Below are 57,671 nucleotides of genomic sequence, written 5' to 3'. Positions count from 1 at the left end.
AGGCCCATGGCTGTCGCGGCGTGATTGGCGTCGGCGGCGGCAAAACCCTCGATACCGCCAAAGCCATCGCGCACTACCAGCAATTGCCGGTCGTGTTAATTCCCACCATTGCTTCCACCGATGCGCCGACCAGCGCGCTGTCGGTGATCTACACCGAACAGGGCGAATTTGCCGAGTACCTGATCTACCCGCGCAACCCGGATATGGTGGTGATGGACAGCGCGATTATCGCCAAGGCGCCTGTGCGCCTGTTGGTCGCGGGAATGGGCGATGCGCTTTCCACCTATTTTGAGGCGCAGGCCTGTTTCGACGCTCAGGCAACCAGCATGGCGGGCGGCAAATCGACGCTGGCGGCGCTCAGCCTGGCGCGACTGTGCTATGAGACGCTGCTGGCAGAAGGCGTCAAAGCCAAACTGGCGGTTGAGGCCGGTGTGGTGACGGAAGCGGTCGAGCGCATTATCGAGGCCAATACCTACCTGAGCGGCATTGGTTTTGAAAGCAGCGGGCTGGCGGCGGCGCACGCTATTCACAACGGTTTCACCGTGCTGGAAGAGTGCCATCACCTGTACCACGGCGAGAAAGTGGCTTTCGGCACGCTAGCGCAACTGGTGCTGCAAAACAGCAGCATGGCGCAGATCGAAACGGTGCTGGATTTCTGCCACCGCATCGGCTTGCCTGTCACGCTGGCCGAGATGGGCGTTAGCGGCGATGCGGCAGAGAAAATCATGGCGGTTGCCCAAGCCAGCTGCGCCGCCGGCGAAACCATCCACAACATGCCGTTCAAGGTGACGCCGGCCAGCGTGCAGGCTGCAATCTTGACGGCCGATCGGCTGGGCAGCGCCTGGCTGCAACAACACCAACGCTGATACCGCAGGGGCGCGGCAGGCTGCGTCCCGTTGGCTAAACGAGGAAATGACCGTGAAAAAACTGATCAATAAGGTTGAGTCGGTACTGGAAGAGCAATTGCTGGGGCTGGCGGAAGCGCACCCTGAATTGCTGGTGCATCAGGATCCGGTGTTCGTGACCCGCGCCGACGCGCCGGTAGCGGGCAAAGTAGCTATCCTGTCCGGCGGCGGCAGCGGCCACGAGCCTATGCACTGTGGCTTTGTCGGCGAAGGCATGCTCGACGGCGCCTGCCCTGGGGAGATTTTTACCTCGCCGACGCCGGATAAAATGTACGAGTGCGGCCAGGCAATCGACGGTGGGGCCGGGGTCTTGTTGCTGATCAAAAACTACACCGGCGACGTACTGAACTTCGAAACCGCCACCGAACTGCTGCATGACAGCGGCACCCAGGTGGCGACGGTGTTGGTGGACGATGACGTGGCGGTCAAAGACAGCCTGTTCACCGCCGGCCGGCGTGGGGTTGCGAATACCGTACTGATGGAAAAACTGCTCGGTGCAGCGACGGCGCGTGGCGACGATCTGGACACCGTGGTGACGCTGGGCCATAGGATCAACAATCAAGGGCATTCGATTGGCATCGCGCTGGGTGCCTGTACCGTACCCGCAGCCGGCAAACCTTCGTTTGTATTGGCGGAAAACGAGATGGAGTTCGGCGTCGGTATTCACGGCGAGCCTGGCATTGCGCGGCGTCCGTTTACCGGCCTCAATTCGGCGGTGGATGACATGTTCCATACCCTGATCGAACATGGGCATTACCAGCGCACCATTCGTGCCTGGGATCGCCGGCAGGGTGAATGGCGCGATGAAGTGCAGACCAAGCAGCCGCTGACGCGCGGTGACCGGGTGATTGTGCTGGTGAATAACCTGGGTGCGACGCCGCTTTCCGAGCTGTACGGCGTTTATCACCGGCTGGCGGAACGCTGCGCCGAGGCGGGCATGATCGTTGAACGCAGTCTGGTGGGCTCCTATTGCACCTCTCTGGACATGCAGGGGGTATCGATCACCTTGCTGAAGGTGGATGACGAGCTGTTGGCACTGTGGGATGCGCCGGTGAAAACCCCTGCGCTGCGTTGGGGCTGCTGAGGAGGATTTATGGCATTAACGAAACAACAGGTCGTGGACTGGCTGATGCGTTGCGGTGAGGTGTTTACCCAGCAACGTGACTTTTTGACCCGGCTGGATACCGAAATCGGCGATGCCGACCACGGTCTGAACATGAACCGCGGCTTCAACAAGGTGGTGGAAAAGCTGCCGTCGGTGGCTGATAAAGACATCGGTTTTATCCTTAAAAACACCGGTATGACGCTGCTGTCGAGCGTTGGCGGCGCCAGCGGCCCGCTGTTCGGCACTTTCTTTATTCGCGCGGCACAGGCGGCCAATGCCAAGCAAAGTCTGGATCTGGCGGAGCTGCATCAGTTGATGCAAGAGGGCGTAGAGGGCGTGGTGATGCGCGGTAAGGCGGAGCCGGGCGACAAAACCATGTGCGACGTCTGGTGGCCGGTGGTGGAAAGCCTCGGCCAGTCGGCGCAGCAGCAGTTGAGCATGGCAGAGGCCTTGCAGCGCGCCAGTGAGCGGGCGGAACAGGCGGTGGAGGGCACCATTACTCTGCAAGCGCGCAAAGGGCGGGCCAGCTACCTGGGTGAGCGCAGCATCGGCCATCAGGATCCGGGCGCCACCTCGGTGATGCTGATGATAAAAACGCTGGCCGAGGTCGCCGGCCACTAGCAGGAGGCGAGATGATCAATATCGTTGTAGTTTCCCACAGCGCGCAGCTGGCGCGCGGGGTTGAAGAGCTGGCGCGGCAGATGATGCGCGGCGACGGCTGCAAACTGGTGCTGGCGGCGGGCGTCGATGACGCCGAGCATCCGATAGGCACCGATGCGATCAAAGTCATGGAGGCCATTGAGTCGGTGGCGGACGGTGCGGGCATCCTGGTGCTGATGGATTTGGGCAGTGCGTTGCTGAGTGCCGAAACGGCGCTCGACCTGCTGGATCCGCAGTTGGCCGCCAAAGTGCGGCTGTGTTCGGCACCGCTGGTGGAAGGGACGCTGGCTGCAGTGGTCGCCGCCAATTCCGGCGCCGGGCTGGAACAGGTTCTGGCGGAAGCGCAGGGCGCTCTGCTGGCCAAACAGGTGCAGTTGGGGGAAGCCGCGCCTGCGGTAAAAAGCGTTGAATTGCCGCTGACCCACGGCAAGAGCGTCAGTTGGACGGTGCAGAACCCGCATGGGTTGCACGCCCGCCCGGCGGCGCGGCTGGCGGAAACGCTGGCGCCCTTCGACACCGAGCTGGTGTTGGAAAAACAGGGGCAATGCGCCAATCCGCGCAGCCTGAATCAACTGGCGTTGCTGCAGGTGCGGCACGGCGACACCGTTCGGTTGATTGCCGACGGCCCACAGGCTGAGCAGGCGCTGGCGGCGTTCAGGGCACTGGCGGAACAGCACTTTGGTGAAACGGTATCAGAGCAGCAACTGCCTTCGCTGCATGGCATCCCGGTGGCGGAAAGCGTGACCAGCGGGCCGGTGTTGCAGGCACTTAGCTTCTGGCCGACGGTGACCGAGCGCCCGATTGGCGCGGACGACGTGCTGACCGAACAGCAGCGGCTGCGTGAGGCGCTGCAACATACCCTGGGCGATCTTGGTCGGCTGGCGGAGCGTACCGGCACGCTGATTGGCAAACCGCAGGCGGCGATTTTCGGCGCGCACAGCATGCTGCTGGACGATCCGGATCTGCAACAGGCGGCCTATACGCGCATTGCTCAGCAACAATGCAGCGCCGAGCAGGCGTGGCGGCAGGAAATGGAAGCGATCATCGAGGATTATCGCGCGTTGGACGATGAGTACATGCGGGCGCGCGAACTGGACGTGCGGGACATGCTGCGCCGTACACTGAGCCATTTGCAACAGCAGCCGTTGCTGCCGATTACGCTGACTGCGCCCTCGATACTGGTGATGGATGAACTGATGCCTTCCGACGTGGTGATGCTCGATCGTCGCCTGGTGCTCGGCATCTGTTTGAGCGGCGGCAATGCGCTGTCGCACAGCGCGATCCTGGCGAAAGCGATGGGCATCCCGATGGTGGTCGGCATGAACGACTGTATGAGCAAAACCCGCAGCGGTCAGAAAGCGATGCTGGACGCGGCGCGCGGGGTATTGCAGCTCAGCCATTGAGTGCAGGTATCAGGCGCGTAGCTTAAACTGCCGGATATCAATTTGATATTGTTTGATTTTTCTCCACAGCGTGGTGCGGCCGATGCCCAACAGCTGCGCCATTTCGTTGAGTTGCCCGCGGCTGACGTTGGCCGCGCGAATGATCGCCTGGCGTTCCATTTCCGCCAGCGTCAGCAGCGGCATACCCGGCTGCGGTTCGCTTTCCAGCAGCGGCTGGTGGCTGAGCAAGTGTTCGGGCAAGTCCGCCAACTGGAGATGGTGGCCGTGGCAAATCATCGCCGTGCGTTCCACCACGCCTTTCAGCTCCAGATCGTTGCCGGGCCACAGATACAGGCCAAGCTGGGCCATGACTTCATCATCGACCCGGAACCGACACTGGAAATGCTGTTCCAGCGCACGCAGGTGGTGCTTTACCAACAGCGGAATGTCGCTCAGCCGCTGGCGCAGCGCCGGGATCTGGATCTCGAACGCTTGCAGGCTGTAAAACAGCTGGCGGCGGAAGCGGTTCTGCTGCACCAACAGCGGCAGATTGGCGGCGCTGCCGGCGATCACCCGCACATCGACCGGGATCACCCGGTTGGAATTAAGCCGCATCACCACGCCGGTTTTCAGCACCTGCAGCAGTGCCGACTGCATTTCCGCCGGTAAATACTCAATCTGCTCCAGGTACAAGGTGCCGCCGTTGGCCAGTTCAAACTTGCTGAGCTGGCCCGCTTCCTCCTCGCTGGCATCGCTGCCCAGCAGTTCGCGCAGCCCCTGCGCTTCCGGCAGCAACTGGCAGTTGAGCGCGATATACGGCCCGGCGGCGCGTTCGCTGGCGTTGTGGATCGCCTGGCTGAGCAACTCCTTGCCGACCCCTTCTTCGCCGCACAGCAGGATCGGATGCTGGCCCTTCGCCGCCTGTTGGCCATAGCGGATCAGTCGGCGCATCTCCAGAGAGGCGGAAGGCATCTGTTCAAAGCTGTGGCTGACGCGGCCCAGCTGGCTGCTGACGTACTGGTGCAGCCGTTCAATCGGGTGCAGCAGGGCGATAAAACTGCAGCGCTCGCCGTCGAAGATCGGTTTTAGGGTCAGCAGCGCGGCGATAAACTGCCGCTGGCTTTCGAAGGTGACCTCAACGTGCTGCAGCGGCTGGCGCTGGGCGATGGCCCGGTTGAGCAGGGCGGGCAGCGTCAGCAACTGCGTCAGGGGTTTGCCCTGGCTTTGCTGTTCGTCCAGCTTCAGCAGGGTGGCGGCCCGCTGGTTGATGTATTGCAGGTAGCCGCGATGGTCCCAGGCCATCACGCCGTCATCCACCCCGTCAAGCAAACCGTAAAGCTGGTTCAGGTGACGGTTGGACTCCGCCAGCAGGCCATCGGCGTTCAGCGAGTTGCCTATCTCGCGTGCTATCGCCAGCGTCAGTGACAGATCGCCGGCGGCGGAGTCAGCCAGCAGGCAGCCTAGCGCAATCGAGCCGCGCTGGCGGCCGCTGTTGTCATAAACCGGCGTGGCGCAGAATGACCAGTCATGCAGTGCCTGGCGCACATGCTCGCTGCCGCTTACCTGTATCGGGTGGCCTTCTGCCGCCGCCAGCGAAGGCGCGTTGGTGCCAATGTCACCCTCGGCCCAATAGGCGCCGGGGGTAAACCCCAATTGCTGCAGGCGTTCACGCGTCAGGGCGTCACCGCACAGCCACAGCATGCAGCCGCTTTCGTCGAGGATCATCAGCAGGCAGCGGCGGGACTCCATATATTCGCAGGCGTCTTCCAGCGCCGCCTGGCCAAGCGTCAGCAGATCGTTTTTACGCTGGCAGATAGAGTTGAAGGTGGCGCCGAGCGCACAGTGCGGCGCTTTCCACACGGCGGGTTGCATCAGGCTGCGGCAGCGCAGCCAGGAAGCATAGATTGCCGGTGCAGGGCACTGTGCGGGCGGCAATGCGCCATCGGCCATCAACTGTTGCCAGCTTGAGGTGTTCTCCATGGGATCCCATCCGGACTGAGATAAGGCAGTGGCGCCGATGATACCACCGCAGGGCGGGGGGCTGGCTGTGAGGCGGCGGGCAGAACCGGCGTTGCGGCAAAAAAAACGGGGCTCGGCAGATGCCGGGCCCCGTGTTCAGCAGTGCGCGAATCAGTTGCGGAATGGGTTACCGCTGTTGCTGCGCGCCGGCTGGGTGGTGGTGATCGCCGGCGCAGATGCGCGGGTAGCGACCGGTGCCGGTGCAGCCGTTTGCGGCGCAGGGGCATTGCCGTTATAACCTTCCGCGTAAGCGTCTTGCGCGGTGGTCGGCGGTGCTACCACATCCTGCGAGGTAGAAATCGGTTTGCCCAACGCGCCGTTCAGTAACAGCAGGTCATTTTCATTCAGCGTGCCGAGTGCGGACTTGATGTTCAATTGGTTGATCAGATAGGTATAACGCGCGCTGGAGAGCTGCTGCTTGGCGTTATACAGCGTGGTGGTGGCATCCAGCACGTCAACGATGGTACGGGTACCCACCTGATAGCCGGCTTCCATTGCATCCAATGAACTCTGGGCAGAGACCACGGCCTGTTTGTAGGCGTTGATGCTGCTGATCGAGGCGTTCACGTTGTTGAATGACGAACGCACGGTCTGCACTACGCTGCGGTGCGCGCTTTCCAGTTGCTCACTGGCGCCGACGAAGTTGTACTGCGCCTGTTGCACCTGTGAGTTGGTCTGGCCGCCGCTGTACAGCGGGAGATTGAAGCTCAGCCCCACTTTGTTCTCGCCGGCATCGTTGTCCGTAGAAATACTGCGGGAACCGCTGTATCTGTTGTTGGACACGGCGGTTGAAGCGCTGAAATCAACGGTCGGCATATAGCCGGTTTGCGCTGATTTGATCTGCTCGCGCGCCAGATCCTGGCTCAGACGGGCGGAAAGCAGGCTCAGGTTGCGCGCTTCGGCTTCTTTCAGCAGGTTATTTACCGCTTCCGGACGCTGGGTGCTGAAACGATCGGTATTCAGCGAGGCCAGTTCCGGGTAGAAGGTGCCGGTCACCTGGCGCAGTTTTTCCAGCGCGTTATCCAGGGTGTTGCGAGCGGTCACTTCGGACGCCAGCACGGTGTCGTAGTTGGAACGGGCGTTCTGCACGTCGGTGATCGCCACCAGGCCCACGTTAAAGCGTTGGGTGGTTTGATCCAGCGTGCGGTAAACCGCCTGTTTTTGCGCCTGCGTATAAGACAGCGAGTCGATCGCGCTCAGCACGTTGAAATAGGCGGTGGCGGTGTCGAGGATCAGCTGTTGCGACGAGGTCTGGAAGGTCACGTCGGAGATACCGGCGGTTTTTTCCTGTAGCGTCAGCGCGCGCCATTTCGACATGTCGAAAATGGTTTGAGTCAGCGCCAGCGAGCCGCTGGTGGTATTGCCGTTTTGGTCGCGATTGTCACGATAGCCATAGCTACGGTCATAACCGGCGCTCAAACCCAACTGCGGCAGCAGCGGGCTGCGCGCTTCGTTGATTTTTTCGAATGCGGCGTCACGGTCAGCGGCAGTCTTGCGCAGATCCGGGTTACTTTCCCTAGCCTGTTTGTAAACCTGCAGCAGGTTCTCTGCCTGGCTCATTGCACTGAAGCCGCCCAGGCTCAGTCCGATAAGAAGGGGGAGCAGTTTCTTCATTTGCATTCCTTGTTGTGCAGCAATATTGCTATGTTAGCGCTGACGATAGACGAAATAGTTGCCGATTCTAGCAGAGTCTGTTGTTCGCATAAGGTGGCTGAATGTGCCATCTCGCGTATCTTTTGCCTTTCAGACTGCCGTGTTTACTTTGGTTCAACTGGCCGAGCACGTTACACCTGATATCATGGTTCACAATCTAGCATAAAGCTGCGGAAGATTACCCCGCCGTTTCTGTCATCAAAACTGTTTATTTTATCGGCATACTCACGCAGGAGAATTCGCTTATGAACCACTCACAGCCGTCGCCCGTTACTCTCGATAAAAATGATGTAGAAATTATTGCACGTGAGACGCTTTACCGTGGTTTTTTTTCACTCAATCTCTATCGGTTCCGCCATCGCTTGTTCAACGGCGACATGAGCCCAGAGGTGAAGCGCGAGATTTTCGAACGCGGCCACGCGGCGGTGCTGCTGCCCTATGACCCGGTGCGCGACGAAGTGGTGCTGATTGAACAACTGCGGATCGCCGCGGTCGATACCAGTAGCTCCCCCTGGCTACTGGAAATGGTGGCGGGTATGATCGAAACCGGCGAGAGCGTCGAAGACGTATGCCGCCGTGAAGCGCAGGAAGAGGCCGGCGTCGAGGTCGGGCGCTGCAAACCGGTGCTGAGCTACCTGGCAAGCCCCGGCGGCACCAGCGAACGGTTGTCAATCATGGTGGGCGAGGTGGACGCGACCACTGCCGAAGGCATCCATGGGTTGGAAGAAGAGCATGAAGATATCCGTGTCCACGTCGTCAGCCGCGAACAGGCTTACCGTTGGGTTGAAGAAGGCGCGATTGATAACGCCGCATCTGTGATTGCATTGCAGTGGCTGGCGTTGCACCATGAATCGTTGAGAAAAGAGTGGGCCAACCAATGAAACAGCGCTATACCCCTGATTTCCCGGAAATGATGAGATTGTGTGAAACCAACTTCGCGCAATTGCGTCGCTTGCTGCCGCGCAACGATGAAGTGGGCGAAACGGTGACTTATCAGGTGAACGGCGCCAGCTATCGTCTGACTATTGTTGAATCCACGCGCTACACCTCGTTGGTGCAGATAGAGCAGACCGCGCCGGCGGTCAGCTATTGGAGCCTGCCCGCCATGACGGTGCGGCTGTATCATGACGCGATGGTTGCGGAAGTGTGTTCCAGTCAGCAGATCTACCGCTTTAAAGCGCGTTATGATTATCCCAATAAAAAGTTGCATCAACGCGACGAAAAGCATCAAATTAACCAGTTTCTTGCTGATTGGTTGCGCTACTGTTTGGCGCATGGAGCAATGGCGGTTCCGGTTTGTTAGGTAGACTGAAATAACAAAGGACACCATTTGGAAAGCCTGTTTAAACTGACCGTGGCAAGTGGGGCCAGGGTCAGGATTCTGCAAATAACAGATACCCACCTTTTTGCCGGCGAAAACGAGACCTTGCTCGGCATCAATACCTATCGCAGTTACCACGCGGTGCTGGACGCCATTATGGCGCAGCAGCGCGATTTTGATCTGGTTGTCGCCACCGGCGACCTGGCTCAGGATCATTCGCTGGCTGCTTACCGGCACTTTGCCGAAGGTATTGCGCGGTTGCCTGCGCCTTGCGTCTGGCTGCCGGGCAACCATGATTTTCAGCCGGCGATGGTCGATGCGCTGGCCGCTGCAGGCATTGCCCCGTCAAAGCAGGTGCTGTTGGGCGAGAACTGGCAGGTGTTGCTGCTGGACAGCCAGGTGTTTGGCGTGCCGCACGGTGAGCTGAGCGACTACCAGCTCGAATGGATGGAGCGCTGCCTGCAGGCCCATCCCGAGCGTTATACGTTACTGCTGCTGCATCATCATCCGCTGCCTTCCGGTTGCACCTGGCTCGATCAGCACAGTTTGCGCAATCCGCACATGCTGGGCGCGGTGCTGCTGCGTTACCCGAACGTAAACACCGTGGTGTGCGGGCATATTCACCAGGATCTGGATCTGGAATGGCAGGGCCGCCGTTTGCTGGCATCGCCTTCCACCTGCGTGCAATTCAAGCCACACTGCACCAATTTTACCATCGACGACGTTTCGCCCGGCTGGCGCTATCTCGATCTGCTGCCGGACGGTCGCGTCGAGACCCAGGTTTTCCGCTTGGAAAACGATGATTTTCGCCCCGACATGGATTCGGAAGGGTACTGATGTCGACGCTACTTTATTTGCACGGTTTTAACAGTTCGCCGCTCTCGGCCAAGGCAACCTCTTTCAAGGCGTGGCTGGCTGAGAACCACCCGGACATCGAGATGCTGGTGCCGCAATTGCCGGTTTTCCCGGCCGATGCCGCCGAGATGCTTGAGAACATGGTGATGGAGCGCGCCGGGCAGACGCTGGGCGTAGTGGGTTCCTCGCTGGGCGGATACTACGCCACCTGGCTTTCGCAGTGTTTTTCACTGCCGGCGGTAGTGGTTAACCCCGCTGTGAAGCCGTTTGAGCTGTTGATTGACTACCTTGGCAAAAACGAGAACCCCTACACCGGTCAACAATATGTGTTAGAGTCACGTCACGTTTACGATCTGAAAACGATGCAGATCGATCCCTTGGAGTCACCGGATTTAATCTGGTTGCTGCAACAAACGGGCGATGAAATTCTCGATTATGGGCAGGCGGTGGCCTATTACACTGCGTGCCGGCAAACGGTGGAGTCGGGTGGAAACCACGCCTTCGTCGGTTTCGAGCACTACTTCCCCCAGATTGTGGATTTTTTAGGGCTAAACGCTGTGTGAATAAGCGAGTTATATCCTGCGGCTTGAAAGACGACGGGTATAGGCACCTTCCTTCTAACCACGAAAAAAATTCAACGATGACTCAATCCACCTATAACGCTGATGCCATTGAAGTCCTCAGCGGTCTAGAACCAGTGCGCCGTCGTCCCGGCATGTATACCGACACGACGCGCCCAAATCACCTCGGCCAAGAGGTGATCGATAACAGCGTCGATGAAGCCCTGGCAGGCCATGCCAAGCGCATCGACGTGATTCTGCACGCCGATCAGTCACTGGAAGTGATCGACGACGGCCGCGGTATGCCGGTGGATATCCACCCTGAAGAAGGCGTCCCGGCGGTTGAGTTGATCATGTGTCGTCTGCACGCGGGCGGTAAATTCTCCAATAAGAACTACCAGTTCTCCGGCGGCCTGCACGGCGTGGGGATTTCGGTGGTTAACGCCCTGTCGACGCGGGTGGAAGTCAACGTTAAGCGTGACGGCAACGTCTACAGCATCGCCTTCGAAAACGGCGACAAGGTGCAAGAACTGGCGGTGACCGGCAGCTGCGGCAAACGCAATACCGGCACCAGCATCCACTTCTGGCCTGACGAAAAGTTCTTCGACAGCCCGCGCTTCTCGGTTTCGCGCCTGAGCCACCTGCTGAAAGCCAAAGCGGTACTGTGCCCCGGCGTTGAAATCTACTTCATCGACAAGCTGAACAACACCGAGCAGCGCTGGTGCTATCAGGACGGTCTGACCGATTACCTGATGGAAGCGGTCAACGGCCTGATCACCCTGCCGGAAGCGCCGTTTATCGGCAACTTCGCCGGCGATACCGAAGCGGTGGATTGGGCGCTGTTGTGGCTGCCGGAAGGCGGCGAGCTGTTGACGGAAAGCTACGTCAACCTGATCCCGACCATGCAGGGCGGCACCCACGTTAACGGCCTGCGTCAGGGGCTGCTGGACGCCATGCGCGAGTTCTGCGAGTTCCGCAATATCCTGCCGCGCGGCGTGAAGCTGTCCGCCGAAGACATCTGGGACCGCTGCGCCTACGTGCTGTCGGTGAAGATGCAGGATCCGCAGTTCGCCGGGCAGACCAAAGAACGCCTGTCGTCGCGCCAGTGCGCGGCCTTCGTTTCCGGCGTGGTGAAAGACGCCTTCAGCCTGTGGCTGAACCAGAACGTACAGGCGGCGGAACAGCTGGCCGAGCTGGCTATTTCCAGCGCCCAGCGCCGTCTGCGCGCCGCCAAGAAAGTGGTGCGCAAGAAGCTGACCAGCGGTCCGGCTCTGCCGGGTAAACTGGCGGACTGCACGTCGCAGGATCTGAACATGACCGAACTGTTCCTGGTGGAAGGGGACTCGGCGGGCGGTTCAGCCAAGCAGGCTCGCGATCGCGAGTATCAGGCCATCATGCCGCTGAAGGGCAAAATCCTGAATACCTGGGAAGTCTCCTCGGACGAAGTGCTGGCCTCGCAGGAGGTGCATGACATTTCCGTGGCGATCGGCATCGATCCGGACAGCGAAGATCTCAGCCAATTGCGTTACGGCAAAATCTGTATCCTGGCGGATGCGGACTCCGACGGCCTGCACATCGCCACGCTGCTGTGTGCGCTGTTCGTGCGCCATTTCAGTTCGCTGGTGAAGGGCGGCCACGTGTATGTGGCAATGCCGCCGCTGTATCGCATCGACCTCGGTAAAGAGGTGTTCTACGCGCTGGATGAAGAAGAGAAAGCCGGCGTGCTGGAACAGTTGAAGCGCAAAAAGGGCAAACCGAACGTTCAGCGCTTTAAAGGGCTGGGCGAGATGAACCCGCTGCAACTGCGTGAAACCACTCTGGATCCGAACACCCGTCGTCTGGTACAGCTGACGGTGAGCGATGACGATGTGGCCCAGACGCTGGCGATGATGGACATGCTGCTGGCCAAGAAACGTTCTGAAGATCGCCGTAACTGGCTGCAGGACAAAGGCGATATGGCCGATCTTTCCGTCTGATTCTGATCGCTTGTCAGGCCCGGCTTCTGCGCCGGGCCTTCTTCCCGCAGGGGCGCGGCAGGCCCGCACCCGGCCACTCTGGGCGGAATGCATGAAAATCACCCTCGAAGAATTGCTGGCGTTTACCTCGGTGGTCGACAGCGGCTCCATTACCTCCGCCGCTGAACAGCTCGGCCAAACCACGTCCGGCATCAGCCGCGCACTCAGTCGCCTGGAAAAGAAACTCGACACCACCCTGATGCGCCGCACCACGCGCCGGCTTGAGCTGACCGAAGAAGGCCAAAGCTTTCTTGGCCATGCGCGCGACATTATCCGTTCGGTGGAGAACGCCGAAGAGCAGATGGCGCTGCGCAGGCTGATCCCGGCCGGCAAATTGCGGGTCAACGCCGCCGCCCCCTTTATGGAACACGTGATCGTGCCGCTGGTGGCGGGATTTCGCCAAAGTTATCCGCAGATCGAGCTGGAGTTGAATACCGACAACCTGATTATCGATCTGCTGGAGAAGCGTACCGACATCGCCATTCGCATCGGCATATTGCGCGACTCAACCATTCATGCGCGTCTGCTGGGGGCCAGCCGTTTGCGTATTCTCGCCAGCCCGGATTACCTTGAACGTTACGGCACCCCGAACAGCGTGGAAGCGCTGCGCGACCACTGCCTGCTCGGCTTTACCCAACCGGAATCACTCAATCTGTGGCCGCTGCGCAACCCTCAGGCGCCGCATTTCGCCATTACGCCGACTCTCTCGGCATCCAGCGGCGAAACGCTAAGGCAACTGGCGTTACGCGGCGAAGGGATAGTGCAGTTGGCGGATTTCATGACGCGTGACGATCAGCGCAGCGGGCGGTTGGTGCAGTTGCTGGAACAGGACACGCTGGATGTGCGCCAGCCGATTAATGCGGTGTATTACCGCAATACCCAGCTGGCGGCACGTATTACCTGTTTTCTGGACTACGTCAGCGCGCATATCGACGCGCAGACGCTGTAGGGGCCAGAGCGGCCCCAGGCATTACAGCGCGTTACCCAGCACGTGAATGGTTACGCCAACCACGCTGTCTTTAATGGTATCGCGATGCTTGTGCATGTGAGCGATATCCAGATGTTTTTCCAGGTGCGCCTGGCTTTCCCATTTTTCCAGCATAAACACCGAGTCCGGCGACAGTTTCTGCCATGGCGCCTGAGTATGGCTGTCGATCATCGGCGTATATTCGCCGCAACCCTCTTCCGCCAGCACCAACGGGATCAGTTTCTCGATCGCTTTGAGCACCGTTTCACGGTGGCCCGGTTTGGTCTTGATTTCTGCAATTACGGTGATCATCACAACCTCATTGATTTATGCGGATTTATACGCTTAAGCGGCCTTAGTTAAGCAAAAATTTCTGCCAGGTGCGCGCGATAACGTGCGATATCGCTGTCGATATCAGGTTGTTTAATCACGTCGTTACAGATAAAGGTCGGCAGCGCTTCCATGCCCAGGAACTGATTGGCCTTGTGGAAGTGCAGGTAAACGCCGTCAACGCCCACGCCGTGGAAGAACTGCTGCGGATCGGTAAAGGCTTCCAGCGGCGCGTTCCAGGTCAGGCTCAACAGGTATTTCTTGCCCTGGATCAGGCCGCCGGAGCCGTATTTCTTGCCGGCGTCGGCGCGGGTGCGGCCGTCGCTGGCGTACAGGCTGCCGTGCCCGGCGGTGAACACTTCATCGATGTATTTTTTCAGGATCCAGGGTTCACCCATCCACCAGCCCGGCATCTGATAAATCACCACGTCGGCCCACAGGTATTTCTGCACTTCGGCTTCGATGTCATAGCCGTCGTCGACCACGGTGACCTGCACATCGTGTTTCACGTCGCGCAAGAAGCTTTCCGCCACGTCGCTCAGCGTTTGGTTAAGTTCGCCGTTTGAATGGCCGAATTGCTTTTTAGCATTGATAATCAGGATATTGCTCATTTTCGCGGCTCCTGTCAGAGTTAAAATGGGTACGGCTTTCCGCGTTTGAGCGCAGAAAGCATTTCGTTGACAGGGAGTGTAATCGTTAGCAATAGCCGTAAAAATGGGATCCAGCGCACAACAGTGTTGACTGTGAGTCAATAAAGGCGCTGCCAGGTAATAAATTTTTGCATAAAATCGGCAGTTGAACCGGCTTCACCGGGCGATTGCTGCGCCAACTGTGACAGCTACCCTGCTGATGGGTTACTATCGCCGACAGAATCGACAAGCTATACCCTTTGTCGTCCAGGGATTGCCAAGCCACGGTCTGAGGATAATTGAGTAATGAGTGATCTGACTCATGACGGTGTAGAGCGTTTACCGCTGCACACATTCACTGAAAACGCCTATCTGAACTATTCCATGTACGTCATCATGGATCGGGCGTTGCCGTACATTGGCGACGGTCTAAAGCCGGTACAACGGCGCATTATCTACGCCATGTCCGAGCTGGGGCTGAACAACAGCGCCAAATTCAAAAAATCCGCCCGTACCGTGGGTGACGTGCTGGGTAAATACCATCCGCACGGCGACAGCGCTTGCTATGAAGCTATGGTGCTGATGGCGCAGCCGTTCTCTTATCGCTATCCGCTGGTAGACGGCCAGGGGAACTGGGGGGCGCCGGACGATCCGAAATCCTTCGCGGCGATGCGTTATACCGAATCCCGCCTGTCCAAATACGCGGAAGTGCTGCTGGCCGAACTGGGCCAGGGCACCGTTGACTGGGTGCCGAACTTTGACGGCACCATGCAGGAGCCGAAGATGTTGCCGGCGCGCCTGCCCAACATCCTGCTGAACGGCACCACCGGCATTGCCGTCGGCATGGCGACCGATATCCCGCCGCACAACGTGCGGGAAGTGGCTGCCGCCGTGGTGGCGTTGATCGACAAACCCGGCGCAGGGCTTGAGGAGTTGCTCGAGTTCGTGCAGGGCCCGGACTTCCCGACCGAAGCCGAAATCATTACGCCGCGCGATGAAATCCGTAAAATTTACCAGAACGGCCGCGGTTCGGTGCGTATGCGCGCCATATGGAAAAAAGAGGACGGCAGCGCGGTGATCACCGCCTTGCCGCACCAGGTTTCCGGCGCCAAGGTGCTGGAGCAGATCGCCAGCCAGATGCGCGCCAAAAAGCTGCCGATGGTGGAAGATCTGCGTGACGAATCCGATCACGAGAACCCGACGCGGCTGGTGATTGTGCCGCGCTCCAACCGTATCGATCTGGACCAGGTGATGAACCACCTGTTCGCCACCACCGATCTGGAACGCAGCTACCGCATCAATATGAACATGATCGGTCTGGACAACCGCCCGCAGGTCAAAGGGCTGGTGGAAATCCTTACCGAATGGCTGGCATTCCGCCGCGACACGGTGCGCCGTCGTCTGAATTACCGACTGGAAAAAGTGCTGAAACGCCTGCACATTCTGGAAGGTTTGCTGGTGGCGTTCCTCAATATCGATGAAGTGATCCACATCATCCGCAGCGAGGACGAACCCAAGCCGGTGCTGATGCAGCGTTTCGGCATTTCAGACACCCAGGCGGAAGCGATCCTCGAGCTGAAACTGCGCCATTTGGCGAAGCTGGAAGAGTTCAAGATCCGCGGCGAGCAGGATGAGCTGGCCAAAGAACGCGATCACCTCCAGGCATTGCTGGCTTCTGAACGCAAGCTGAACACCCTGATCAAGAAAGAGATCCAGGCCGATGCGCAGGCCTATGGCGACGATCGCCGTTCGCCGATTACCGAGCGTGCGGAAGCCAAGGCGATGAGCGAGCATGACTTTGTGCCGTCCGAGCCGGTGACTATCGTACTGTCGGAAATGGGCTGGGTGCGTAGCGCCAAGGGCCACGATATCGATCCAAGCGGCCTGAGCTACAAAGCCGGCGACAGCTACCGCAGCGCGGCGCGCGGCAAAACCAACCAGCCGGTGGTATTTATCGACTCCACCGGGCGCAGTTACGCGCTCGATCCGTTGACGCTGCCTTCGGCGCGCGGGCAGGGCGAGCCGTTAACCGGCAAGCTGACGCCACCGCCGGGCGCGACCATTGAGCAAGTGCTGATGGCGGCGGACGATCAGAAACTGCTGATGGCTTCTGACGCCGGTTACGGTTTTGTCTGCACCTTCAACGATCTGGTGGCACGCAACCGTGCCGGTAAGGCGATGATCACTTTGCCTGACAACGCCAAAGCGCTGGCGCCGATGGAGATCCACGGTGACGACGACATGCTGCTGTCGATCACTGCTGCCGGACGCATGTTGCTGTTCCCGGTTGCCGATCTGCCACAGTTGTCGAAGGGCAAGGGCAATAAGATTGTTTCCATCCCGGCGGCGCAGGCCGCTTCCGGTGAAGACAAGCTGACATGGTTGTTCGTGCTGCCACCGCAAACCTCCGTGACCTTGCATGTGGGTAAACGCAAGCTGACGCTGCGCCCGGAAGATTTGCAGAAGTTCCGTGCGGAACGCGGCCGTAAAGGCACCTCACTGCCACGTGGCTTGCAGCGTATCGATCGCGTAGAGATCGATGCACCGGCGCGTGCGTCTGCGGGCGACAGCGAAGAGTAAGCTGACGGCATAACAAACGGGCGCAGCATGCTGCGCCCGCTTTATTTCCCGCCACCGGCAATTATTTTCAAATAGTTAACATTTCGCTGCATAAAATTATTGTGCGTATCGTCGGCTGGCGGGAAAATAGAAAAAAATGCAGGTGAGGTTTTCGGGCTCTGCAATCAAAGAATGAGTAAAGGGATCTGCGCAGTGCTTCAGGCTGCGTCGGCAGTGTGCTAATGAGGTTGTTATGTTATTAATTTTGCGTGCCGTGCTCGCCACTCTGTATTGTCTTCTGGTGTGCATTTTCGGTTCTATTTACTGTTTATTATTCCGTCCTCGCGATCCCCGCCATGTGGCGACGTTCGGTCATCTGTTTGGCCGTCTGTCCGGGTTATTCGGTTTGAACGTAGAAGTCCGCGTACCGGCCGATGCAGCCAAAAACGGCAACTGCATTTATATCGCTAACCACCAGAATAACTACGATATGGTGACGGCTGCCAAAGCCGTGCAGCCGCGAACCGTGACCGTCGGCAAAAAAAGCCTGTTGTGGGTTCCCTTTTTTGGCCCGCTGTATTGGCTGACCGGTAACCTGCTGATTGATCGGGATAACCGCGCCAAAGCGCATGGCACCATTGCTCAGGTAGCCGAACAGTTCAAGAAGAAAGATATCTCGATCTGGATGTTTCCTGAAGGCACCCGCAGCCGCGGGCGCGGGCTGATGCCGTTTAAAACCGGCGCATTCCACGCGGCAATCGCCGCAGGGGTGCCGATTGTGCCGATCTGCGTTTCTACCACCACCGGTAAAATTAATCTTAACCGTTGGAATAATGGCCATGCGATCGTAGAAATACTGGAACCGATCGACGTCAGCAATTACGGCAGAGAAAATGTACGTGAGCTGGCGGCCCATTGCCATGAGCTGATGCTGGCGAAAATCGCCGAGCTGGACGAAGAAGTTGCCCAGCGCAATGCGGTCGGAAAATAATATTCCCACCGGCTTCAAAGAATGAACTTTTAAACGGCGCCTGATGCCGTTAACGCCCGGGCTCCTGCTAATCTGATTAACAGGGGCCCGGTCTTTGCACACGGTTAGTCATTGCTTTTCATGGAGAAAATATGTCACTCAGTCGACGTCAGTTTATTCAGGCATCGGGCTTGGCGCTGTGCGCAGGAGCCGTGCCGCTGAGGGCTGAGGCGAGCGGAACGCAGACGCCATTACCGATTCCTCCGCTGCTGGAATCCCGCCGCGGTCAGCCGCTGTTTTTAACCTTGCAGCGCGCCCATTGGGCGTTTATGGATAACCGCAAGGCGTCGGTGTGGGGCATTAACGGCATGTATCTTGGGCCGACGGTGCGGGTTTACAACGGGGACGACGTCAAGCTGATCTACAGCAACCGTCTGCCGGAGCCGGTGGCGATGACCATCAGCGGCCTGCAGGTGCCCGGCACCCTGATGGGTGGCGCGCCGCGCATGATGTCGCCTAACGTCGATTGGTCGCCGGTGTTGCCTATTCGCCAGAGCGCGGCCACCTGCTGGTATCACGCCAGCACGCCGAACCGCATGGCGCCGCACATTTACAATGGCCTGACCGGGCTGTGGCTGGTTGAGGATGAGGTCAGCAAAGCGCTGCCGCTGCCGAACCACTACGGCGTTGACGACTTCCCGCTGATCATTCAGGACAAACGGTTGGATAATTTCGGTACGCCGGAATACGATCCGCCGTCGCAGGGCGGTTTTGTCGGTGACACGCTGCTGGTCAACGGCGTGCAAAATCCTTACGTCGAGGTTTCTCGCGGTTGGGTGCGCCTCCGCCTGCTTAATGCTTCTAACTCGCGCCGCTACATGCTGCAATTGAGCGACGGCCGGCCGTTCAACGTTGTCGCCAGCGATCAGGGATTCCTGCCTGCGCCGGTGGCGGTGCAGCAGCTTTCGCTGGCGCCGGGCGAACGCCGTGAAGTGCTGGTCGATATGTCAAAAGGCGATGAGGTAACCATCACCGCCGGTGAAGCGGCGGGCATGATGGATCGCCTGCGCGGCCTGTTTGAACCTTCGAGCATTCTGGTCTCCACCCAGGTGCTGACGCTGAGGCCTACCGGCCTGTTGCCATTGGTGACCGATAACCTGCCGATGCGCTTGCTGGCGGATCAACTGCTGGACGGCAGCGCCAGCCGCACCCGCGAATTCCGTCTGGGCGACAGCCAGCCAGGGATCAACGGCGCTATCTGGGACATGAACCGCATCGATGTGCAAACGCAGCAGGGCACCTGGGAGCGCTGGAACATTCACGCGGATACGCCGCAGGCGTTTCACATTCAGGGCGTGCAGTTCCTGGTGAAACGCGTCAATGGCGCGCAGCCGATGGCGGAAGATCGCGGCTGGAAGGACACCGTATGGGTCGACGGCGACGTCGAGCTGCTGGTTTACTTCAATCAGTCCACCTCGGAGCACTTCCCGTTCCTGTTCTACAGCCAGACGCTGGAGATGGCGGATCGCGGTACCGCCGGCCAGTTTATGGTACAGCCTGCACCTTAAGCCGGCCCTGTGCGGCGCCGCCAGGGGCCGCACGCAGCATGTCCAGAAACGCCTGCACTACCTGGCGTTCTCGGTAGATAGCGTACAAATCCGCCGACGGCGCCTGCCGCAGCGGGCAGAACCGCACGCCGGGCCGGTAGAGTGCGCTCATTAGATCAAGGAAATGGGCGCAGAGGTGCGCCCATTGCGCTTCAGCTTTCGGGAAAGCGTTGTTGCAGCCGTTGTCAGTTCGGCGCGTCTGCGGCGTCCTGGCTTGCCACTACGCAGGCGGCCACGCGGTTGGCCAGGCTGACTGCCTGCGGCAGTGGCCAGCCGGCGGAGAGACCGGCCAACAGACCGGCGCAGTGGGCGTCGTCGGCACCGAGAGTATCCGCAACCTGGGCCTGAGATGCGGCAACGTTCAGCGGCGGATTACGGCCATCGCAAATCCATGCGCCTTCCCCCTCCAGCCGGCATATCAGCGTAATATTGTGCGCGGCGGCAAAGCGTTGTGCGGCGGTGAGCACGTCGTCTTCGCCACACAGCGTTGTTGCCTGGTTGCGATTGAGCGTCAGTACCGTGTCGCTGTCGCTGAGCATGGCGAAGAAATCCGCATCCAGCAGGCCAACCCGCGAGCCGGGATCGATCAGGCGCCATTGGTCGAACGGCAGCCGTGTCAGCCAGTCGCGCAGCGCTTCACCGCTCTCGCCCGTCAGTTCGTCGCCATGGATGTAGATCAGCGTTTCAGGCGTCAACGGCAGCGTGGCGAGCTGGGCCTTGTTCCACTGGGTTTCGCAGCCCGGCACCCTGACAAAGGTGCGCTTGCCGCAGGGTTCCAACTGCGTAAGACGCTGGCCGTTATCCCTCTGGCCGTGGCGCAGCAGCACCGGCAGACCGAGTTCATTCATGGCGGCCTCAATCATCGCGCCCCATTCGCCATTGCCTACCGGCATGCCATTGACCACCGGTGCCTGCAGGCGGCTTAGCGCGCGCGCCACGTTAAATGCACTGCCGCCAATTCGCCGCTGTTGCTCCAGATCGATTTCTCCGATTGCGCTGCCCAGCACCAGAACCGGTTTTACTGCTAAAAGCTCATTCATTTTGTCCTCCGCTGCCGGCCATCGGGCCGGACAGATAGGCTATGATGACGGCGCAAACGCCCGGAGTCGAGGGGCAAGCGGTTGGCGATGTGACTAATGTGTGAAATAACCATGCTCTTTTTGCCACTAGTGCGTATAATCGCCGCCCGGCGATTAATTAACCTGTGAAAGAGCACCAGAATGAGCACGACCAGCCTGATCCAACCCGACCGTGAATTGTTTTCCTATAAGCCTTATTGGGCTGAATGTTTTGGCACCGCGCCGTTTTTACCGATGTCGCGCGAAGAGATGGATCAACTGGGCTGGGACAGCTGCGATGTGATCATTATCAGTGGTGACGCCTATGTCGATCACCCGAGTTTTGGCATGGCGATCATCGGCCGCATGCTGGAAGCGCAGGGCTTCCGCGTGGGCATTATTGCGCAGCCGGACTGGAGCAATAAAGACGACTTTATGCGCCTGGGCAAACCGAACCTGTTCTTCGGTATCACCGCCGGCAACATGGACTCGATGATCAACCGCTACACCGCCGATCGCAAACTGCGCCACGACGATGCCTACACCGCCGGCAACGTGGGCGGCAAACGCCCGGATCGTGCGACGCTGGTGTACAGCCAGCGCTGCAAAGAAGCTTATAAAGACGTGCCGATCGTGCTGGGCGGTATCGAAGCCAGTCTGCGTCGCATCGCGCATTACGATTACTGGTCGGATACCGTGCGCCGTTCGGTGCTGGTGGATTCCAAAGCCGATATGCTGATCTACGGCAACGGCGAGCGTCCGCTGGTGGAAGTGGCGCACCGCCTGGCCGCCGGCGAAAAAATCAGCGAGATCCACGATATCCGCAACACGGCGGTGATGCGTAAAGGCGCGCTGCCGGGCTGGACCGGCGTGGATTCCACCCGTCTGGACAAGCCGGGCCGCATTGAGCCGATCCCCAACCCTTACGGCGAGGATCTGCCGTGCGCCGACGGCGGTACGCCGGAGCCGGAAGCCAAGCCGGTCACCGTGCGCGCCGCCAAGCCAAAGCCGTGGGAAAAAACCTACGTGCTGCTGCCGTCCTTCGAAAAAGTGAAGGCCGACAAAGTGCTGTATGCGCACACCTCGCGAATTCTGCACCATGAAACCAACCCAGGCTGCGCCCGTGCGCTGATGCAATCGCATGGCGACCGTTATGTGTGGATCAACCCGCCGGCAATCCCGCTGACCACGCCGGAAATGGACAGCGTGTTTGCCCTGCCATACCAGCGTATTCCGCATCCGTCCTACGGCAAGGAAACCATTCCGGCCTACGACATGATCCGCTTCTCGGTCAATATCATGCGCGGTTGCTACGGCGGCTGTTCGTTCTGTTCGATCACCGAGCATGAAGGGCGCATCATCCAGAGCCGTTCGGAAGATTCGATCATTCGTGAAATCGAAGAGATCCGCGACAAGGTGCCGGGCTTTACCGGCGTGATCTCCGATCTGGGTGGCCCGACCGCCAACATGTACATGCTGCGCTGCACCAACCCGCGCGCCGAGCAGACCTGCCGCCGCGCCTCGTGCGTCTATCCGGAAATCTGCACCTACATGGACACCAACCACGAGCCGACCATCAACCTGTATCGCCGCGCGCGTTCGCTGGAGGGCGTCAAGAAGATCCTGATCGCTTCCGGTGTCCGTTATGACCTGGCGGTGGAAGATCCGCGCTACATCAAAGAACTGGCAACCCACCACGTCGGCGGCTATCTGAAGATCGCCCCGGAACACACCGAGGAAGGGCCGCTGTCGAAAATGATGAAACCGGGCATGGGCAGCTACGATCGGTTCAAACAGCTGTTCGACCATTATTCGAAGTTGGCGGGCAAAGAGCAGTATCTGATCCCGTATTTTATCTCTTCGCATCCGGGTACTCGCGATGAGGACATGGTGAATCTGGCGCTGTGGTTGAAGAAAAACCGTTTCCGCCTCGATCAGGTGCAGAACTTCTATCCTTCACCGATGGCCAACTCCACCACCATGTATTACACCGGCAAGAACCCGTTGAGCAAGGTGGGGTATAAGTCGGAAGATGTGGTAGTGCCGCGCGGCGATCGTCAGCGCCGTCTGCACAAGGCGCTGTTGCGCTATCACGACCCGGCTAACTGGGCGATGATCCGCACCGCGCTGGAAGAAATGGGCATGAAGCACCTGATCGGCAGCCGCCGCGAGTGTCTGGTGCCGGCGCCAAGCATCGACGAGCAGCGTGAAGCGAAACGTCTGCAGCGTCATACTCGCCCGGCGCTGACCAAGCATACCGACATTACCCGGCAGCGCACGCCGTCGAACAAGCCGCCGCGCAAGCCTATCCGCAACGGTAAGCCGTAACGGCCCGAGTCAGGCGCTTAAACGAAAGGAGAACCCCCGGGTTCTCCTTTTTTGCTTTTGAAAATCACAATTGTTCGTAGGCCGCTTCCACCTTCATCAAATGGCGCGGCGCCTGCGGAGCGGGATGATATTTGCGCACATGCCAGTTAAAGGCTTCCGGCGACAGCGTGTTAATCATCGCGATGGCTTGCTCACGGTTGCTGGAAAAGGTCCGCAACAGCGCTCCGGTGCCGTTTACGTAGGCGATAATGGTGGCGTAACGCAGAGTCACCGGATCGTAGATCCCTCTAAGCTGCTGTTTTTGCAACACGGCCAGATAGGCGGCACCGAGATCGATGTTGGTCTCGGGATCCAGCAGATCGTCGTCGTCCGGGCAGCCGCGTTTACCTTTGTAGCGATAGGCATCGCAGCCGGCGGTGTCGGCTTTCAACTGCATTAAACCGATGGCGTTGGACTTACTCACCGCCTCTGGGTTAAAGCCGGATTCGACCTTAATCATCGCGGCGATCAGTTTTTGGTCGACACCGTATTTATCGGCAGCATCTTCGATCGCGTCGTCGTAGGCGTGAGGATTGTAACTGACGCGGTGCTTTTTGCCGGCGCAGCCTGCCAATATCAGCATCGCGCAGACGATGCCCAAGCGTGACCACTGCCGTAGAGAAAATTTCATGGTGCTCCGTGCTTTAGTTGAGTGGGGGGTAACCTCAGGTGCGTCATGATAGCGTCAGCCGGGTAAAAGATCTTTAGCAAAAAAATGGCTGTTTTCTTGTGCTCCGCAAGGATGAATTCATCGCCGGCGGCAATTCTGGATCTTCCTCACATAACCCGATTAAATGATGAAACCGGTTACTGAAACCGGTTGCTGTTTTTTCATATTTTCCACCATACTCATTTCTCAACTGAATAATTTGTACGCGATTAGCCTCAGGAGATCGGATGAAAAAGATATTTCTTTGCTGCGCCGCCGGCATGTCGACCAGCATGGTGGTGAATAAAATGAAAAAGTCTGCCGAACAGCAGGGAATTGAGGTGGATATTATTGCCGTGGGCATAGAAGAATTCGAATCTACGCTGGCTAATTACCAATGCTGCCTGCTGGGGCCACAAATAAAATATAAGCTGGCCGATTTTAAAAAGATCGCCGATCGGGAAAATAAGCCGATTGCGGTTATTAACAGCATGGATTACGGCATGATGCGCGGCGATAAGATTCTGGCCGAAGCCTTGGCGATGATCGCATAACACCGAGAGAATCGGAGCCGTACAGCGCCCGTTTTGCCTGGCTATCCGGCCAGGATTGAGCCGCTTTTTACCCCATTACTCACCAAACGTCCCGAGGGTTGAACCATGAGTATCAGCCAGGCCGCATTCAATTTCATCGAAAACCGCATCAGCCCGATTGCCGGTAAATTATCGACCCAGCGTCATATTATGGCGATCCGCGACGGTTTTATTTCCGCCATGCCGTTCATGATCGTCGGCTCATTTTTACTGGTTTTCGCTTATCCGCCTTTTGCCGCCGACAGCAGTTGGGGAATAGCCCAATGGTGGCTGGGTGCGGCGGAAAAACATCAGGTCGCCATTCTTACCCCGTTTAATATGACGATGGGCATTATGTCGATCTATATTACCGCCGCCATCGCCTACAATCTGGCGCAGAGTTATAAGCTCGATCCCTTTATGGCGGCGATGCTGGCGCTGATGTCTTTTTTACTGGTCGCCGCGCCACAGACCGAGAAGGTGCTGCCGACCGCCGCGTTGGGCGGCGTGGGGATCTTCACCGCCATTTTGGTGGCGGTCTACACCACCGAGCTGATCCGTTTCCTTAAAGTGCGCAATATCGGCATTTCGTTGCCGGAGCAGGTGCCGGCCAAAATCAAGCAGTCGTTCGATCTGCTGATCCCGATCCTGGCGGTGGTGATCACGCTGTATCCGCTCAGCCTGCTGGTGCAACACCAGTTTGGCCTGCTGTTGCCGCAGGCGATCATGGCGCTGTTCCAGCCGCTGATTTCCGCCGCCGACTCGTTGCCGGCGATCCTGCTGGCGGTATTGATCGGCCATCTGCTGTGGTTTGCCGGCATTCACGGCGCGGTGATTGTCTCCGGCATGCTGCAGGCATTCTGGCTGACCAATCTGGGCATCAATCAGGATATGCTCGCGGCCGGCCAGCCGCTGCCGCACATCTTTATGGAAGCTTTCTGGACCTTCTTTATCGTGATTGGCGGCTCCGGCGCCACTTTTGGGTTGGTGCTGCTTTATCTGCGCAGCCGTTCGGCGCACCTGCGGTCGATCGGCAAGCTGAGCCTGGTGCCGAGCTGTTTCAATATCAACGAACCGGTGATCTTCGGCACGCCGATCGTGATGAATCCCACCTTCTTTATCCCGTTTATCACCGCGCCGATCGTCAATTCGATCATCGCGTATGCGGCGGTGAAACTGGATCTGATCGGCCGGGTGATCTCGGTGGTGCCCTGGACTGCACCGGCGCCGATTGGCGCAGCCTGGGCCACCGGCTGGGACTTCCGCGCAGCGCTGCTGGTACTGCTGCTGGCGGCGGTATCGGCGCTGATCTACTACCCGTTCTTCAAAGTTTATGAGCAGCAACTGCTGGATCAGGAAGTGAGTGACGCGGATCCGATTGAACAAACGCAAGGAGTGACCGAATGATCGACATGGAAACGGCGGTAATGGAGCTGATTATCAATGCCGGCGAGGCGCGCAGCTGCGCCATGCAGGCGCTGTATGCGGCGCGCAAGTACCAGTGGGATCAGGTGGATATTCTGCTGGCGGAATCGCAGCTGGCGGCGAAGCGCGCCCACGCGACCCAGACAGAGCTGATTGGTTTTGACGAGGGGGAAGGCAAACTGCCGGTCAACCTGATCATGGTACACGCGCAGGACCACATCATGAACGCCATGCTGGCGCGCGATCTGGTGGAAGAGCTGGTCAGAATTTATCGATTGCTGGAACAAAACGGAGTGCAAAACGCATGAGCGTATTTCCAATGGATTTCCTCTGGGGCGCGGCGACCGCGTCTTATCAGGTTGAGGGCGGCCATGATGCCGACGGCAAGGGCCTGTCCAACTGGGATCTGTTTTCCCATCTGCCCGGTACTACCTATCAGGGCACCAACGGCGACGTGGCGGTCGATCACTATCATCGCTTCCGGGAAGACGTGGCGCTGATGGCCGAACTGGGCATGCAAACCTATAGATTTTCGATCTCCTGGCCGCGGCTGTTGCCTCAGGGGCGGGGAGAGGTGAACGAAGCCGGGATCCGCTTCTACAGCGAACTTATCGACGAACTGCTGAAACACAATATCAAACCTATGATCACCCTTTATCACTGGGATCTGCCGCAGGCTTTGCAGGAACAGTTCGGCGGCTGGGAATCGCGTGAGATCGTCGACGCCTTCGATGAATACGCCCGCCTGTGCTATCAGCGCTTTGGCGACCGCGTCGAGCTGTGGTCAACCTTCAACGAAACCATCGTGTTTATCGGCATGGGTTACATTACCGGCGCACATCCGCCCAGGCTGACCGATCCGAAAAAGGGCATTCAGGCCTGCCACCACGTGTTTCTGGCCAATGCGCGGGCGGTAAAAAGCTTCCGCGAAATGGGGATCGACGGGCAGATCGGTTTCGTCAACGTGCTGCAACCTAACGATCCGATCAGCGATTCGCCGCAGGATCGGCGCGCCTGCGAGATTGCCGAAGGGATCTTCACCCACTGGCTGTACGATCCGGTGCTGAAGGGCGAATACCCGGCGGAGCTGCTGGCGATGGCGCAGCAGGCGTTTGGCGTGCCGTATTTCGCGCCGGGTGACGAAGAACTGCTCAAGCAGAACATCGTCGATTTTATCGGCCTGAATTACTACAAGCGCGAGATGGTGGCGCATAACGACGACGTGGACGGCTATGCCATCAACACCAGCGGCCAGAAGGGCAGCGGGCGTGAACTGGGCTTTAAGGGGCTGTTCAAACTGGTGCGCAACCCGAACGGCGTTTACACCGATTGGGACTGGGAGGTTTACCCGCAGGGGCTGACCGACGCCATTGGCCGCATCGTTAAACGCTACGGCAATATTCCCCTCTACATCACCGAGAACGGGCTGGGGGCCAAGGATCCGATTGTCGACGGCGAAGTGCGCGATCAACCGCGCATTGATTATCTGCGCGATCATATTCAGGCGATCGGCGCGGCGATCGAACAGGGGGCCGACGTGCGCGGCTATTACCCTTGGTCGTTTATCGATCTGCTTTCCTGGCTCAACGGCTATCAGAAGCAATACGGTTTCGTCTATGTCGATCATAATGACAATCTGGCGCGCAAGAAGAAGCAGAGCTTTGGCTGGTATCAGCGGGTGATCGCCACCAACGGCGAGCAGCTATAGCGGGGAAATAAAATGGCCCTCTCCTTGGGAGAGGGCCGGGCAACATTACAAAGAATCCGGATCCGGCCCCAGGCGATTGCCGATATCCAGTTTGGCTATCTCGCTCAGTTCGTCTTTATCCAGTTTAAAATCAAACACCTCGAAGTTTTCACGGATGCGCGATGGCGTGACCGATTTCGGGATCACGATCAGGCCGCTGTCCAGGTGCCAGCGCACCACGATCTGCGCCGGGGTCTTCTCGTATTTATCCGCCAGATGTTTGATCACCTGCTGGTCAAATACCCCTTCGCCACCCTGTGCCAGCGGGCTCCAGGACTCGGTGGCGATATGATGGGTGGCATTCCAGGCGCGCAGCTGACGCTGTTGCAGCAGCGGGTGCAGCTCGATCTGATTGATTACCGGCGCGATGCTGGTTTCATCCAGCAGACGTTGCAGATGCGGAATGTGGAAGTTGCACACGCCGATGCTCTTGATCAGCCCCTGTTCGCGCAGCTTGATCAGCCCGCGCCAGGCGTCGACGTATTGATCCTGCTGCGGTTTTGGCCAGTGGATCAGATACAGATCGACATAGTCCAGCTTGAGCTTTTCCAGGCTGGTTTCCAGCGCGGCCTGCGGATCGCCCTGATCGTCGTTCCACAGTTTGGTGGTAATGAACAATTGCTCGCGCGGTACCGAGGCCGATTGCAGCGCGGCGCCGACCCCTTCCTCGTTCTTGTAGATCGCAGCGGTATCAATCGAGCGATAACCAATTTCCAGCGCTTTGGTCACTGCATTGGTGGTCTCTGAAATACTCGCCTGCCAAACGCCGAGACCCAACTGCGGCATCAGATTACCATCGTGGAGTTTGATGATGGGTTGTTGCGTTGTCATGCGCGTCTCCTTGTGAACTGATTGCCCGGCACAGCATGCGCCGGAAAGCGGCTATAAATAAATTCTAGTTGGCAAACCGGGGTGGTGCTGAGTTTGCTAACCAAATTTCAGCGGTTGCGGCACGGTCTGGTACAGGTCATGTTTTTCTCCCATTAGATTAACGAGACGAGGTCATGCGATGCGATCGGCAGCGCAGATAAAGCGCTGAACTGCGCCCGGTGATCGGTCGGGCGCAGGGTGCAGAAACGGTAAACAGAAACTAAAGCCTAGCAGGAAATCGCCGGTTTGCGATTAACGCGCCGCTTCATAAATGCGTTGGCTGACTTCCAGGGTGATGTCCTGGTGTTCACCCAATGCGGTCATGCCGTGCTGATGCAGCTTGTCGAGCAGCGCCGGGATCGAGCTGCCGTCGAGCTGGTAATCCGCCATGCGGGTCGGCACGCCCATTTGCTCGAAGAAGGCGCGGGTGGCGGCGATGGCGCCGTCGATACGGCTGTCTTCGCTGCCATCGCGGAGATCCCAAACGCGTTCAGCGTATTGCAGCAGTTTTTCGCGTTTCTGCGCTTTTTTCTCGGTCAACAGGGCCGGCAGAACGATCGCCAGCGTCTGTGCGTGGTCCAGATCGTGCATCGCGGTCAGCTCGTGGCCCAGCATGTGGGTCGCCCAGTCCTGCGGCACGCCGGCGCCGATCAGGCCGTTCAACGCCATGGTGGCGCTCCACATCACGTTAGCGCGTACTCCGTAGTTTTCCGGCTCGGCCAGCGCGCGCGGGCCGTCTTCCAGCAGCGTCAACAGCAGGCCTTCGGCAAAACGGTCCTGCACTTTGGCGTTGACCGGGTAAGTCAGGTATTGCTCAAGGGTGTGCACAAAGGCATCTACCACGCCGTTGGCGATCTGGCGCGGCGGCAGCGAGTAGGTCACTACCGGATCCAACACCGCGAACAGCGGCTGCACGTGCGGCGAGAAGAAGTGTTGCTTGTCGCCGCTGCTTTTGCGGGTGATCACCGCACCGCTGTTGGATTCAGAACCGGTAGCCGGCAGCGTCAGCACGCAGCCCATTGGCACCGCACCGGTGATCTGGCTGCCGACGGTTTTCAGGATGTGCCACGGATCGCTGTCCGCCTGGTAATGCGCCGCTGCGGCAATGAACTTGGTGCCGTCAACCACGGAACCGCCACCGACCGCCAGCAGGAAATCGATGTTTTCCGCGCGTACCACTTCGACCGCTTTCATCAGCGTTTCGTAGGTTGGGTTAGGCTCGATGCCGGAGAACTCCTGCACGTTACGGCCGGCCAGCGCTGCATAAACCTGATCCAGCACACCGTTTTTCTTCACGCTGCCGCCACCGTAGGTGATCAGGATGCGTGCGTCCGCAGGGATCTGCTGTGCCAGGCCGGCAATTTGGTCCTGGCCGAACAGGATTTTGGTTGGGGTATGAAGGATAAAGTTTTGCATGGGGTCATTTCTCTTCTGCATGGGGAAAGCGCCGGCGGCGCAAAAATATCTGAGGCGTATTGTCAGTAACTTAGCCTCGCAGCACAATGCACATTCCTGTGCAAGTCTTGCCTATTCCTACAAAGCGTTGTAGAAAAATAGAGTTTTAAACTATTATTTATGCCGAATTGTTCTGAGTGTAAGAGGGTGTTTTAGTGACGGAAAACGATGAACTGCGCTGCCGCATGGCGCGCCAGGCCGCGCGCTTTGCCGAGGGTAACGGCTATACGCCGTCGCCGGTGCCGCGGGTCAAGATCCTGTACGTCGATCGCTACTGCCCGCGTCAACCGGTGATGTATGAACCTGGGGTGGTGATCGTTTTTCAGGGACACAAGGTCGGTTATTGCGGCAACAAGGTGTTCCAGTACGATCCGCGCAACTATCTGCTGATGTCGGTGCCGCTGCCGTTCGAGTGCGAAACCTTCGCCAGCCCGGAGCAGCCGTTGGTAGGGCTGGCGGTCAATATCGATACCCAGATGCTGCAGGATCTGTTGATCGACATCGGCGATGACGACTATCTGATGCAGCCGCGCCGGGAAAGCAGCGGGGTGAATCTGGCTGCGCTGTCGGAAGAGATGCTGTGCGCCACCGAGCGCCTGCTGGACGTGATGGCCAAACCGCTGGACGCCCGGGTGCTGGGGCCGCAGATCGTGCGTGAAATCCTCTATCACGTGCTGCGCGGTTCCTGTGGGGCATCGTTGCAGGAGCTGGTCAACCGCCATACGCATTTTAGCCAGATCGCCAAGGCGCTGCGGCGTATCGAGAACCAGTATGCGGAAAGCCTCAACGTGGAGCAGCTGGCGGGTGAGGTCAATATGAGCATCTCGGCGTTTCACCATAACTTCAAGGCGGTAACCAACACCTCGCCGCTGCAATATGTGAAATCCTATCGGCTGCACAAGGCGCGTTTATTGATGGTGCACGACGGCCTGAAGGCCAGCACCGCGGCGATCCGCGTCGGCTACGAGAGCGCCTCGCAGTTCAGCCGCGAATTCAAACGTTTCTTTGGCGTGACGCCGAGCGATGAAATTGCCCGGCTGCGCGACAGCCCACTCGGTTAACGTCGGCTGCCTGCCGCCGGGCAGCGCTTTACGGCGTCAGCACGATTTTGCCGAAGGCCCCACGGTCGAGATGATCGAGCGCCTGCGGCAGTTGATCGAAGCGGTAAACCCGGTCGATCACCGGCTGCAGCCCTAAGGTATCCACGGCGCGTACCAGATCTTCCAGCGCGCGGCGATGGCCGACGCCAATCCCTTGAATCACCGGCGACTTCATCAGCAGCGGGCCGGCAGGGGCAGAGACTTCGAAGCCTTCGAGGGCACCGATCACCGAGATGCGCCCGTGAACCGCCACGGCGCGGACCGAGTTGCCGAGATTGGGGCCGCCAACGGTGTCAACTATATGGTCGATACCCTGGTCTTGCGTCAGTTCATACACGGCGTCCACCCAGTCGCCGTTCAGACGGTTAATGCCGTGATCGGCACCCAGCGCTTTGGCGCGCGCCAGTTTTTCATCGCTGGCTGAGGTGACGTACACCTCCGCGCCGTGCGCCTTGGCTATCTGTAGCGCGAACAGCGCCACGCCGCCGGTGCCTTGCACCAACACCGATTCGCCGGCGTGCAGGCGGCCTTGTTCCACCAGAGCGAACCATGCGGTCAGCCCGGCGCACGGCAGGGTGCTGGCCTGTACGTCGTCCAGCGAGGCGGGTGCTGCGGCCAGCCAGTCTTCGTGCAGCACCACGTATTGCGCCAGCATGCCCTGATAGAAACCGCCAAGGGCGCGGTAGGGCGGTGTACGCGCGTCGCCGTGCGGCTTCTGTCGACCGTCGATCCAGCCTGGGCTGAAGGTGGAGATCACCCGATCGCCGGGTTGGAAGCGGCTGACGCCGGCGCCGATGGCATCCACTTCGCCGGCCATGTCGGAGGCGGGGGTAAAGGGTTGCGGCAGCGTCATCCCCATACCGGTTTCAATCACCATCTTGTCGCGGTAGTTGAGCGCCACCGCTTTCACTTTCACCCTGATCTCGTGCGGCCCCGGCTGCGGGATGGCGCTTTCGGTCAGTTGCAGGTGTTCACGCCCCAGGGCGGCCATTGTCCAGCGTTGCATTGTGTCAGTCATGATTCACTCCAAAGTCGGCAATAAGTAGACCTGTCGATATTATCGTTGATTGATATTCGCCAGTGGCGATAAGATTTCCTTTGATTGTTTCCTTAAGAGATACAAACCATGACCGATCGGTTGAACGGCATTTCGGTATTTGTCACCGCAGTGGGGGCGGGGAGCTTTGCGCTGGCCGCCAACCGGCTGCATCTTTCGCGCTCGGCGGTGGGGAAGACCATCGCCAGACTGGAACAGCGGCTAAGCGTGCGCCTGTTCCACCGCACGACCCGCAGCCTGAGCCTGACCGACGACGGGGCGCTGTTCTACGAACGCTGTCTGCGGGCGCTGGAGGAGATCCGCACGGCGGAAACGCTGCTGGAGTCGGGCAAACGAGAAGTCAGCGGCAGGCTAAGGGTAACGATGCCGGTGCTGTTTGGCCGCATCTGCATCGCGCCGCTGCTGACCGAACTGGCGCGCGAACACCCTGGGCTGGAGCTGGAGCTGTCGTTTAACGATCGCGTCGTGGATTTGATTGAGGACGGTTTTGATCTGGCAATCCGCAACGGCGAGTTGGGCAACAGCAGCGGGCTGGTGGCACGGCGACTCGGTAACCATCGCATGGCGCTTTGCGCCGCGCCGGCTTACTTGCAGCGCCGCGGCGAACCGCAGAACATTGAACAACTGGCGCAGCACGACGCGGTGGCTTATGTGCGTGCCGGCGTGGTGCGTAACTGGTTGATCCCCGAAGCGGACGGCGTGACGCGGGAGATGATGCCGGGCACCCGTCTGCAGATGGATGATCTGCAGGCGATAGCGGATGCGGCGGTTGCCGGGTTCGGCATTGCCTGGCTGCCGTGTTGGCTGGTGCGCGGGCAACTGATTAAAGGTGAACTGGTGCGGGTTATGCGGGATAGGCCAGGGCTGTTTTTCGACGCTCATGCGGTGTGGCCGCAGACGCCGCATCTGCCGTTGAAGGTGCGGCTGGCGGTGGATCGGTTGGCGAGCAAGTTGCCCGCCAATATGGAATTGATCGAAGCGAAGCCTGTCGGCTAGGCGGAAGCGCGTTTTTTGCGCCAGATAACCAGCATGGCGCCCAGTAAGCCCACCAACAGCAGCAGCAGCGGCAAGAGCATCAGCCCGGTCATCACCTGGCTTTCGTAGCGTTTCACCAGCGGGATCTGGCTGAAAGCGTAGCCGAGGCTGACCAGAGTGCCGACCCAAACTGCCGCGCTTAACCAGTTAAACAGATGAAAACGCGTGCTGTTCAGCCCTGAGATGCCGGCTATGGTCGGCAGCAGGGTGCGAACGAAGCCGAGGAAGCGGCCGATCATCAGGGCCATCAGGCCGTGACGGTTAAACAGGTTGTGCGCGCGTTGGTGATACTGGGCGGGCAGTTGCAGCAGCCAGCCTTTCACCAGACTGGTATGCCCCAACCAGCGGCCCTGCAAGTAGCTGAGCCAGCAGCCGAGGCTGGCGGCGAGGGTCAGAATAATCAGCGTGGGGACAAAAGCCATCACGCCTTTGGCGATCAATGCACCGGATAACAGCAGCAGGCTGTCGCCGGGCAGGAAGGAGGCCGGCAGTAATCCATTTTCAAGGAACAAAGTGGTGAAAAGCACGGCATAAACCACCCAAATTACGCTTGGGTCGGCAAGGGCAATGAAGTCCTGCTGCCAAAGCGCATGAACAATCTCTCGTAATACATCCATTTTAAGTCCTGTTGCATGCCGGTTGCGCTCGGGGCCCCCTTCTCCAGGAGGCGGTGTTGACCGTATCTGACCATTACTCGCGTAGTGTACTGCTAATAGCTTAAGCACACATTAAACGAAGCAGATTGACATCCTCCCCGCCCTGAAGGACGGGGATCCCTACAGCGTTCAGACCCTAGCCTGACTCGCCTCGGCGGGTTCCTGCTTCAACGGGCGGCCTGACTGCACCCTCCCTCCACAGGCAAGTACGGCATGTCCTGCCGCTAAAATGTTACGTGCGCCATTTACATCGGCATTCTCGGTGTAGCCGCATATTTGGCATTCAAACTTACTTTGAGATAGGCGGTTCTCTTTTGCTGTATGACCGCAGCAGGCGCACCGCTGGCTGGTATAGGCGGGAGGAACTGCCAGCACCTGGCCGCCTCGCCAGAGCTGCTTGTACTCAAGCTGGCGACGCATTTCATACCAGCCCTGATCCAGTATCGAACGATTTAGACCTGATTTGGCTCTCACCTTTCGCCCGTGTTGATCTGACGTGCCTTTTGCCGATTTCGACATGTTACCGACCGTCAAGTCCTCAATGACGATCATCGCGTGGTTTTTGCTGATTTCACTGGTGACTTTGTGAAGGTAGTCGCGCCGGATATTGGCAATGTGCGAGTGCAGATGCTGGATTTTCCGCTTCTGTTTCTGCCAGTTTGAGCTGAACTTGACTTTGCGGCTTAACTGCCGCTGGAGTGTTGCCAGCTTGCACTGGTTTGCTTTGAAGCTGTTGACGGGCGGGTATACCGTGCCATCTGAAAGCGTGGCGAGTTTCGTGACTCCGGCATCCAGACCGACCATTGAAGCCGCGTTGTGAGCGGGTTCTGGAACGTCGTATTCTGTCTGAATGCTGACGTACCATTTGCCGCATGACTGGCTGACCGTCACGTTTTTTACTACACCAATGATTTCACGGCTGTTGCGGTAACGTATCCACCCCAGCTTAGGCAGCGATATCCGACTGTTGACGTGATCGAGCTTCACCCCTTGCGGGTAGCGGAATGCATCGTTTTGCCCGCGTTTTTTGAAGCGCGGGAATGCGGCGCGCTTCTGGAAGAAATTCTTGTAGCCGCGCTCCAAATCCTTCAGTGACTGCTGCAATGGCTGAGATGGGGCCTCTTTGAGCCATTGTGTTTCAGGATTTGCTTTCCACTCAATGAGCCATGAAGCCATTTTTGTATAGGGAAGATACTTATTCCCCGCCTCGTGGTTCTCATTCTGAAGTGCCAAAGCACGGTTAAAAACGAATCGACAAGCCCCAGCGAAGCGCCGCATTTCGCGCTCCTGCTGACCCTTTGGTCTTAACGGGAATTTAAAGGCTTGAAGTCGTTTCATGACTATTATTGTACTTTGGTCTATGACAAAAGAAACCGATATTCGCCGCGGAAGACACTGCGTTTTTCTGATGCATATTCACTTGGTATTCGTTGCCAAATATCGACGAAAAGTATTTGATCAGGACGCCATCGAGAAGCTACGCAGTTACTTTGCCAGTGTATGTGCTGATTTTGACGTTGAGCTGGTCGAAATGGACGGCGAACACGATCACCTGCATCGGTTGATCAACTACCCGCCAAAATTGGCAGTTTCCAACCTGGTCAACAGTCTTAAAGGGGTATCCAGCAGATTACTGCGCCGAGATAGGCCCGATATAGCTCAACGCTATTACTACAAAGGCGTTCTGTTGACACCGAGTTATTTTGCAAGCAGTTGCGGTGGTGCGTCGATATCGATCATCCGGCAATACATTGAGCAGCAGCAAACACCAAGTTAGTCGGAAAACTGCGCCTTATATCCCCGCCCTGAAGGACGGGTTTTTACGGCGCACCTGATAAAATTGGCAGCGCAACGGGCTGCGGATCAGCGTGCGTTGGCGATACGCTCAAACCCTTTTGCGAGGTCGGCGATCAGATCCTGCACGTTTTCCAGGCCGATATGGAGGCGTATCAGCGTGCCGGAGAAATCAACGCCGCCCGCCGGACGGATCGCCTCCAGCTCTTCCGGTTGGTTAGCCAGGATCAGCGACTCATAGCCACCCCAGGAATAGGCCATGCTGAAATGGCTGAAGTTATCCAGATAGTCGGCCAGTTGTTTGTCGCTAAGCCGCTGTTTCAGCACGAAAGAGAACAGGCCGTTGCAGCCGCTGAAATCGCGGCGGTAGAATTCATGGCCTTTGCAGCCGGGCAGCGCGGGGTGATTGACCACCTCTACCTCCGGTCGTTCCGCCAGCCAGTTGGCGACTTCGATACTGCTTTGCTCGTGCTGCTTCAGGCGTATGCCCAGCGTACGCAGGCCGCGGCTTGCCATATAGGCGGTATCGGCGTCCACCATCTGGCCCATCAGGTAAGAATATTCGCGCAGTTGGTCCCAACAGCGTTCGTTGGCCACGGCGGTCCCGAGCATGTAATCGGAGTGGCCGATGATGTATTTGGTGCCGGCCTGAATCGAAATATCGATATCAAAATCCAGCGCCTTGAACAGCACGCCGGCCGCCCAGGTGTTGTCGATCATGATCACCATTTCCGGCGCTACGGCGCGGATGGCCTGCACCATCGCCGGGATATCCTGAATTTCCATGGTGATGGAACCGGGGGATTCAAGAAACACCACGCGGGTATTGGGCTGAATCAGCCCGGCGATATCGGCGCCGATCAGCGGGTCGAAATAGGTGGTCGTCACGTTCATGCGGCTAAGAATGTGGCTGCAAAAATCCTGCGTCGGCTCATAGACCGAACCGGTCATCAGCACGTGGTCGCCGGCGCCGACAAAAGACAAAATGGCGTTGGATACCGCCGCCGCGCCGCACGGATAAAGCACGCAGCCTGCGCCGCCTTCCAGCTCGACCATCGCATCCTGAAACGCGAAGTGGGTCAGGGTGCCGCGGCGGCCATAAAACAGTTCGCCGTGGGCGCGTTGGGCTGTGGCGTGTTTCTTGGCCGCAACGGAGTCAAATACCAGTGAGGAAGCGCGCTGGGTGACGGGATTGACGGAGCCCAGGGTATAGCGTTTGCTGCGCCCGGCGGCGATCAGCGTGGTTTCGATATTTTTTGACGTCATAGGAATGGGCTCACTTTTACTGGCTTCTCACTGGCGTTTTTGCGATAGCCCTTAGGTTAACATGACATATAATAGCCATCCAGACGTTTTAACTTCCAGATATAGAAACGGCCATAATCCTCTGTCGGAGAGCGTTCTGGCACGCCATCATTCTGCATGACGGCGTTTAACTCGCACGCATATCGGCAAACGGACAACCCACAGGCAAAAATACTGTCGGCGCGCGTTTGTTGCATCTCTGTGGGCGAAAAGTAACGAAAAACCCTTTAAAAGGGGAGTAAAGGGCCTAACCGGCAGCGAATGGGCGAATGCTGCGGCTCCGACGCCGCGAGATCTGAAATATTGCCGATTATTTGGTAAATAATAATGAGAACTACTATCAATCCCTGATTGGTTTGATATGATCGCACGCTGAATTATTCCTCAATTTTGATCGGTAACGGGTGGAGGCACAGCGTGAAAACGGCTGGCAAGCATTTAAATCAAGGATCGTTCGGCCAAGGCCGGGCGCAATGGGGCAAGGCGTTAGGCCGTGGTCTGATCGCTTCGATGGTATTGGTGATTGGGCTGGCCGGCAGCGCACAGGCTGCACCGGCGGCCAACCCCGCCGTGACCGAGAGCGTTGCTCCGGCCGCCGCACCTGCTGCTGCAGCACCTGAAAGCCTGACCCCGCTCAATCCGGCGCCGACCCTTCAGCCACCGGAAACCCGCGGCATGGATCTGTCCGTTTGGGGCATGTACCAGCACGCGGACATCGTCGTGAAGATAGTGATGATCGGTCTGGTGCTGGCGTCTATCGTCACCTGGACCATTTTGTTCTCCAAAGGCAGCGAACTGTTCCGCGCCAAGCGCCGTCTGCGCCGCGAGCAGCTGGCGCTGGCCAATGTGCGTACGCTGGATGAAGCCAGCGAGCTGGCGCAGCATTTCTCCGAAGAAAGCATCAGCGTGGTGTTGCTGAACGACGCGCAAAACGAGCTGGAACTGTCGGCGGAGTCCAACGACAACAACGGCATCAAAGAACGTACCGGTTTCCGCCTTGAGCGCCGCGTAGCGGGCTACAGCCGAAACATGGGGCGTGGCAACGGCTTCCTGGCGACCATTGGCGCTATCTCGCCGTTCGTCGGTCTGTTCGGTACCGTTTGGGGCATCATGAACAGCTTTATCGGCATCGCCCACTCGCAAACCACCAACCTGGCCGTCGTCGCGCCCGGCATTGCGGAAGCGCTGCTGGCGACCGCATTGGGGTTGGTCGCCGCGATCCCTGCGGTGGTGATTTATAACGTCTTTGCCCGTGTCATCAGCGGCCATCGTGCCCAGGTTGGCGACGTGGCGGCGCAGGTGCTGTTGCTGTTGGGCCGCGATCTGGATCTGGCCGCGACGGCAGAGGCCAAACGCTCACAGCATTCACACCAACTGCGGGTGGGGTGAGTTATGGCGATGCGCTTAAATGAAGATCTGGACGACAGCGGCGAACTGCATGAAATCAACGTGACGCCGTTTATCGACGTCATGCTGGTGCTGTTGATCATCTTTATGGTGGCCGCGCCGCTGGCAACGGTAGATATCCGCGTCGATCTCCCCGCTTCTTCAGCCAAACCGCAGCCGCGCCCGGAAAAACCGGTGTTCCTGTCGGTGAAAGCGGATAAGCAACTGTACGTGGGTGAGCAAGCGGTCAGCGCCGATCAACTGACGGCGGTGCTGGATCAGCGCACTCAGGCGAACAAAGAGACCACCATCTTCTTCCAGGCCGACAAGACCGTGGACTACGAAACGCTGATGAGCGTGATGGATACCTTGCGTAAAGCCGGCTACCTGAAAGTGGGGCTGGTGGGGATGGAAGGCGCCGCGAAGTAGCGGGCCGGATATCGCTAACGATGAGAAGGGCGCCTCGGCGCCCTTTTTACTGCCTGAAATTTGAACATTAACTTGACGTGTAATGGGTAAAAAAATACTAATAGATAGTAACTAACACTATTTTCCGGAGTCGGTTATGCCAACCAGCATTGCTTTAAGCCCTCATTTTGAAAAGTTCGTTCATGAGCAAATTGACAGCGGGCGTTACGGCAACGTCAGTGAAGTGATACGGGCGGGTCTGCGCCTCCTCGAAGAGCATGAGCGGGCGATGAAAATTGAAGAGCTGCGAGTGGCTATTGCACAGGGAATAGAAAGTGGTGAGGGAGTTCCGGCGGAGGAGGCATTTGCGCGCTTGCGGACTAAATACCAACGGATGGTGAATAACGAAAGTGACTAATGGGGTTAACACTATCGCCGGCGGCGATAAGGGATATTGAAAACATTGGTGACTATATCGCCCAAGATAACCCGGCCCGTGCGCTGAGTTTTATTTCTGAGCTATACAACCAATGCCAGCGTATTGGCGAGTCACCGGAAGTCTATCAAAAGCGCCCTGAACTCGGTCGAGATGTCAGGATCAGCACCTATGGTAAATATCTTATTGTTTTCACCGCGATACAGCGCAATGTCAGGATCGAGCGAATACTCCACGGTGCGAGGAATATTTTGCGTTTGCTGGCTTATCGTTAGAACGTTAAGAGCTGGCTTATCTGCTCAGCCCTAACGTTCAGCGCCATTCAGCCGCGAGCATGCGCTGCGGCGCGGGCGATCTGCTCATCGGTAGGGCGCACGCCGGTATAGAGTACGAACTGCTCCAGCGCCTGCAATGCAATCACTTCCGCACCGGTGATCACCCGTTTGCCTTGCTTGCGCGCGTTGCGAATCAGCGGGGTTTCCGCTGGCAGTGCCACCACGTCGAAGACGATTTTCGCCGCTTCGAGGGTTGCCGGGGTAAAGGCCAGCTGTTCCGCCTCCGCGCCGCCGGCCATACCTATGGGGGTCACGTTGATCAGCATATCCGCGGTTAACTCCCCGACTTCCGCCAGCCACTGATAACCGTAAGCGCTAGCCAGCGCCTGGCCTGCCGCCGGGTTGCGGGCGATGATGTGTCCCCGTTTGAAACCGGCGTCGCGCAGGGCGGCGATCACTGCCTTTGCCATGCCACCGCTGCCGCGCAGGGCGAAAGTGGTGTCCGCCGGGATCTGATGCTGTGCCAGCAGTTTGGCGATGGCGATATAGTCGGTGTTATAGGCCCGCAGGAAGCCGCCGTCATTGACGATGGTATTGACCGATTCAATCGCCGTGGCGGAAGCGTCCAACTCATCGAGGAAGGGAATGCAGCTCTCTTTGAACGGCATGGAGACCGCGCAACCGCGAATACCCAGAGCGCGCACGCCGCCCACCGCCGCCTGAATATCCTGGGTGGTGAATGCCTTATAGATAAAGTTCAGATCCAGCTCCTGGTACAGATAGTTATGGAAGCGGGTGCCGAAGTTGCCAGGGCGGCCGGCCAGCGACATGCACAGCTGGGTATCTTTGTTAATCTCACGACTCATGATGGGCTCCTTAATCGGGAAAACCTGAATTTAGGGCTGGCCGAGCAGTGCCTTCGAACCTGGGTGGCGCCAGTGGATACTGCCCGGCAGATATAATGAATTCTGCGCCAACGGCTGCTCGTCGATAAGCCGGCTGACCATATCGAAACTGTGCTGGGCCAGGGCGCGGCAATCCTGGGCTACGGTGTCGATTTTCAGCGTCAGGCCATCGAACAGGTAGTGGTCGTCGAAACTGCAAAGGTGCAGGTCGCTTTCCATTAACTGATGCTGATTCAGATAGCGCAGCACCCCTTCCAGCAGGCCGCAGGCGGCGGTAAACAGCGCTTTCGGCGGTCGGCCAAGTTGTGCGCAAAGCTGAGCGAACATCTCGTAGCCGGAGCTGGGGTGGTAATTGCCGTTGATGATCCATTCCGGTTTACAGGTCACCCCGGCGCGTTCGAGGCCGAGCTGAAAACCGGCCAAGCGATCGCGCGTCGGCGAGATGCGCGGCTGGCCACCGAGGAAATAAAATTCGTCCGGATGCTGGCGCGCGACGTTTTCCACCAGCGTGGCGGTCGAGGTCAGTGAGTCTGTCATCACCAGCGGCAACGCGGAGCCGGTGATCAGGCGGTCCATCTGCACCACCGGCAGGCCGGCGTTAATCTTTTGGTATTCCACATCGCTGAGCTGGCTGGAGGCGACAATCAGGCCGTCGACCTGGCGTTGCACCAGGCTGTTCACCGCCATCATTTCCTGCGCCGGGTTTTCATCGGAGCAGGCGATCAGCAACTGCAAACCGGCCTCGCGGCACAGGGTTTCCAGCTCGCGTGAAATCACGGCAAAACCGTAGTTGGTCATTTCCGGCACGACCAGCCCCAGAGTATGGCTGCGGGAAGAGCGCAGCGAACGTGCATGGAAGCTAGGCTGATAGTGGTGCTCGCCGGCCAGCGCCAGAATGCGGTCACGGGTGTCGTCGGACACCCGGTATTCTTTGCTGCGTCCGTTAAGCACCAGGCTGGCGGTCGATTTCGACACGCCGGCCAGCGCGGCAATATCACTGATGGTTATGCGTTTGTTTTTTTTCACTGACGGCATCTGAGTTCAACGGGAGATGCGTCATTCTAGCATGCATGGCGTCAGCGGCCAGTGCTCCAGTGCAAGCTGCGCCTCTCCGCTCAAACGCAGGTGCGGCTGCGGGCCAGGGAAGTAGCGTGAGCTCATGACCCCTTCGCCGTGGTTGATAAAAATCTCCACGCTGGAGCTGTCGAACAGCATTTGCAGATGGGTGACCTCACCGCGCCAGTAACGGTGTTCAGGCTGCCCGTTGCGCAGGTTGTTGCGCGTCAGGCGCAGCAAGGCGCCGTCCCAACTCAGCGTCATCGCATCGCCAAAGTCGGCGCTGAATACGCCGTTGGGCGTCAGCATCACTTCGGCGCTGTCGACCGGCCAGCCCGGCGCGTTATCCGCGATTCCCTGCCATTGGCTGCCCTTGCCGCGCAACCGTTGCAACTCACGGGCCGGCTGTTGGTAAAGCTTGCCGTTCTGCAAAGAAAGCTCGCGCGGGCAGGTCATGGTATGGATCCAGCCGTATTGCAACGTCGGGTGACAGGCTTCGTCCTGCTCCGGTACGCCCATCCAGCCGACCAGCAGACGGCGGCCGTCTTCGGCCAGCGTGGTTTGCGGCGCATAGAATTCGAACCCGGCGTCCAGCTCGTGGAATTCGCCATGTTCAAAGGTCGCCTGCCGATAATCCAGCTTGCCGGTCAGATAGCCCGCCTGGTAAACGTTGAGATAACGTTCGTCCTGCGCCGCCAGCCCTTGCGGGCAACAAATCAACACCTCGGCATCCGCCAGCGTGAACAGGTCCGGGCATTCCCACATATAGCCGAAATCGCCCATGCCGTTCAGCTGCGATCCGGCAATCTCCCCCAACAGCTGCCAACTGCGCAGATCGGCGGAGCGCAGCAACAGCACCTTGCCGCGATCCTGCAGGTCACGGGCACCGAGCACCATGTACCAGCTGTCTTGATGGCGCCAAACCTTGGGATCGCGCACGTGGCCGCTGTAGCCTTCCGGCAGCGGCAGCGGCAGCACCGGGCCGAGCTTGTCATACCCGCCCTGCGCATTTTCCAGCGCCAGGCACTGGTACGCGGTGCGAGAACCGTCGGGGTATTTTACGTTGCCGGTATACGCCAGCATGATTTTGCCGTCTGCCACCACCGCCGAGCCTGAGTAACAGCCGTGGCTGTCGTAACAAGCGCCGGGCACCAGCGCCACCGGCTGATGCTGCCAGTTGAGCAGATCCGTCGATTGCCAATGGCCCCAGCATTTGTTGCGGTGATCGCAGCCCAGCGGGTTCCACTGATAGAACAGATGATAAACCCCATTATGCTGAATAAACCCGTTGGGGTCGTTCAGCAGGCCGACGCTGGGGGCCAGATGCCATACCGGGCGATGAGGATCGCGCAGCGCCAGCGGCATACCCGTCATCAGCGCCTGAACGGCCTGTTTCATCAAATTCAGTTCTTCCATCATTCACTGTCCGTTTTGTATTTCAGCAGCAGCGAGAGCGTAAAGGCGCTGCCGAAGGCGATAACCAGACCAATGATATAGCTCAGCAGCGAGCTGGCCTGCACGATCGCCAACCCAGGGATCGCCGTCAGCCCGACGGCGTTCATGCCGACGTGGTTGGCCACCACCCAGGCGCCGCCGAGCGCACCGCCTGCCAGCGCCGCCAGGAAGGGCTTCACAAAGCGCAGGTTGATGCCGAACAGCGCCGCCTCGGTAATGCCGAGCATGGCGGAAAATGCCGAAGGCACCGCAATGGCTTTAATCTTGGCGTCGCGGGTTTTGAAATACACCGCCAGGCAAGCGCCGCCTTGGGCGATATTGGCCATCGACCAGATCGGCAGCAGGAAGTTAACGCCGATTTTCGGGTTGCCAAGCAGCCCGGCCTCTACGGCGTGGAAGCTGTGGTGAATGCCGGTGATGACGATGGCGGAATACAGGCCGCCGAACAGGAATCCGGCGAACCAACCGGCGTGGGCAATCAGCGTGCTGAGCACGAAGGAGATGCCGTCACCCAGCGCGCGCCCGGCGGGGCCGATAAACAGCATGGCGACGAAGCCGGAGATGACCACCGTCAGGAATGGCGTCAGGATCAGGTCCAGCGCGTTGGGGATCACTCTGCGCAGCTGTTTTTCCAGCACGCTCATAAACCACACCGTCAGCAGCACCGGGAACACGGTACCCTGATAGCCGATCATGGCGATCTCGAGTCCGAAGAAATTCATGGTGTGGAAACCGCCGGCGACGCCCCAGGCGTTGGTCAGCGCCGGGTGGGTCAGAATGCCGCCCAGCGTGGCGCCCAGATAAGGGTTACCGCCGAATTCGCGTGCGGCGGTGAAGCCGATCAGGATCGGCAAGATGATAAACGCCGCCGAGCTGAACATGTCCAGCATCACGAACAGCGCGCTGTTGGCGTCGGCCCAGCCGTAGGTTTTCACCATGCCGAGCAGGCCCATCAGCAAACCGGAGGCGACGATAGCCGGAATGATCGGCACAAAGATGTTCGACAGCAGGCGGGCGATACGTTGCAGCGGGTTGAGTTTTTTCGCCGCGATGTCGGCGGCTTCAGACTTGCTGGATTCGCTGACGCCCGCCGCCTTGATAAATTCCGCATGCACCTTGTTGACCAGCCCGGTGCCGAAAATCACCTGGATCTGCCCGGCGTTGCTGAAACAGCCCTTCACCCCGTCAAGTTTGCCGATTGCAGCTTTATCCACCTTGCTGTCATCCACCAGCACCAGCCGCAGACGGGTGGCGCAGTGGGCGGCGCTGGCGATGTTCTCTTTGCCGCCGAGCAGCGGCAAAAGCGCGTTAGCGGTTGCGGTAATGTCCATGTTTTCTCCCTTAATAAATCAAAACACCGCCGCGGCTTTCCGCGGCGGAAATTCGTTGCCAGCCTGCGTCAGAAGAAGTACTTGAATCTGGCGCGCACGCCGTAGCGCTGATCGTTATTGGCGTTGGCTATTTTGTTATCGGCGTTGGCTTCAAGCATCGAGACGTAGGCCCCGAGGTACAAATTGAAGTTCTTCATATTCATGATATTAGGTATCTGATACGAAGTATGGATGGTGTGAATGTCATACTTGCCCGGTTCACTGAGCGGGTTATTGATGTCGGCCGCCATGCCGGCAGTATTAAACTCTTTGATGTCGTTGTGGGCGTAGATATATCCCACTTCGAAACGACGCCACAGCACGTTGATGCCGGCGGTTAAGTCTTTTTCGCCCGACGCGTCCAGATAGGCGGTACTCAGGTTGGCGACCACACCGTTGTCCGGATTGGCGGCGGTGTTGTTCCAGGTCATGGTCATGCCATAGCCGTTACGTTTGGACTGGTCGACGAATTTTCCCTGATTGTCCTGATAACCATAGGCATTGTTGACCACGTTGCTTTCCATCGCCACCGCCGCGCTGAACTGGTCTTTCTTCCAGGCGAGCACCGGCCGCAGATAGGCGACGTTTTTCTTATTATCCAGGCTGTTGCCGTGGTAGGCCTTGTCCTGGAACAGTGAGGAACCGTCTTCCACCAGCGTATTGAGCTCGAAGTAGAAGTCGCCGGCGTATTTGCTCAGCATCAGGTTGCCGCCGCTGCTGCTGCGGCCGCGGCCTTCTTTCATCATGTAGATATAGCCGAAGCCATCGGCATACAGATCGTTGGCGGTATTGCCGGAATACTGGATGAAGGTGTCCTGATTGAGCGGGAACATATCGTAGGCTTCAAAGCGCCCGATTTTGGTCTGCCAGTTCTTTTCGTTGCCGAAGAAGAAGGCGGCATCATCAAGGTTCATTTTACCGGTCATGTCGGCCAGCGGTTGTACGCTGAAACCGGAGAAGTTGCCGTCCTGGTTGCGACGGTAACCGTCCACGCCGACCAGAATGCGGCCATTGATATCCCAACGCTCTTTGTTGCCGGGTTTCCAGTCCTTGTTGTTGCTGGTTTTCAACGAGGTGAGCTGGCCGCTGCGGCTGGCACCGTCGAGGTTGAACTCGACGTCGCCATACAGTTTCAGATCGTTAAACCCGTTCAACTTCAGGCTGGAAGTCGGCGCAGCCTTGGTTTCCAGCGTTGCGGTACGCTGCGCAACCTGTACGGTTTGCCGCTCGGTGTTGGCGGTGCGTTGTTCCAACTGTTGTGCGTGACGTTCTGCTGCCGTGGCGCGTGTTTCGGCCTGGGTGGCACGTTGTTCAGCCTGTTGCAGCCGTTGTTCCAGCGCATTCAGGCGTGCTTCGATGCTGCTGTCGGCGCCAGCCGCCGCTGCAGAGGTGGAAATGAGGAGCCCTGTAGTTACAGCCAAATAGCTAAGTTTTTTCATGGTTCTCTATCATCCGGGTAAGTTGTTTTTGTTTTGTGCTAAATTGCTAAACCGGTTTTTCATGGGGAAAGATAGAGAGTTGAAAGGCGGCTGGCAACCAAGTTTGCTAACCCGATTCAGCTATTGTGATCGAGTGCGCAAATTCGGCCCGGCAGCGGAAAAACGGTGAGCCTGGCCCACCGTGATGAGATTAGCGTTGGAGGAAAGTCTGCAACTCGTCGGCGGTGGGTAACGCAGTCATGGCGCCTTTGGCGGTGGTGGCCAACGCACCGCAGGCTTGGGCCTGGGCGATCACCTCTGGCCACTGTTCATCCTCCGGCAGCGCGCCGAGTTGCGCCAGCGCAGCCAGCAGACCGGCGACAAAAGCGTCGCCTGCGCCGGTGGTGTCGATCGGGACGATCAAGGGGGCGCGGAAATGGCGGATCCGTTTGCCGTCATGCACGCATACGCCATCGCCGCCCAGCGTCACCAGCAGCAAACGCAGCGGATAACGCTGCATCATCCAGTCGATGGCGCTCTCCAGCTCACCGATATTGCTGATAAAACTCAATTCTTCCTGTGAGATTTTGACTACGTGCGCCAGCAGCAGCGCCTTTTGCAGGCAGGGGCGCAGCGCTTCCGGTTGGCGCCAGACATCTTCACGAATATTAGGATCAAAACTCACCCAGCCACCGGCCGCCCTGATGTTCTCCATCGCGGTGAAGGTGGTGCTGCGGCTGGGTTCTTGCGACAGGGCGATAGAGCAAACGTGCAACCACTCATCCGCTTTGAACTCCGGCAGATCTTCAGGTTGCAGGAACAGATCGGCGCTGGGGGTGACCATGAAAGTGAAGGTGCGTTCGCCGAGCAGATCGAGATCTACCACCACGGTGGAGGTGTGATGCTTGTCATCCTGCGTCATGTGGCGGATATCCACTTGCTCTTCGCTCAGCACCTGCTGCAAGAACGCGCCGAAACCATCTTTGCCGACCCGGCCGATAAAGGCGCTATCGCCGCCCAGACGGGCGATGCCGACCGCTACGTTGGCAGGCGCGCCGCCGGGGCATTTGAGATAACTGTTTGAATTTTCAGGAACCAGATCGACTACAGCGTCACCCAGCACCCATACGCGATTTCCCATGATCAACCTCTGTTTTAACCTGTGTCAGATGGCGAGCTAAAATAGAAGAACCGGTTTAGCAATGCAATGAAAGAATCCGCAAAGGCCCTAAATCCGGGCGCCGGAAGAAAGGATAGAGGGCCGGTTACCCTCTCCTGGAATAAGGGGGGCAGGTTAATAACGCCGTCCTGTGAGCCTTAAGTTACGGTCAGCAAGGCTACAGCTAGAAATAGGATGAATATAATTAAAAAGTGGAGGCGGGATTAATAATAATATCATTCAGTACGGTGATTAATTCATGATTAAATGCGCTTTAAATAGGAAATGTCTTAAATTTTGGCAGTGTTTGGCAATAATTAGTTATGATGAATAATTGCATTATTGGAATGCGATTATTCCTAACTCTTTTGGGTTGATATTTTGGATGTATTATTATTCTTTAATATAAACAGTGAGTTGCATTGTCACTGCATGGAGTGGTAGGGCAAGGGAACTAACCTCTCGGATTATTCATATCACGTATTTGTTATCCGGCGCTCATTATTGGCCAAAATAGGGTTGATCCCGCGCTATTCGCGCGCATAATGTTCGCGTTTACTTACAATTCTTATCTTTTATTTGTCCTTCGACAGGGAAAAAGTCATGCGCGTCTCTGCTTATTCTTCGCTCAGCCTTGCTGTGCGCAAGGGCTGTATTCCATTTGGCTCCGTTGTTTTGCCGCTGTTTATATTCAATCAACCGGTTCTGGCGGCAGCGCCAAATGGCGATCAGCTGATCATACAGCAGCAGCGGCAAAAAGCGCTGGAGCAGCAGCTAACCCCTCCGACGCCGGATGTGCGGCTGTCGCCACCTTCATCCGGTTTTGGCCGCATTGCTTTCCCGCAGGAAACTCCCTGCTTCCCTATCGAACAGGTCATTTTGACCGGCCAGGACAAACTCCCGCATTGGTTGCCGTTGCAGCGCATTGCCAACCAGGCGCAGGACCAGTGCCTGGGCGGGCAGGGCATCAACCTGTTGATGAGTACCCTGCAAAACCGGCTGGTGGATAGCGGCTATATCACCACGCGGGTGCTGGCGCCGACGCAGGATCTGAAAAGCGGCAAGCTGCGGCTGGTGGTGGTGCCCGGCTATGTGCGCCAGGTGAAACTGACGCCGGACAGCGGCCGCTATATTCAGCCCTACAGCAGTTTCCCGGCCCATGCCGGCAACCTGCTGGATCTGCGTGATATCGAGCAGGGGCTGGAAAACCTGCAGCGCCTGCCGACGGTGCAGGCCAATATGGAAATCATTCCCGGCGAGCAGCCCGGCGAAAGCGATATCGCCCTGAGCTGGAAGCAAGAACGCATGTGGCGCGTTGGCGCTTCGCTGGATGACTCCGGCACCAAGAGCACCGGCCGCTATCAGGGCGGCCTGACGCTGTCGCTGGATAACCCGTTCTCGCTCAGCGATCTGTTCTACATCTCCGGCTCCACCGACCTGCAAAACCAGGGCGGCAGAGGCACCAAAAACATCACCGGCCATTATTCGGTGCCGTTCGGCTACTGGATGGCCGGGGTGACCGCCAACAGTTATGACTATCACCAGACCATCGCCGGGCAAAATCAGGATTACCGCTACAGCGGCAAGAGCAAGAACCTGGATTTCCAGCTCAGCCGGGTGCTGCACCGTAACGGCAGCCAGAAAACCACGCTGACCTATGACGTGCTGGCGCGCGAATCCAGCAACTACATCAACGATACCGAAGTGGAAGTGCAGCGCCGCCGCACCTCCGGCTGGCGGCTGGGCTTGCAGCACCGTCATTACATCCAGCAGGCCACGCTGGATGCCGGCGTCAGCTATCAGCGCGGCACTCGCTGGTTCGGTGCATTGCCTGCGCCGGAAGAGACCTTTGGCGAGGCCACGGCGCTCAGCAAAATTGTGCAGCTCAACGCCCAGCTTGACGTGCCGTTCAGCCTGTTCAATCAGAACTTCAGATACAACGTGCAGTACCAGCGTCAGATCAGCGATACCCCGCTGACGCCGCAGGATCAGTTTGCTATCGGCAACCGCTGGACGGTACGCGGCTTTGACGGTGAACGCACCCTGAACGCCAACCACGGCTGGTTCGTGCGCAACGATCTGGCCTGGCGCACGCCGTTGCAGGGGCAAGAACTCTACCTGGGGGCCGACTATGGCGAAGTGGGCGGTTACGGCACCGATTACCTGGTCGGGCAACACCTGGCGGGCGGGGTGGTCGGCCTGCGCGGTTACGCCTTCAAGGTGGGCTACGACCTGTTCGCCGGCGTGCCGTTCTCCAAACCGGACGGCTTCAGCACCAGCCCGGTGACGCTGGGCTTTAATCTGAGCTGGAACTACTGAGGGAACGACGATGCGCATAGGTGACTACGATATCCGGGCACCGCTGATCCTCGGCGGTGATGACAGCGAGGCGGAAGCCTTTGGCGCGGCGGTATGGCTGTGGATGCATTCGCCGATGCACCGCGATGCGCCGTTGCACACCCTGCCGACGCTGCTGCTGCCGATCATCAAGCGGCAGCAATATGTGCTGGCGTCGTACCAAAATCAGCCGGTGTTTTTCCTCAGTTGGGCCGGGATGAGTCAAGAGGCCGAAGCACGTTATCTAACGCAACCGGCGATAAATATGCAGGAAAACGACTGGAACAGCGGCGATCGCCTGTGGTTCTGCGACTGGATCGCCCCGTTCGGCCACACGCGGGAAATGCGCAATCTGATCGCCCGGGATATTTTCCCGCAGTTCTGCGTACGGGCGCTGTACCACCGTGGGGCGCAGCGCGGCAAACGCGTCGTGAACTTTAAAGGCGCGCAGGTCAGCCACCAGCAAGCGCAGCAATGGTGGGCGAACCACCCGTTAGCCGTCGAGCCGTCGGACATTCAATAAGGACATTGCCATGAACAAGAACCTGTACCGTATCGTTTTCAACAAAGCGCGTGGCATGCTGATGGTGGTGGCGGATATCGCCCGCTCCGGCCGTGCCGGTTCCGCGCGTTCGCCTGGCCTGGGTCATACCCTGAGCCAGTGTATCGGCAAGATGAGCGCCGTCAGCTTCAGCCTGTTATTGGCATTGGGCGCTATCCAGCCGGTGCAGGCGGCCATTGTCGCCGATCACAATGCGCCGGGCGGCCAGCAGCCGACCATCGTCAACAGCGCCAACGGTACGCCGCAGGTCAATATCCAGACCCCAAGCGCCGGTGGGGTTTCCCGCAATACCTACAGCCAGTTCGACGTCGACAAACAAGGCGCGATCCTCAACAACTCGCACAAAATGACCCAGACCCAGCAGGGCGGCTGGGTCGATGGCAACCCGTGGCTGGCAAAAGGCGAAGCCAAGGTGATCCTCAACGAGGTCAATTCCCGCGATCCCAGCCGTCTGAACGGGTACATCGAGGTCGCCGGCCAGCGCGCGCAGGTGGTGATCGCCAACCCGTCCGGCATTACCTGTAACGGCTGCGGCTTTATCAACGCCAACCGCGCCACGCTGACCACCGGTCAGGCGCAGATGAACAACGGCAATCTGACCGGGTTTAACGTCGAGCGTGGCGAAGTGGTGGTGGAAGGCGCCGGTATGGACAGTTCACGTCAGGATTATACCGAGATCATTGCCCGTTCGACGAAGATCAATGCCGGGCTGTGGGCCAACGATTTGAAAGTCACCACCGGGCGCAACAAGGTGGATGCGGCGCATCAGCAGATCGAAAAACAAGGCGACGATCCGGCCACTCGCCCGCAGCTGGCGGTGGATGTGGCCAAGCTGGGCGGCATGTATGCCGGCAAGATCCGCATGATCGGCACCGAAACCGGCGTCGGGGTGCGCAACGCCGGTAATATCGGCGCGCAGGCCGGCAGCGTGGTGGTGACCGCCGACGGCCGCATCGAAAACAGCGGCGCCATCAGCGGCGGCGGCGATATGGCGGTGGCTTCGAAACAGGGCATCAGCAACAGCGGTTCGCTGTTCGCTGCGGGCAATGCCGCCGTTACCAGCGAGGGCGAGGTGCAAAACAGCGGTTCCATCGCCGCGCGCAACAATGTGCAGATTCAGGCCGCCGGCCTGAACAGCAGCAAAGGCAGCACCCTGGCGGCAGGCGTGCAGCAGGACGGCAAACTGGGCGGCAGCGGCGAACTGGCGTTGACCGCCAGCGGCAAACTGACCGCGCAGGGCCAGAACCTGGCGGCGGGCAACCTGCGTGCCGGCGGGCAAGGCATGGACATCAGCGGCAGCCGTACCGCCGGCGCCAATGTAACGCTGAACGCCGGGCAGGGCGACTTAACCACGGCCAATGCGCAGGTTGAAGCGGCGCAGCAACTGGTTGCCGACATCGGCAAACGGCTGAACAACGACGGCGGCACGCTGACGGCGAACAAACTGGCGCTGAGCGCGCATGACATATCCAACCGCAAGGGCGAGATCGCTCAGCTCGGCGAAGACGATCTGGCATTGAATCAGCAGGGTAAACTGGACAACGGCGGCGGCCGCATTGCCAACAACGGCAACAACCTGACGCTGAACGCCGGGGCGATCGACAACCAGAGTGGGCAGATTATCCATGCCGGCAAAGGCAGGCTGGCGGTGAATACCGGCCGGCTGCAAGGGGATAACGGCAAGCTGTTGTCCAACGGGCAGCTCTCGATGCAGGGCGGCGACTACGTGCTGGATGGCGGCACTACGTCGGCGCAGCAGATCGCTATGGAGGCCGGCAGCCTGTCCAACCGCAACGGCCAACTGGTGCAGAGCGGCAACGGCGACATGCGCCTCAGCACCCGTAAGGGTATCGACAATCAGGGCGGCCAACTGGCGGCCAACGGCAATGTGGCCTTGAACGCCGCACAGCTGAACAACCAAAACGGCAAAGTGATCGCCGCGCAGGACGGCAGCCTGAATGCGCAGATTGGCGGCCCCCTCGACAACCAGCAGGGCCAACTGGCCGCGAGCGCCAATACGCGATTGCAGGCGGATAAACTGGATAACCGCAAGGGCCTGGTTTCCGCCGCTACCGGCAACGGTGAGGTGGCGACCCGTCAGGCGCTGGATAACCGCAGCGGCCGTATCGAAGCCAAACAAGGGCTGCAACTGAGCGGCACCGGGTTGGAAAACCAGGGTGGGCAAGTGGTTGGCGGCGCCATTTCTCTGGCGCTCGGCAACGGCGCATTGAACAACCAACAGGGCGCTATCGCCGCTGCGGGCGATTTGCGCCTGAACGGCGGGGCGCTGACCAATGACGGCGGCCTGCTGCAATCCGCCGGCGACATGAGCCTCGACACCCAGGGCGCCGCGTTGAGCAACCGCCTGAGCGGCGAAACCGGCGGCATTCTCAGCCAGGGGGCGCTGTCGATCCACAGCGGCGCGCTGGACAATAGCCAGGGCATGCTGGTGGGGGGCGGTGCCACCGAACTCTTCACCGGCCGGCTGGATAACGGCAAAGGCACGCTGGTTGGCAAGCAACTGTTGAACATCGACAGCCTGGCATTGACCAACGACGGCGGCCTGTTGCAGGCCGGTGGCGATGCGACAATAGATACCCACGGCCAGGCATTGACCAACCGCGACAGCGGCAAAAATGGCGGCATCAGCAGCCTGGGCAAATTGAACATCGCCAGCGGCGAGGTGGATAACCAAAACGGCTTTATCGCCAGCTCGGGCGACCTGCAACTGAATGGCAGCCAACTGGATAACCGCCACGGCACGCTGGCTTCCGAAAAACAGCTGTCGGCGACCGCCGGGGTGATCAATAACCAGGGCGGGGCGATCAAATCCGGCCAGGACATGGCGCTGAACGCCAAAGAGCTGTTGGATAACAGCAATCTCGGGGTAATAGGCGCAGGCAAAAAACTGCAGTTGGACAGCGGGTCTGTGCTGAATAATCAGGGGACGCTGGTCAGCGCCGATGCGGCGAAGATCAACTTTGGCATGCTGGAAAACCGGGGCGGCCAACTGGCGGCCCAAACGGCGCTGGAGCTGCACGGCAGTAGCCTCAACAACAACGACGGTGGGTTGATCCAGAGCGGCGATCGCCTGGATCTGGCGGTCGATCGGCTGACCAACGCCAACGGCGGCGAGAAAGGCGGCATCACCAGCCAGGGCGCGATGAACCTGTCTACCGGCCTGTTCGACAACGGCCAGGGTGTGGTGATTGCCGGCAAAAATCTGCAACTTGATGCCGATTCGCTGCTGAACGGTGGCGGCAAACTGGTGGCGCAGCAGGCGTTGACGCTCACCACCACCGGCGCGGGCGGCCTGAACAATCAGAGCGGGCTGGTGCAGGCCGGCGGCGACATGCTGCTGGACACCCGCGGCCAACGGTTGGATAACCAAAACGGCACCCTCCACAGCCTGGGCAAGCTGCAACTCAACGGCGGCGATATCAATAACCAGGGCGGTACGCTGGGGGCCAAGGGCGATTTCATGCTGGCGGCGCTCAAATTGGACAACAGCAACGGCGGGCGGATCATCGGCGAGCAGGCGGTAACGCTGAACAACACCGGGCTGGATAACCGCAACGGGCAGATTCAGGCGGTCGGCAATCTGTTGCTGGGCAGCGCGCAGGGGATTATCGATAACACCCTGGGGCTGATCCGCAGCGGCGCTACCGTGACGCTCAACGCCCTGCAGTTCACCAATGACGCCACGCTGGCGGACAATAAAGGGCTGGAAGGTCAGAGGGTAACGCTGAACACCGGCACACTGAGCAACCGTGGCGGCAGCATTTTGGCTGACCGGCAGTTGGCCATCACCAACGATGGTACCCTGGATAACAGCGGCGGCCAGCTGGCTGCGGCCGACACCCTGCAATTGAAGGGCTCGGCGCTCAACCTGCTGAACACCGGCGGCACGCTCAAAGCCGGCAAGCTGCTGGAGATTAACGCCAACGCGATCGGCGGCGATGGGCAATTGTTGTCGCTGGGCGATATCAATCTGGTCAGCGCTCAGGGCATCAATAACAGCGGCGAGATGATCGCCAACGGCAATTTCAACTTCACCACGCCGGGCGATGTCACCAACAGCGGCAAGCTGCTGGCGGGCGCGAAGCTGGATCTGCACGCCAATAACCTGTTTAACGCCGCCAGCGGCGAGATCAACGCCGGGCAGGATTGGCTGACGGTGAACGGCACCCTGACCAACTATGGCCTGATCGATGGCAAGCACAGCCTGCTGACGGCCAACACGCTGAACAACATCGGCACCGGCCGTATTTATGGCGACGCCATCGGCGTGCAGACCGCGACCTTCAACAACCTGGCGGAGAACGGCACCGCCGCTACGCTGGCCGGGCGCGAGCGGGTGGATATCGGTACCCAGACGCTGAACAACTACGATCACGGGCTGATTTACAGCGGTGGCGATATGGCGATTGGCGGCCAGCTTGACGCCAACCACCTGGCAAGCGGCCAGGCAGGCACCCTTAACAACCACAGTTCGACCATTGAGTCTGCGGGCAACATGGCGCTGTCCGCCGCGCTGATCAACAACATCAACGATCGTTTCAGTACCGAGTTGGTCACCGTTTCCAACGAAAAAGTCACCGAGTATCAACAGTCCGGCGATCCGGTGCGCTGGAAGGCGGGGGAACAAGGCGTCTTCGTTGACCGCAATTCGTCAGACTCGCTGCTGAACCTGAACACCCCAGGTAAAACCGGGCACGGCAACGACAGATTTAATCAGTACGACTATGACCGGACGGTGCAGGAAACCCAGATTAAGGAAAGCGATCCGGCCAAAATCATCGCCGGTGGCGATATGGCGATCAACGCAGGGCATTTGCTGAACGACAAGAGCCAGGTGGTGGCCAGCGGCACGCTGGCGATTAACGCCGGTAGCGTGGATAACGTGGCGGTGGCGGGCCAGCGGCTGACCACCGACGTCGGGGAAGTGACCAGCTACTACCGCATCAAGAAAAAAGGCACTGACAAACAGGGGCATAACACCACGGCCTATACGCCGCCGACCAGCATCCAGACCATCGCGTTGAAACCGAGCCAGCTGATCGACCACGGGCAGGTGGCGGGTAACCCGGTCGCCATTGCACCGCTGACGCCGCAAGGCACAGACGCCACCATCGGCCAGGCCGGCGGGGTGAATGCAGGGGTCACCGGCAGCGATATTTCTGCCGGGATGCAGACCATCGGCGGCGGCGAACTGCCGGTGATTCAGGCGGCGGCCCTGCAACCGGGCCAGCAGTTTGAAGTGGCCAACAACGTGAACGCCCAGCAGGGCGACGCGGCAAACAGCGTGGTGCGCATCGTCGGGCCGGACACCCGCCTGCCGGACAACAGCCTGTTCAAAACCAATCCGGCGCCGGGCGGCCAGTATCTGGTGGAAACCGATCCGCGCTTCACCAACCAAAAATCCTGGCTGGGCTCGGATTACATGATCGAGAAAGCCACCAACAACCAGGACAACGTGCTGAAACGCCTGGGGGATGGCTACTACGAGCAGCGGCTGATCCGCGAACAGGTGATCAACCTGACCGGCCAGCGTTATCTGGACGGGTACAACAACGACGAAGAGCAGTTCAAGGCGCTGATGGATCAGGGGCTGGCCTTCAGCCGGCAATATAACCTGAAGGTCGGCGTGGCGCTGACGCCGGAACAAATGGGGCTGTTGACCAAAGACATCGTCTGGCTGGTGAATGCCAAGGTCACGCTGCCGGACGGCAGCCAGCAAAACGTACTGGTGCCGCAGGTATATGCCCGCATGCAACCGGGCGATCTGGACGGCTCCGGCGCGCTGATCGCCGGGCGCAACCTTAACCTCAACCTCGGCGACGGCCTGTTTAACAGCGGCCATATCGCCGGGCGCGAAGTGGTGAAGCTGAGCGCCGCCAACATCACCAATATGGCGGGCAGCATTCAGGGGGCCGACGTCGGCCTGACCGCTCGCACCGATATCAATAATATCGGCGGCGTGATCCAGGGCAACAACTCGCTGCTGGCCAGCGCCGGGCACGACATCAACGCCATCAGCACCACCCGGGCGGCGCAAAGCGTGAACGGTGCCAACAGCTTCGAGCGTACCAATATCGACAGCGTGGCGGGCATGTACGTGCAGGGTGCCGACGGCAAGCTGATGCTGCAGGCCGGGCGCGACATCAAACTGGATGCGGCGCAGGTGGTCAACAGCGGCGAGAACGGCCAAACGCTGCTGAGCGCCGGGCGCGATCTCAACCTGAACGCGGTGACCACCGCCAGCCGCGACAACCTGATCTGGAACGGCGACAACAGCCTGAAACAGGGCAACAGCCAGCAGGTGGGCAGCGAAGTGGTCGGCAAAGGCGCGGTGACCCTCAATGCGGGCAACGATATCACTGCGCATGCGGCGACGATTTCCGCCGGCGAGGCGCTGAACCTGAATGCCGGCCATGACGTCAACATCCTCAACGGCGAAAACACCCAGGATCTGGACGAGCGCCACAAGGTGACCGGTGGCAACGGCCTGATGTCGAAAACCACCACCACCACCCGCGACACCCTGGATCGCCAGACCCTGCAGAGCAGCACCCTGAGCGGCGACAGCATCAAGGTGCTGGCGGGCAACGATCTGCGCGTGCAGGGCAGCAGCGTGGCCGGCACCCAGGACGTGAAGCTGCTGGCGGGCCATGATCTGACCGTTACCGGCGCCACCGAGCGCAACAGCGAGCTGCACCTCAAGCAGGAGAAAAAATCCGGCCTGATGAGCAGCGGCGGCATCGGCATCAGCTACGGCACCGAAAGCCTGAAAACCACCGACACCTCGCAGGGGGTGACCAACCAGGGCAGCACCGTCGGCAGCGTGAACGGCAACGTCACGCTGGGTGCGGGCAACAATCTGGCGGTGACCGGCTCCGAGCTGGTGGCCGGCAAGGACATGGCGCTGAGCGGCAAGAATGTGGCGGTGACACAGGCGCAGGATGAAAACAGCCAGACCCACAAGGTCGAGCAGAAAAAATCCGGGCTGACGCTGGCGCTTTCCGGCACCGTCGGCAGCGCGCTCAACACCGCCGTGGAAACCTCGCAACAGGCAAAATCCACCGATGACAGCCGCCTGGCGGCCTTGCAGGGCACCAAAGCGGCGCTGAGCGGCGTGCAGGCGGTACAGGCGGCACGGTTGGCGCAGGCGCAGGGCGCCGACCCGGCCAATAACAACATGGTGGGGATCAGCATTTCCTACGGCACCCAGTCTTCCACCTCTACCCAGAACAGCGGGCAGAGCACCGCCCAGGGCAGCAGCCTGACGGCGGGCAACAACCTGAGCATCACCGCCGGCGGCAACGGCGTGAAGGGCCAGGACGGCGACATTCTGGTGCAGGGCAGCCAGTTGCAGGCGGGCAAGGATGTCACCCTGAACGCCAACCGCGACGTGAACCTGCTTTCCGCCCAAAATACCCAGTATCTGGACGGCAAGAACGAGAGCCAGGGCGGCACGTTGGGCGTAGGCATCGGCGTCGGCTCCGGCGGTATCGGGCTGAGCGTTTCGGCCAGCGTCAACAAAGGCAAGGGCAACGAGAAAGGCAACGGCACCAGCTACACCGAAACCACGGTCAATGCCGGTAATCAGGTCAACATCACCAGCGGGCGCGACACCAATCTGATCGGCGCGCAGGTCACCGGCGAATCGGTCAAAGCCGACGTGGGCCGCAACCTGTTGCTGGAGAGCCAGCAGGACAGCGACCGTTACGATTCCAAACAGCAGAACGCCAGCGCGGGCGGCAGCTTTACCTTTGGCTCCATGACCGGCTCGGGCAGCATCAGCCTGAGCAAAGACAAAATGCACAGCAACTACGACAGCGTGCAGGAGCAGACGGGCATCTTTGCCGGCAAGGGCGGTTTTGACGTGACGGTGGGCGAACACACCCAGCTTAACGGCGCGGTGATTGGCAGCACCGCCACGGCGGACAAAAACAAACTCGACACCGGCACGCTGGGCTTCAAGGACATCCACAATCAGGCGGACTTCGAGGTAGAACACCAGAGCGTGGGTATCAGCTCCGGCGGCAGCATCGGCAGCCAGTTCGCCGGCAATATGGCCAACGGCCTGCTGGTGGGGGCCAACAACAGCGGGCACGACAGCTCCACCACCCACGCTGCGGTGAGCGACGGCACCCTCGTCATTCGCGATCAGGACAAACAAACGCAGAACGTCAGCGATCTGAGCCGCGACGTCGAGCACGCCAACCAGACGTTAAGCCCGATCTTCGACAAGGAGAAAGAGCAGAAACGGCTGCA

The 57,671-nt window shown here is 59.1% G+C and carries 47 protein-coding genes (1 of these 47 running past the window's edge); 28 read left to right on the top strand and 19 right to left on the bottom strand.

The window, feature by feature from the left end:
- The 4 genes in view from ACUTQW_RS21490 to dhaM are tightly spaced (at most 52 nt apart) and all read left to right on the top strand, a layout consistent with a single transcriptional unit that may run on beyond the window.
- Nucleotides 1–866 carry the 3' portion of a glycerol dehydrogenase gene (locus ACUTQW_RS21490; protein WP_004948304.1) on the top strand. The gene continues 241 nt to the left of window position 1, outside the view, so 866 of the gene's 1,107 nt are visible here — the last part of the coding sequence; its start codon lies off the left edge, out of view; the stop codon is at nucleotides 864–866.
- 52 nt (nucleotides 867–918) lie between these two features.
- The gene (dhaK, locus tag ACUTQW_RS21485) at nucleotides 919–1,989 is read left to right on the top strand and encodes a dihydroxyacetone kinase subunit DhaK (RefSeq protein ID WP_006328171.1); all 1,071 of its coding nucleotides are present in this window, start codon (nucleotides 919–921) and stop codon (nucleotides 1,987–1,989) included.
- A gap of 9 nt (nucleotides 1,990–1,998) precedes the next feature.
- On the top strand, nucleotides 1,999–2,631 hold the full coding sequence (gene dhaL, locus ACUTQW_RS21480; RefSeq protein WP_004948299.1) for a dihydroxyacetone kinase subunit DhaL: 633 nt from the start codon (nucleotides 1,999–2,001) through the stop codon (nucleotides 2,629–2,631).
- A gap of 11 nt (nucleotides 2,632–2,642) precedes the next feature.
- Entirely contained in the window at nucleotides 2,643–4,073 is a 1,431-nt protein-coding gene (gene dhaM, locus ACUTQW_RS21475; RefSeq protein ID WP_062791909.1) for a dihydroxyacetone kinase phosphoryl donor subunit DhaM, read from the top strand.
- Between the two features lie 9 nt (nucleotides 4,074–4,082).
- Here the strand turns inward: dhaM and dhaR are convergent, their stop codons facing one another.
- Complete coding sequence (gene dhaR / locus ACUTQW_RS21470; protein ID WP_445654964.1) at nucleotides 4,083–6,032, bottom strand: dihydroxyacetone kinase operon transcriptional regulator DhaR; 1,950 nt, start codon at nucleotides 6,030–6,032, stop codon at nucleotides 4,083–4,085.
- A 150-nt stretch (nucleotides 6,033–6,182) separates the two neighbouring features.
- The gene (gene tolC, locus ACUTQW_RS21465) at nucleotides 6,183–7,685 is read right to left on the bottom strand and encodes an outer membrane channel protein TolC (protein ID WP_445654963.1); all 1,503 of its coding nucleotides are present in this window, start codon (nucleotides 7,683–7,685) and stop codon (nucleotides 6,183–6,185) included.
- Nucleotides 7,686–7,969: 284 nt separating this feature from the next.
- Between tolC and nudF the strand changes: the two genes are divergently transcribed.
- From nudF to ACUTQW_RS21435, 6 genes are all read left to right on the top strand, one after another.
- The gene (gene nudF / locus ACUTQW_RS21460) at nucleotides 7,970–8,605 is read left to right on the top strand and encodes an ADP-ribose diphosphatase (protein ID WP_004948289.1); all 636 of its coding nucleotides are present in this window, start codon (nucleotides 7,970–7,972) and stop codon (nucleotides 8,603–8,605) included.
- Nucleotides 8,602–9,027 (top strand): DUF1249 family protein, encoded by a 426-nt coding sequence (locus ACUTQW_RS21455; protein ID WP_004948286.1) that lies wholly within the window; start codon nucleotides 8,602–8,604, stop codon nucleotides 9,025–9,027. Before nudF ends, ACUTQW_RS21455 begins: the two co-directional genes overlap by 4 nt.
- A 27-nt stretch (nucleotides 9,028–9,054) precedes the next feature.
- Entirely contained in the window at nucleotides 9,055–9,882 is an 828-nt protein-coding gene (cpdA, locus tag ACUTQW_RS21450) for a 3',5'-cyclic-AMP phosphodiesterase (RefSeq protein ID WP_004948283.1), read from the top strand.
- On the top strand, nucleotides 9,882–10,463 hold the full coding sequence (yqiA, locus tag ACUTQW_RS21445) for an esterase YqiA (protein WP_004948280.1): 582 nt from the start codon (nucleotides 9,882–9,884) through the stop codon (nucleotides 10,461–10,463). Before cpdA ends, yqiA begins: the two co-directional genes overlap by 1 nt.
- A 77-nt stretch (nucleotides 10,464–10,540) precedes the next feature.
- A complete protein-coding gene (parE, locus tag ACUTQW_RS21440) occupies nucleotides 10,541–12,436 on the top strand; it encodes a DNA topoisomerase IV subunit B (RefSeq protein ID WP_020439830.1) in 1,896 nt (631 codons plus the stop codon).
- Nucleotides 12,437–12,527: 91 nt separating this feature from the next.
- Nucleotides 12,528–13,424, top strand: a complete 897-nt coding sequence (locus ACUTQW_RS21435) for a LysR substrate-binding domain-containing protein (protein WP_013814614.1) — start codon at nucleotides 12,528–12,530, stop codon at nucleotides 13,422–13,424.
- A 21-nt stretch (nucleotides 13,425–13,445) separates the two neighbouring features.
- Here ACUTQW_RS21435 and ACUTQW_RS21430 read toward each other — a convergent pair whose 3' ends face one another.
- Both ACUTQW_RS21430 and ACUTQW_RS21425 read right to left on the bottom strand, forming a co-directional pair.
- A complete protein-coding gene (locus ACUTQW_RS21430) occupies nucleotides 13,446–13,754 on the bottom strand; it encodes a putative quinol monooxygenase (protein ID WP_004948272.1) in 309 nt (102 codons plus the stop codon).
- A 47-nt stretch (nucleotides 13,755–13,801) separates the two neighbouring features.
- Nucleotides 13,802–14,383 (bottom strand): NAD(P)H-dependent oxidoreductase, encoded by a 582-nt coding sequence (locus tag ACUTQW_RS21425; RefSeq protein WP_004948269.1) that lies wholly within the window; start codon nucleotides 14,381–14,383, stop codon nucleotides 13,802–13,804.
- A 324-nt stretch (nucleotides 14,384–14,707) separates the two neighbouring features.
- On the opposite strand from ACUTQW_RS21425, the gene parC reads away from it, so the two are divergent.
- The 3 genes from parC (at nucleotide 14,708) to ftsP (ending at nucleotide 19,498) form a co-directional block, all read left to right on the top strand.
- The gene (gene parC, locus ACUTQW_RS21420; protein ID WP_004948267.1) at nucleotides 14,708–16,981 is read left to right on the top strand and encodes a DNA topoisomerase IV subunit A; all 2,274 of its coding nucleotides are present in this window, start codon (nucleotides 14,708–14,710) and stop codon (nucleotides 16,979–16,981) included.
- 232 nt (nucleotides 16,982–17,213) lie between these two features.
- A complete protein-coding gene (locus ACUTQW_RS21415) occupies nucleotides 17,214–17,951 on the top strand; it encodes a 1-acylglycerol-3-phosphate O-acyltransferase (protein WP_006328159.1) in 738 nt (245 codons plus the stop codon).
- 131 nt (nucleotides 17,952–18,082) lie between these two features.
- Nucleotides 18,083–19,498 (top strand): cell division protein FtsP, encoded by a 1,416-nt coding sequence (gene ftsP, locus ACUTQW_RS21410; RefSeq protein ID WP_004948263.1) that lies wholly within the window; start codon nucleotides 18,083–18,085, stop codon nucleotides 19,496–19,498.
- Here ftsP and ACUTQW_RS21405 read toward each other — a convergent pair.
- Complete coding sequence (locus tag ACUTQW_RS21405) at nucleotides 19,476–19,649, bottom strand: hypothetical protein (RefSeq protein WP_208905168.1); 174 nt, start codon at nucleotides 19,647–19,649, stop codon at nucleotides 19,476–19,478. The two genes, ftsP and ACUTQW_RS21405, sit on opposite strands and share 23 nt — an antisense overlap.
- 73 nt (nucleotides 19,650–19,722) lie before the next feature.
- On the bottom strand, nucleotides 19,723–20,577 hold the full coding sequence (locus ACUTQW_RS21400; RefSeq protein WP_208904422.1) for a PfkB family carbohydrate kinase: 855 nt from the start codon (nucleotides 20,575–20,577) through the stop codon (nucleotides 19,723–19,725).
- A 180-nt stretch (nucleotides 20,578–20,757) separates the two neighbouring features.
- On the opposite strand from ACUTQW_RS21400, the gene ACUTQW_RS21395 reads away from it, so the two are divergent.
- The gene (locus tag ACUTQW_RS21395) at nucleotides 20,758–22,923 is read left to right on the top strand and encodes a YgiQ family radical SAM protein (protein WP_004948258.1); all 2,166 of its coding nucleotides are present in this window, start codon (nucleotides 20,758–20,760) and stop codon (nucleotides 22,921–22,923) included.
- Nucleotides 22,924–22,987: 64 nt separating this feature from the next.
- Here ACUTQW_RS21395 and ACUTQW_RS21390 read toward each other — a convergent pair whose 3' ends face one another.
- A complete protein-coding gene (locus ACUTQW_RS21390; protein WP_006320613.1) occupies nucleotides 22,988–23,593 on the bottom strand; it encodes a transglycosylase SLT domain-containing protein in 606 nt (201 codons plus the stop codon).
- 266 nt (nucleotides 23,594–23,859) lie between these two features.
- Between ACUTQW_RS21390 and ACUTQW_RS21385 the strand changes: the two genes are divergently transcribed.
- The 4 genes from ACUTQW_RS21385 (at nucleotide 23,860) to ACUTQW_RS21370 (ending at nucleotide 27,316) form a co-directional block, all read left to right on the top strand.
- Nucleotides 23,860–24,165, top strand: a complete 306-nt coding sequence (locus tag ACUTQW_RS21385) for a PTS sugar transporter subunit IIB (RefSeq protein WP_006320614.1) — start codon at nucleotides 23,860–23,862, stop codon at nucleotides 24,163–24,165.
- Between the two features lie 105 nt (nucleotides 24,166–24,270).
- Nucleotides 24,271–25,590: a PTS sugar transporter subunit IIC gene (locus ACUTQW_RS21380; protein ID WP_037433673.1), complete on the top strand. Its 1,320-nt coding sequence runs from the start codon at nucleotides 24,271–24,273 to the stop codon at nucleotides 25,588–25,590.
- Nucleotides 25,587–25,916, top strand: a complete 330-nt coding sequence (locus ACUTQW_RS21375; protein ID WP_004948247.1) for a PTS lactose/cellobiose transporter subunit IIA — start codon at nucleotides 25,587–25,589, stop codon at nucleotides 25,914–25,916. The genes ACUTQW_RS21380 and ACUTQW_RS21375 overlap by 4 nt, the downstream gene beginning before the upstream one ends.
- The gene (locus tag ACUTQW_RS21370) at nucleotides 25,913–27,316 is read left to right on the top strand and encodes a GH1 family beta-glucosidase (RefSeq protein ID WP_020439827.1); all 1,404 of its coding nucleotides are present in this window, start codon (nucleotides 25,913–25,915) and stop codon (nucleotides 27,314–27,316) included. The genes ACUTQW_RS21375 and ACUTQW_RS21370 overlap by 4 nt, the downstream gene beginning before the upstream one ends.
- 45 nt (nucleotides 27,317–27,361) lie before the next feature.
- On the opposite strand, the gene dkgA is transcribed toward ACUTQW_RS21370, so the two are convergent.
- Together dkgA and yqhD are read right to left on the bottom strand one after the other, a co-directional pair.
- Nucleotides 27,362–28,186, bottom strand: coding sequence for a 2,5-didehydrogluconate reductase DkgA (gene dkgA / locus ACUTQW_RS21365; protein ID WP_004948241.1), 825 nt, complete (start codon nucleotides 28,184–28,186; stop codon nucleotides 27,362–27,364).
- Between the two features lie 291 nt (nucleotides 28,187–28,477).
- A complete protein-coding gene (gene yqhD / locus ACUTQW_RS21360; protein ID WP_006328147.1) occupies nucleotides 28,478–29,641 on the bottom strand; it encodes an alcohol dehydrogenase in 1,164 nt (387 codons plus the stop codon).
- 224 nt (nucleotides 29,642–29,865) lie between these two features.
- On the opposite strand from yqhD, the gene ACUTQW_RS21355 reads away from it, so the two are divergent.
- Nucleotides 29,866–30,741 carry an AraC family transcriptional regulator gene (locus ACUTQW_RS21355; RefSeq protein WP_208295270.1) on the top strand — a complete coding sequence of 292 codons (876 nt, stop codon included), beginning with the start codon at nucleotides 29,866–29,868 and terminating at the stop codon, nucleotides 30,739–30,741.
- Nucleotides 30,742–30,769: 28 nt separating this feature from the next.
- Here ACUTQW_RS21355 and ACUTQW_RS21350 read toward each other — a convergent pair whose 3' ends face one another.
- The gene (locus ACUTQW_RS21350; RefSeq protein WP_006328137.1) at nucleotides 30,770–31,798 is read right to left on the bottom strand and encodes a zinc-dependent alcohol dehydrogenase family protein; all 1,029 of its coding nucleotides are present in this window, start codon (nucleotides 31,796–31,798) and stop codon (nucleotides 30,770–30,772) included.
- Nucleotides 31,799–31,906: 108 nt separating this feature from the next.
- Between ACUTQW_RS21350 and ACUTQW_RS21345 the strand changes: the two genes are divergently transcribed.
- Entirely contained in the window at nucleotides 31,907–32,833 is a 927-nt protein-coding gene (locus ACUTQW_RS21345) for a LysR family transcriptional regulator (protein WP_006328136.1), read from the top strand.
- Here the strand turns inward: ACUTQW_RS21345 and ACUTQW_RS21340 are convergent.
- Nucleotides 32,830–33,489 (bottom strand): DedA family protein, encoded by a 660-nt coding sequence (locus ACUTQW_RS21340; RefSeq protein ID WP_004948226.1) that lies wholly within the window; start codon nucleotides 33,487–33,489, stop codon nucleotides 32,830–32,832. The genes ACUTQW_RS21345 and ACUTQW_RS21340 overlap by 4 nt on opposite strands.
- A 168-nt stretch (nucleotides 33,490–33,657) precedes the next feature.
- Nucleotides 33,658–34,866, bottom strand: coding sequence for an RNA-guided endonuclease InsQ/TnpB family protein (locus ACUTQW_RS21335; RefSeq protein WP_037431755.1), 1,209 nt, complete (start codon nucleotides 34,864–34,866; stop codon nucleotides 33,658–33,660).
- Between the two features lie 22 nt (nucleotides 34,867–34,888).
- Here ACUTQW_RS21335 and tnpA point away from each other — a divergent pair, with 22 nt between their 5' ends.
- Nucleotides 34,889–35,305, top strand: coding sequence for an IS200/IS605 family transposase (tnpA, locus tag ACUTQW_RS21330; RefSeq protein ID WP_064799285.1), 417 nt, complete (start codon nucleotides 34,889–34,891; stop codon nucleotides 35,303–35,305).
- Nucleotides 35,306–35,391: 86 nt separating this feature from the next.
- Here tnpA and metC read toward each other — a convergent pair whose 3' ends face one another.
- A complete protein-coding gene (metC, locus tag ACUTQW_RS21325) occupies nucleotides 35,392–36,588 on the bottom strand; it encodes a cystathionine beta-lyase (RefSeq protein ID WP_004948223.1) in 1,197 nt (398 codons plus the stop codon).
- Nucleotides 36,589–37,044: 456 nt separating this feature from the next.
- Here metC and exbB point away from each other — a divergent pair, with 456 nt between their 5' ends.
- The 4 genes from exbB to ACUTQW_RS21305 all read left to right on the top strand — a co-directional run bounded on the left by exbB (nucleotide 37,045) and on the right by ACUTQW_RS21305 (nucleotide 39,132).
- Complete coding sequence (exbB, locus tag ACUTQW_RS21320) at nucleotides 37,045–38,016, top strand: tol-pal system-associated acyl-CoA thioesterase (RefSeq protein ID WP_020439823.1); 972 nt, start codon at nucleotides 37,045–37,047, stop codon at nucleotides 38,014–38,016.
- 3 nt (nucleotides 38,017–38,019) lie between these two features.
- Nucleotides 38,020–38,442 (top strand): TonB system transport protein ExbD, encoded by a 423-nt coding sequence (gene exbD, locus ACUTQW_RS21315; protein WP_006328132.1) that lies wholly within the window; start codon nucleotides 38,020–38,022, stop codon nucleotides 38,440–38,442.
- Nucleotides 38,443–38,578: 136 nt separating this feature from the next.
- On the top strand, nucleotides 38,579–38,839 hold the full coding sequence (locus ACUTQW_RS21310) for a type II toxin-antitoxin system ParD family antitoxin (protein ID WP_006328127.1): 261 nt from the start codon (nucleotides 38,579–38,581) through the stop codon (nucleotides 38,837–38,839).
- Nucleotides 38,839–39,132, top strand: a complete 294-nt coding sequence (locus tag ACUTQW_RS21305) for a type II toxin-antitoxin system RelE/ParE family toxin (protein WP_006328126.1) — start codon at nucleotides 38,839–38,841, stop codon at nucleotides 39,130–39,132. The genes ACUTQW_RS21310 and ACUTQW_RS21305 overlap by 1 nt, the downstream gene beginning before the upstream one ends.
- Before the next feature lie 47 nt (nucleotides 39,133–39,179).
- Here ACUTQW_RS21305 and ACUTQW_RS21300 read toward each other — a convergent pair whose 3' ends face one another.
- From ACUTQW_RS21300 to ACUTQW_RS21275, 6 genes are all read right to left on the bottom strand, one after another.
- Nucleotides 39,180–39,998, bottom strand: coding sequence for a shikimate 5-dehydrogenase (locus ACUTQW_RS21300; protein WP_006328125.1), 819 nt, complete (start codon nucleotides 39,996–39,998; stop codon nucleotides 39,180–39,182).
- A gap of 30 nt (nucleotides 39,999–40,028) precedes the next feature.
- Entirely contained in the window at nucleotides 40,029–41,072 is a 1,044-nt protein-coding gene (locus ACUTQW_RS21295; RefSeq protein WP_004948209.1) for a substrate-binding domain-containing protein, read from the bottom strand.
- A 21-nt stretch (nucleotides 41,073–41,093) separates the two neighbouring features.
- Nucleotides 41,094–42,509, bottom strand: a complete 1,416-nt coding sequence (locus ACUTQW_RS21290; protein ID WP_445654966.1) for a sucrose-6-phosphate hydrolase — start codon at nucleotides 42,507–42,509, stop codon at nucleotides 41,094–41,096.
- Nucleotides 42,509–43,879, bottom strand: coding sequence for a sucrose-specific PTS transporter subunit IIBC (locus ACUTQW_RS21285; protein ID WP_004948206.1), 1,371 nt, complete (start codon nucleotides 43,877–43,879; stop codon nucleotides 42,509–42,511). Before ACUTQW_RS21285 ends, ACUTQW_RS21290 begins: the two co-directional genes overlap by 1 nt.
- Nucleotides 43,880–43,947: 68 nt before the next feature.
- The gene (locus tag ACUTQW_RS21280; RefSeq protein WP_004948205.1) at nucleotides 43,948–45,357 is read right to left on the bottom strand and encodes a carbohydrate porin; all 1,410 of its coding nucleotides are present in this window, start codon (nucleotides 45,355–45,357) and stop codon (nucleotides 43,948–43,950) included.
- Between the two features lie 190 nt (nucleotides 45,358–45,547).
- Nucleotides 45,548–46,477 (bottom strand): aminoimidazole riboside kinase, encoded by a 930-nt coding sequence (locus tag ACUTQW_RS21275; RefSeq protein WP_004948203.1) that lies wholly within the window; start codon nucleotides 46,475–46,477, stop codon nucleotides 45,548–45,550.
- A gap of 621 nt (nucleotides 46,478–47,098) precedes the next feature.
- Between ACUTQW_RS21275 and ACUTQW_RS21270 the strand changes: the two genes are divergently transcribed.
- From ACUTQW_RS21270 to ACUTQW_RS21260, 3 genes are all read left to right on the top strand, one after another.
- Nucleotides 47,099–48,814 carry a ShlB/FhaC/HecB family hemolysin secretion/activation protein gene (locus tag ACUTQW_RS21270; RefSeq protein ID WP_006328122.1) on the top strand — a complete coding sequence of 572 codons (1,716 nt, stop codon included), beginning with the start codon at nucleotides 47,099–47,101 and terminating at the stop codon, nucleotides 48,812–48,814.
- Between the two features lie 10 nt (nucleotides 48,815–48,824).
- The gene (locus ACUTQW_RS21265; protein ID WP_004948199.1) at nucleotides 48,825–49,355 is read left to right on the top strand and encodes a toxin-activating lysine-acyltransferase; all 531 of its coding nucleotides are present in this window, start codon (nucleotides 48,825–48,827) and stop codon (nucleotides 49,353–49,355) included.
- 10 nt (nucleotides 49,356–49,365) lie between these two features.
- Nucleotides 49,366–57,671 (top strand): hemagglutinin repeat-containing protein (locus ACUTQW_RS21260; RefSeq protein WP_445654962.1); only part of this gene is annotated, 8,306 nt, incomplete at its 3' end.

The organism is Serratia sp. TSA_7 (assembly GCF_052692135.1).
The sequence above is the reverse complement of the archived record's forward strand: the minus strand, read 5'-3'. Positions and strand labels throughout refer to the sequence as shown.

Bases quoted from the DNA above. Each gene is read 5' to 3' on its own strand.
- dhaL (WP_004948299.1), top strand. From the start codon at position 1,999: ATGGCATTAACGAAACAACAGGTCGTGGACTGGCTGATGCGTTGCGGT.
- dhaM (WP_062791909.1), top strand. From the start codon at position 2,643: ATGATCAATATCGTTGTAGTTTCCCACAGCGCGCAGCTGGCGCGCGGG.
- dhaR (WP_445654964.1), bottom strand. From the start codon at position 6,032: ATGGAGAACACCTCAAGCTGGCAACAGTTGATGGCCGATGGCGCATTG.
- tolC (WP_445654963.1), bottom strand. From the start codon at position 7,685: ATGAAGAAACTGCTCCCCCTTCTTATCGGACTGAGCCTGGGCGGCTTC.
- nudF (WP_004948289.1), top strand. From the start codon at position 7,970: ATGAACCACTCACAGCCGTCGCCCGTTACTCTCGATAAAAATGATGTA.
- ACUTQW_RS21455 (WP_004948286.1), top strand. From the start codon at position 8,602: ATGAAACAGCGCTATACCCCTGATTTCCCGGAAATGATGAGATTGTGT.
- yqiA (WP_004948280.1), top strand. From the start codon at position 9,882: ATGTCGACGCTACTTTATTTGCACGGTTTTAACAGTTCGCCGCTCTCG.
- parE (WP_020439830.1), top strand. From the start codon at position 10,541: ATGACTCAATCCACCTATAACGCTGATGCCATTGAAGTCCTCAGCGGT.
- ACUTQW_RS21435 (WP_013814614.1), top strand. From the start codon at position 12,528: ATGAAAATCACCCTCGAAGAATTGCTGGCGTTTACCTCGGTGGTCGAC.
- ACUTQW_RS21430 (WP_004948272.1), bottom strand. From the start codon at position 13,754: ATGATCACCGTAATTGCAGAAATCAAGACCAAACCGGGCCACCGTGAA.
- ACUTQW_RS21425 (WP_004948269.1), bottom strand. From the start codon at position 14,383: ATGAGCAATATCCTGATTATCAATGCTAAAAAGCAATTCGGCCATTCA.
- parC (WP_004948267.1), top strand. From the start codon at position 14,708: ATGAGTGATCTGACTCATGACGGTGTAGAGCGTTTACCGCTGCACACA.
- ACUTQW_RS21415 (WP_006328159.1), top strand. From the start codon at position 17,214: ATGTTATTAATTTTGCGTGCCGTGCTCGCCACTCTGTATTGTCTTCTG.
- ftsP (WP_004948263.1), top strand. From the start codon at position 18,083: ATGTCACTCAGTCGACGTCAGTTTATTCAGGCATCGGGCTTGGCGCTG.
- ACUTQW_RS21405 (WP_208905168.1), bottom strand. From the start codon at position 19,649: ATGAGCGCACTCTACCGGCCCGGCGTGCGGTTCTGCCCGCTGCGGCAG.
- ACUTQW_RS21400 (WP_208904422.1), bottom strand. From the start codon at position 20,577: ATGAATGAGCTTTTAGCAGTAAAACCGGTTCTGGTGCTGGGCAGCGCA.
- ACUTQW_RS21395 (WP_004948258.1), top strand. From the start codon at position 20,758: ATGAGCACGACCAGCCTGATCCAACCCGACCGTGAATTGTTTTCCTAT.
- ACUTQW_RS21390 (WP_006320613.1), bottom strand. From the start codon at position 23,593: ATGAAATTTTCTCTACGGCAGTGGTCACGCTTGGGCATCGTCTGCGCG.
- ACUTQW_RS21385 (WP_006320614.1), top strand. From the start codon at position 23,860: ATGAAAAAGATATTTCTTTGCTGCGCCGCCGGCATGTCGACCAGCATG.
- ACUTQW_RS21380 (WP_037433673.1), top strand. From the start codon at position 24,271: ATGAGTATCAGCCAGGCCGCATTCAATTTCATCGAAAACCGCATCAGC.
- ACUTQW_RS21375 (WP_004948247.1), top strand. From the start codon at position 25,587: ATGATCGACATGGAAACGGCGGTAATGGAGCTGATTATCAATGCCGGC.
- ACUTQW_RS21370 (WP_020439827.1), top strand. From the start codon at position 25,913: ATGAGCGTATTTCCAATGGATTTCCTCTGGGGCGCGGCGACCGCGTCT.
- dkgA (WP_004948241.1), bottom strand. From the start codon at position 28,186: ATGACAACGCAACAACCCATCATCAAACTCCACGATGGTAATCTGATG.
- yqhD (WP_006328147.1), bottom strand. From the start codon at position 29,641: ATGCAAAACTTTATCCTTCATACCCCAACCAAAATCCTGTTCGGCCAG.
- ACUTQW_RS21355 (WP_208295270.1), top strand. From the start codon at position 29,866: ATGGCGCGCCAGGCCGCGCGCTTTGCCGAGGGTAACGGCTATACGCCG.
- ACUTQW_RS21350 (WP_006328137.1), bottom strand. From the start codon at position 31,798: ATGACTGACACAATGCAACGCTGGACAATGGCCGCCCTGGGGCGTGAA.
- ACUTQW_RS21345 (WP_006328136.1), top strand. From the start codon at position 31,907: ATGACCGATCGGTTGAACGGCATTTCGGTATTTGTCACCGCAGTGGGG.
- ACUTQW_RS21340 (WP_004948226.1), bottom strand. From the start codon at position 33,489: ATGGATGTATTACGAGAGATTGTTCATGCGCTTTGGCAGCAGGACTTC.
- ACUTQW_RS21335 (WP_037431755.1), bottom strand. From the start codon at position 34,866: ATGAAACGACTTCAAGCCTTTAAATTCCCGTTAAGACCAAAGGGTCAG.
- tnpA (WP_064799285.1), top strand. From the start codon at position 34,889: ATGACAAAAGAAACCGATATTCGCCGCGGAAGACACTGCGTTTTTCTG.
- metC (WP_004948223.1), bottom strand. From the start codon at position 36,588: ATGACGTCAAAAAATATCGAAACCACGCTGATCGCCGCCGGGCGCAGC.
- exbD (WP_006328132.1), top strand. From the start codon at position 38,020: ATGGCGATGCGCTTAAATGAAGATCTGGACGACAGCGGCGAACTGCAT.
- ACUTQW_RS21310 (WP_006328127.1), top strand. From the start codon at position 38,579: ATGCCAACCAGCATTGCTTTAAGCCCTCATTTTGAAAAGTTCGTTCAT.
- ACUTQW_RS21305 (WP_006328126.1), top strand. From the start codon at position 38,839: ATGGGGTTAACACTATCGCCGGCGGCGATAAGGGATATTGAAAACATT.
- ACUTQW_RS21300 (WP_006328125.1), bottom strand. From the start codon at position 39,998: ATGAGTCGTGAGATTAACAAAGATACCCAGCTGTGCATGTCGCTGGCC.
- ACUTQW_RS21295 (WP_004948209.1), bottom strand. From the start codon at position 41,072: ATGCCGTCAGTGAAAAAAAACAAACGCATAACCATCAGTGATATTGCC.
- ACUTQW_RS21290 (WP_445654966.1), bottom strand. From the start codon at position 42,509: ATGGAAGAACTGAATTTGATGAAACAGGCCGTTCAGGCGCTGATGACG.
- ACUTQW_RS21285 (WP_004948206.1), bottom strand. From the start codon at position 43,879: ATGGACATTACCGCAACCGCTAACGCGCTTTTGCCGCTGCTCGGCGGC.
- ACUTQW_RS21280 (WP_004948205.1), bottom strand. From the start codon at position 45,357: ATGAAAAAACTTAGCTATTTGGCTGTAACTACAGGGCTCCTCATTTCC.
- ACUTQW_RS21275 (WP_004948203.1), bottom strand. From the start codon at position 46,477: ATGGGAAATCGCGTATGGGTGCTGGGTGACGCTGTAGTCGATCTGGTT.
- ACUTQW_RS21270 (WP_006328122.1), top strand. From the start codon at position 47,099: ATGCGCGTCTCTGCTTATTCTTCGCTCAGCCTTGCTGTGCGCAAGGGC.
- ACUTQW_RS21265 (WP_004948199.1), top strand. From the start codon at position 48,825: ATGCGCATAGGTGACTACGATATCCGGGCACCGCTGATCCTCGGCGGT.